At 58.1% G+C, this 57,671-nt stretch carries 46 protein-coding genes and 9 pseudogenes (2 of these 55 cut by a window edge); 7 read left to right on the top strand and 48 right to left on the bottom strand.

Going from position 1 to position 57,671, the window contains the following annotated elements:
- From MF410_RS00530 to MF410_RS00515, 4 genes and pseudogenes are all read left to right on the top strand, one after another.
- Positions 1–1,180, top strand: a pseudogene (locus MF410_RS00530) (methyl-accepting chemotaxis protein) (it extends 1,087 nt beyond the left edge of the window).
- 174 nt (positions 1,181–1,354) lie between these two features.
- Positions 1,355–4,053: pseudogene (locus tag MF410_RS00525) on the top strand (EAL domain-containing protein).
- Positions 4,054–4,123: 70 nt separating this feature from the next.
- Positions 4,124–4,437 (top strand): annotated as a pseudogene (locus MF410_RS00520) (IS6 family transposase); the annotation flags it as partial.
- A gap of 259 nt (positions 4,438–4,696) precedes the next feature.
- Positions 4,697–5,689, top strand: coding sequence for an IS630 family transposase (locus MF410_RS00515; RefSeq protein ID WP_275593011.1), 993 nt, complete (start codon positions 4,697–4,699; stop codon positions 5,687–5,689).
- A 244-nt stretch (positions 5,690–5,933) separates the two neighbouring features.
- Here the strand turns inward: MF410_RS00515 and MF410_RS00510 are convergent.
- From MF410_RS00510 to MF410_RS00455, 12 genes and pseudogenes are all read right to left on the bottom strand, one after another.
- Positions 5,934–7,089 (bottom strand): annotated as a pseudogene (locus tag MF410_RS00510) (ABC transporter substrate-binding protein).
- A gap of 276 nt (positions 7,090–7,365) precedes the next feature.
- Positions 7,366–8,517: a HAMP domain-containing methyl-accepting chemotaxis protein gene (locus MF410_RS00505; RefSeq protein ID WP_239619787.1), complete on the bottom strand. Its 1,152-nt coding sequence runs from the start codon at positions 8,515–8,517 to the stop codon at positions 7,366–7,368.
- Positions 8,453–9,841: a hypothetical protein gene (locus tag MF410_RS00500; RefSeq protein WP_239619786.1), complete on the bottom strand. Its 1,389-nt coding sequence runs from the start codon at positions 9,839–9,841 to the stop codon at positions 8,453–8,455. Before MF410_RS00500 ends, MF410_RS00505 begins: the two co-directional genes overlap by 65 nt.
- A 304-nt stretch (positions 9,842–10,145) precedes the next feature.
- A complete protein-coding gene (locus tag MF410_RS00495) occupies positions 10,146–10,682 on the bottom strand; it encodes an SDR family oxidoreductase (protein WP_239619785.1) in 537 nt (178 codons plus the stop codon).
- Positions 10,683–11,059: 377 nt separating this feature from the next.
- Positions 11,060–11,245 carry a hypothetical protein gene (locus MF410_RS00490; RefSeq protein WP_013984708.1) on the bottom strand — a complete coding sequence of 62 codons (186 nt, stop codon included), beginning with the start codon at positions 11,243–11,245 and terminating at the stop codon, positions 11,060–11,062.
- Positions 11,246–11,340: 95 nt separating this feature from the next.
- Entirely contained in the window at positions 11,341–12,603 is a 1,263-nt protein-coding gene (locus MF410_RS00485; protein ID WP_040140070.1) for an NAD(P)/FAD-dependent oxidoreductase, read from the bottom strand.
- 77 nt (positions 12,604–12,680) lie between these two features.
- Positions 12,681–12,992 carry a putative quinol monooxygenase gene (locus tag MF410_RS00480; RefSeq protein WP_013984706.1) on the bottom strand — a complete coding sequence of 104 codons (312 nt, stop codon included), beginning with the start codon at positions 12,990–12,992 and terminating at the stop codon, positions 12,681–12,683.
- A complete protein-coding gene (locus MF410_RS00475; protein ID WP_064843743.1) occupies positions 12,952–14,103 on the bottom strand; it encodes an NAD(P)-dependent alcohol dehydrogenase in 1,152 nt (383 codons plus the stop codon). The genes MF410_RS00480 and MF410_RS00475 overlap by 41 nt, the downstream gene beginning before the upstream one ends.
- A 62-nt stretch (positions 14,104–14,165) precedes the next feature.
- A complete protein-coding gene (locus MF410_RS00470; protein WP_013984704.1) occupies positions 14,166–15,164 on the bottom strand; it encodes an ABC transporter permease in 999 nt (332 codons plus the stop codon).
- 142 nt (positions 15,165–15,306) lie between these two features.
- On the bottom strand, positions 15,307–16,110 hold the full coding sequence (locus MF410_RS00465; protein WP_239619784.1) for an ABC transporter permease: 804 nt from the start codon (positions 16,108–16,110) through the stop codon (positions 15,307–15,309).
- Positions 16,111–16,119: 9 nt separating this feature from the next.
- Positions 16,120–17,646: a sugar ABC transporter ATP-binding protein gene (locus MF410_RS00460; protein WP_170961474.1), complete on the bottom strand. Its 1,527-nt coding sequence runs from the start codon at positions 17,644–17,646 to the stop codon at positions 16,120–16,122.
- 56 nt (positions 17,647–17,702) lie between these two features.
- A complete protein-coding gene (locus tag MF410_RS00455) occupies positions 17,703–18,791 on the bottom strand; it encodes a substrate-binding domain-containing protein (protein ID WP_013984701.1) in 1,089 nt (362 codons plus the stop codon).
- Positions 18,792–19,457: 666 nt separating this feature from the next.
- Here MF410_RS00455 and MF410_RS00450 point away from each other — a divergent pair.
- On the top strand, positions 19,458–20,564 hold the full coding sequence (locus tag MF410_RS00450; protein WP_064843739.1) for an NAD(P)-dependent alcohol dehydrogenase: 1,107 nt from the start codon (positions 19,458–19,460) through the stop codon (positions 20,562–20,564).
- 738 nt (positions 20,565–21,302) lie between these two features.
- Here MF410_RS00450 and MF410_RS00445 read toward each other — a convergent pair.
- From MF410_RS00445 to MF410_RS00335, 23 genes and pseudogenes are all read right to left on the bottom strand, one after another.
- Positions 21,303–22,790: an NAD-dependent succinate-semialdehyde dehydrogenase gene (locus tag MF410_RS00445; protein ID WP_013984698.1), complete on the bottom strand. Its 1,488-nt coding sequence runs from the start codon at positions 22,788–22,790 to the stop codon at positions 21,303–21,305.
- A gap of 23 nt (positions 22,791–22,813) precedes the next feature.
- Complete coding sequence (locus tag MF410_RS00440) at positions 22,814–23,833, bottom strand: ABC transporter permease (protein ID WP_013984697.1); 1,020 nt, start codon at positions 23,831–23,833, stop codon at positions 22,814–22,816.
- Between the two features lie 11 nt (positions 23,834–23,844).
- Positions 23,845–24,819, bottom strand: a complete 975-nt coding sequence (locus tag MF410_RS00435; RefSeq protein ID WP_050577727.1) for an ABC transporter permease — start codon at positions 24,817–24,819, stop codon at positions 23,845–23,847.
- Positions 24,816–26,369, bottom strand: coding sequence for a sugar ABC transporter ATP-binding protein (locus MF410_RS00430; RefSeq protein WP_064843738.1), 1,554 nt, complete (start codon positions 26,367–26,369; stop codon positions 24,816–24,818). The genes MF410_RS00435 and MF410_RS00430 overlap by 4 nt, the downstream gene beginning before the upstream one ends.
- Positions 26,370–26,458: 89 nt before the next feature.
- Positions 26,459–27,599, bottom strand: a pseudogene (locus tag MF410_RS00425) (ABC transporter substrate-binding protein).
- 49 nt (positions 27,600–27,648) lie between these two features.
- A pseudogene (locus tag MF410_RS00420) lies at positions 27,649–28,544 on the bottom strand (alpha/beta hydrolase).
- Positions 28,541–28,924 (bottom strand): hypothetical protein, encoded by a 384-nt coding sequence (locus MF410_RS00415; RefSeq protein WP_064843732.1) that lies wholly within the window; start codon positions 28,922–28,924, stop codon positions 28,541–28,543. Before MF410_RS00415 ends, MF410_RS00420 begins: the two are co-directional and overlap by 4 nt.
- A 79-nt stretch (positions 28,925–29,003) precedes the next feature.
- Complete coding sequence (locus tag MF410_RS00410) at positions 29,004–29,432, bottom strand: carboxymuconolactone decarboxylase family protein (protein WP_170961475.1); 429 nt, start codon at positions 29,430–29,432, stop codon at positions 29,004–29,006.
- 91 nt (positions 29,433–29,523) lie between these two features.
- A complete protein-coding gene (locus MF410_RS00405) occupies positions 29,524–30,411 on the bottom strand; it encodes an NAD(P)-dependent oxidoreductase (protein WP_064843728.1) in 888 nt (295 codons plus the stop codon).
- Positions 30,412–30,499: 88 nt separating this feature from the next.
- Positions 30,500–31,183 carry a GntR family transcriptional regulator gene (locus MF410_RS00400; RefSeq protein WP_040140051.1) on the bottom strand — a complete coding sequence of 228 codons (684 nt, stop codon included), beginning with the start codon at positions 31,181–31,183 and terminating at the stop codon, positions 30,500–30,502.
- 423 nt (positions 31,184–31,606) lie between these two features.
- On the bottom strand, positions 31,607–32,524 hold the full coding sequence (locus tag MF410_RS00395) for a LysR substrate-binding domain-containing protein (RefSeq protein ID WP_040140048.1): 918 nt from the start codon (positions 32,522–32,524) through the stop codon (positions 31,607–31,609).
- A 43-nt stretch (positions 32,525–32,567) separates the two neighbouring features.
- Positions 32,568–34,184 carry a ribulokinase gene (locus tag MF410_RS00390; RefSeq protein ID WP_064843727.1) on the bottom strand — a complete coding sequence of 539 codons (1,617 nt, stop codon included), beginning with the start codon at positions 34,182–34,184 and terminating at the stop codon, positions 32,568–32,570.
- Positions 34,185–34,191: 7 nt separating this feature from the next.
- Positions 34,192–34,899, bottom strand: coding sequence for an L-ribulose-5-phosphate 4-epimerase AraD (gene araD, locus MF410_RS00385; RefSeq protein WP_064843725.1), 708 nt, complete (start codon positions 34,897–34,899; stop codon positions 34,192–34,194).
- A gap of 7 nt (positions 34,900–34,906) precedes the next feature.
- A complete protein-coding gene (locus MF410_RS36535) occupies positions 34,907–35,032 on the bottom strand; it encodes a hypothetical protein (RefSeq protein ID WP_275593009.1) in 126 nt (41 codons plus the stop codon).
- A gap of 11 nt (positions 35,033–35,043) precedes the next feature.
- Positions 35,044–35,880: a ribose ABC transporter permease gene (gene rbsC / locus MF410_RS00380; RefSeq protein ID WP_239619782.1), complete on the bottom strand. Its 837-nt coding sequence runs from the start codon at positions 35,878–35,880 to the stop codon at positions 35,044–35,046.
- Positions 35,873–37,408, bottom strand: coding sequence for a sugar ABC transporter ATP-binding protein (locus tag MF410_RS00375; RefSeq protein ID WP_064843723.1), 1,536 nt, complete (start codon positions 37,406–37,408; stop codon positions 35,873–35,875). The genes rbsC and MF410_RS00375 overlap by 8 nt, the downstream gene beginning before the upstream one ends.
- Before the next feature lie 59 nt (positions 37,409–37,467).
- Complete coding sequence (locus tag MF410_RS00370) at positions 37,468–38,538, bottom strand: sugar ABC transporter substrate-binding protein (protein WP_004129729.1); 1,071 nt, start codon at positions 38,536–38,538, stop codon at positions 37,468–37,470.
- A 92-nt stretch (positions 38,539–38,630) separates the two neighbouring features.
- Positions 38,631–39,035 (bottom strand): cupin domain-containing protein, encoded by a 405-nt coding sequence (locus MF410_RS00365; RefSeq protein WP_064843721.1) that lies wholly within the window; start codon positions 39,033–39,035, stop codon positions 38,631–38,633.
- On the bottom strand, positions 39,035–39,502 hold the full coding sequence (locus tag MF410_RS00360; protein ID WP_004129736.1) for a cupin domain-containing protein: 468 nt from the start codon (positions 39,500–39,502) through the stop codon (positions 39,035–39,037). The genes MF410_RS00365 and MF410_RS00360 overlap by 1 nt, the downstream gene beginning before the upstream one ends.
- Before the next feature lie 9 nt (positions 39,503–39,511).
- Positions 39,512–41,014, bottom strand: coding sequence for an aminoacyl-histidine dipeptidase (locus MF410_RS00355; RefSeq protein WP_239619781.1), 1,503 nt, complete (start codon positions 41,012–41,014; stop codon positions 39,512–39,514).
- 315 nt (positions 41,015–41,329) lie between these two features.
- Positions 41,330–42,234 (bottom strand): annotated as a pseudogene (locus MF410_RS00350) (LysR family transcriptional regulator).
- A gap of 349 nt (positions 42,235–42,583) precedes the next feature.
- Positions 42,584–43,327 (bottom strand): SDR family oxidoreductase, encoded by a 744-nt coding sequence (locus MF410_RS00340; protein WP_064843717.1) that lies wholly within the window; start codon positions 43,325–43,327, stop codon positions 42,584–42,586.
- Between the two features lie 11 nt (positions 43,328–43,338).
- A complete protein-coding gene (locus MF410_RS00335) occupies positions 43,339–44,121 on the bottom strand; it encodes an SDR family NAD(P)-dependent oxidoreductase (RefSeq protein ID WP_028753504.1) in 783 nt (260 codons plus the stop codon).
- 448 nt (positions 44,122–44,569) lie between these two features.
- Between MF410_RS00335 and MF410_RS00330 the strand changes: the two genes are divergently transcribed.
- Both MF410_RS00330 and MF410_RS00325 read left to right on the top strand, forming a co-directional pair.
- Positions 44,570–45,421: an SDR family NAD(P)-dependent oxidoreductase gene (locus MF410_RS00330; RefSeq protein WP_040140034.1), complete on the top strand. Its 852-nt coding sequence runs from the start codon at positions 44,570–44,572 to the stop codon at positions 45,419–45,421.
- Between the two features lie 29 nt (positions 45,422–45,450).
- Entirely contained in the window at positions 45,451–46,152 is a 702-nt protein-coding gene (locus tag MF410_RS00325; protein WP_064843716.1) for a RibD family protein, read from the top strand.
- 114 nt (positions 46,153–46,266) lie between these two features.
- Here the strand turns inward: MF410_RS00325 and MF410_RS00320 are convergent, their stop codons facing one another.
- The 13 genes and pseudogenes from MF410_RS00320 to MF410_RS00270 form a co-directional block, all read right to left on the bottom strand.
- Entirely contained in the window at positions 46,267–47,040 is a 774-nt protein-coding gene (locus MF410_RS00320; RefSeq protein WP_040140030.1) for a DeoR/GlpR family DNA-binding transcription regulator, read from the bottom strand.
- Between the two features lie 503 nt (positions 47,041–47,543).
- Positions 47,544–47,909, bottom strand: coding sequence for a hypothetical protein (locus MF410_RS36530; protein ID WP_275593008.1), 366 nt, complete (start codon positions 47,907–47,909; stop codon positions 47,544–47,546).
- 145 nt (positions 47,910–48,054) lie between these two features.
- Positions 48,055–48,318, bottom strand: a pseudogene (locus MF410_RS36525) (MBL fold metallo-hydrolase); the annotation flags it as partial.
- A 64-nt stretch (positions 48,319–48,382) separates the two neighbouring features.
- Complete coding sequence (locus MF410_RS00310) at positions 48,383–48,886, bottom strand: hypothetical protein (protein ID WP_237359381.1); 504 nt, start codon at positions 48,884–48,886, stop codon at positions 48,383–48,385.
- Positions 48,883–49,926, bottom strand: a complete 1,044-nt coding sequence (locus tag MF410_RS00305; RefSeq protein WP_239619779.1) for an aldo/keto reductase — start codon at positions 49,924–49,926, stop codon at positions 48,883–48,885. The genes MF410_RS00310 and MF410_RS00305 overlap by 4 nt, the downstream gene beginning before the upstream one ends.
- Positions 49,927–50,175: 249 nt before the next feature.
- Positions 50,176–51,132: an L-threonylcarbamoyladenylate synthase gene (locus MF410_RS00300; protein WP_064843713.1), complete on the bottom strand. Its 957-nt coding sequence runs from the start codon at positions 51,130–51,132 to the stop codon at positions 50,176–50,178.
- A 119-nt stretch (positions 51,133–51,251) separates the two neighbouring features.
- Entirely contained in the window at positions 51,252–52,232 is a 981-nt protein-coding gene (locus MF410_RS00295; RefSeq protein ID WP_064843712.1) for an aldo/keto reductase, read from the bottom strand.
- Positions 52,233–52,235: 3 nt separating this feature from the next.
- A complete protein-coding gene (gene oiaX / locus MF410_RS00290) occupies positions 52,236–53,519 on the bottom strand; it encodes a 3-oxo-isoapionate-4-phosphate decarboxylase OiaX (RefSeq protein WP_096771285.1) in 1,284 nt (427 codons plus the stop codon).
- A gap of 5 nt (positions 53,520–53,524) precedes the next feature.
- The gene (locus tag MF410_RS36520) at positions 53,525–54,025 is read right to left on the bottom strand and encodes an aldo/keto reductase (protein ID WP_275593007.1); all 501 of its coding nucleotides are present in this window, start codon (positions 54,023–54,025) and stop codon (positions 53,525–53,527) included.
- Positions 53,997–54,560: an aldo/keto reductase gene (locus tag MF410_RS36515; protein ID WP_275593006.1), complete on the bottom strand. Its 564-nt coding sequence runs from the start codon at positions 54,558–54,560 to the stop codon at positions 53,997–53,999. Before MF410_RS36515 ends, MF410_RS36520 begins: the two co-directional genes overlap by 29 nt.
- 64 nt (positions 54,561–54,624) lie before the next feature.
- Complete coding sequence (locus tag MF410_RS00280) at positions 54,625–55,623, bottom strand: substrate-binding domain-containing protein (protein WP_004129775.1); 999 nt, start codon at positions 55,621–55,623, stop codon at positions 54,625–54,627.
- Between the two features lie 95 nt (positions 55,624–55,718).
- On the bottom strand, positions 55,719–56,633 hold the full coding sequence (locus MF410_RS00275) for a putative ABC transporter permease (protein ID WP_013984672.1): 915 nt from the start codon (positions 56,631–56,633) through the stop codon (positions 55,719–55,721).
- Positions 56,634–56,719: 86 nt separating this feature from the next.
- Positions 56,720–57,671, bottom strand: a pseudogene (locus MF410_RS00270) (sugar ABC transporter ATP-binding protein); it runs 580 nt beyond the window's last position.

Genomic DNA, 57,671 nt, shown 5'->3' with positions numbered 1-57,671 from the left:
GTTTTTCCGCGGCGCGGCCATACAAAAAAATCAAATGGAGACATCCGCGGAAGCTGAGCGCATTCGTTCTGAGAAAGAGAAGCTGGATATTCAGATAAGGGCTGAAAAAGAAGCAGATGAGCGCCTCGTTCGAGCGACGACGGCATTGGCAACCGGGTTGAAGCGGATGGCGGATGGAGACTTGATTTATGAGATTGAGGAGCCGTTAGCGCCACAGTTTGAAAGGTTGCGCGGCGATTTCAACGCTTCCATTCGTCAGCTCCGGGACGCGCTTGTTACCGTCGGCCATTCAGTCGAAACGGTCACGAATGGCAGCTCGGGCGTCTCGGCCGCATCTGAAAATCTTTCAAGACGCACCGAGCAGCAGGCGGCTTCGCTCGAGGAAACTGCAGCGGCGTTGGAGGAAATAACCGTCAACGTTGCATCGACGACAAAGAGGACGGCCGAGGCGCGCGGAGCCGTCCAACAGATGCGAGATCATGCGGAAATGTCCGGTCGGGTTGTACGCAATGCTATCGGAGCCATGCATCGCATTGAAAACTCCTCCAAACAGATTTCGCAGATCATCAGCGTCATCGACACGATCGCCTTTCAAACGAACCTCCTGGCGCTGAACGCCGGCGTCGAAGCAGCGCGTGCTGGCGACGCGGGAAAAGGCTTTGCGGTTGTTGCCCAGGAGGTCAGGGAGCTTGCGCAGCGCTCAGCGACAGCGGCAAAAGAAATCAAGGATCTCATCGGCAATTCAGCTCTGGCCGTCGACGAGGGCGTAAGGCTCGTGAGCGAAACCGGATCGGGCCTGAGAACGATTGAAGAGCTTGTGCAGGATGTAAATCTTCATATGGACGCAATCGCAACGGCCTCCCAAGAACAATCGTCGGGCCTGCGCGAGATCAACGGCGCGGTTAATCATATGGACCATGCCACTCAAGAAAATGCGAGCATGGTCGCGGAGATGAATTCTGCAGGATCACACCTCGCCCAAGAGAGCCAAAGCCTAGCCGCGCTGTTGAGACATTTCCACTTCAAAGACGAGAGCGGGGATTTCAAGCCACAGAAGGTCTCGGGCGAACCTGGCAAGAGTTTCCCGGCCGGTCAGACAATGGTTGACCGCGGAAACTATCCGATGCGCCGCGGTAACCTGGCGCTCGCGCCTTCGAATGATGATTGGCAAGCGTTCTAAATCATATGGGCGGCGTCGCCGACCACAGTCAAATACACATCTTTGATGATTGTGAACGAGAGCGATATCCCGGTGGGGTAGCGGCATGGTACTCCGCCAAATGACTTGTGCGGTCCTAACAAAACCCTGGCTTGACGCATGATTGTTCAGCCACGTTACAAGAGGACTTGGCACATGAAACAGATACGTCAATCGGAACTAACATCCCGCCTCGGACAGCCTGTAGAAACGCAGATGGCGACTGATGCTCAAAACATCCAGGGGCGTCACGCCTTACGCAATGCGGTCAATGCCAGTCCTCCGCTTGCTACGGGCACGGCACCGCCATTTTCGGAGGCCTCCATTGTCCGGCCATCGCCCGGTCACGACGAGGATGTCGCGAGGCTTGGGCAACCCTTTGAGAAGTCTTTTCGGGCGCCCCCCGGCAACCTGAGACAAACGTCGACATGCCATTCAACGCCGAAGAGATGTCCAGTGCCGTCGTACTCGACGCGATCCCGCTACCCGTCTTCTTCAAGAACAGAGATGGGGTACACCTTGGTTGCAACAGGGCGTTTGAAAGCTTCTCCGGTCGCTCAAGAGCAGAGATTATCGGAAAAACCGTTTTCGATTTGGTACCCGCACCCATAGCCGAGACGTATGCCGCGTTGGACGAGGCGCTTTTTGCAAATGGCGGTGTTCAGCAATATGAAGCAAAGGCCACCGCCGAAGATGGTGGCGTAGTTGATCTTTTACTCAGCAAAACAGCGATCACTGATATAGCTGGCAATAGGGTCGGCTTGGTTGGCGCGATGTTGGACATCACAGAGCGGAAACGTACGGAGCATGATCTCAAAGAGGCTCTTGAATTCGCAGAGGGAATTATCGCCGCCATTCCTGACGTTCTGTTCGAGGTAGATGCCGACGGTCGCTACCTGCAGGTCTGGGCCAGGGATCAGGAGCTCCTGGCGCAACCAAAAGAAGTGCTGCTCGGCAAGCTTGTCCGCGATTCGCTCCTTCCAGATCAGGCCGACATCGCTATGCTGGCTCTTGAAGAAGCCGATGAAACCGGCGCCTCCTACGGTCGATGTATCCGTATCGCCCTTCCAAATGGCGAATCCCGTTGGTTTGAACTGTCGGTCGCAAAGCGACCAAGCAGCAATCACTCAACCGTCACTTTTCTTGTGTTATCTCGCGATATTACAGAGCGAAAGCACGCCGAGGGAACAATCATTGAAGCTCGGACTCGCCTCTTGAGTGTACTGCAGACCATTCCGGACATGGTATGGCTGAAAGACGTAACAGGCAAATATCTGTTGTGCAATCATGCCTTCGAAGGATTGGTCGGCAAGGCAGAAGCGGAAATCGTCGGGAGAACGGATTATGATCTGTTTACTCCCGAACTCGCCCAGTTTTTTCGGGACAAGGATAAAGAGGCCATGCAAGCCGGCCGTATTCTCATCAATGAGGAACGGATCACCGATCACGAGGATGATCGATCAGTGCTTTTGGAAACTCGTAAGGTTCCGGTATTCGCGGGGGAAAGCTGACCGGGATTCTCGGCGTGGCCCGCGATATCACCGAACTGGACACGTCCCGTAAGAAAATCCGTCAGATGGCATTCTATGATTCTCTGACCGGCCTCCCTGAACCGGACACTTTTCAATGAGCAGTTACGCGAGATGATCAGGGACGCGGCTTCGGCGGGCCAGCGAGCCGGGGTGATGCTAATCGACATGGACCATTTCAAAGCAGTCAATGACACTATGGGACATCCCGTCGGTGACGAGTTGCTGCGGCAGGTGGCGACCCGCTTGAGAGAAGGCGTCCGTACTACCGACACAGTGGCGAGACTCGGTGGCGATGAGTTTGCTGTCTTGCTTCCGAATGTTAAGGACACTGAGGATTTGGCTCAAATTGCCAGCAGAATGCTCGCCGCATTCGGAGAACGTTTCATGCTTTCCGACAGGGAGTTCTTTGTATCCTGCAGTATTGGGATATCGGTATTTCCAAATGACGGCGACGCACCCGACGATTTGGTGAAATATGCGGATTCTGCGATGTATCTGGCAAAGCGTTCTGGGCGTAGCAACTTCCGCTTTTACTCAAGAGATCTCACGATTGGGGCTGAAAAGCGCCTGGCGCTCGAATCAGACCTACGCCTTGCTATGAAACGTGGGCAACTTGAACTCCATTATCAGCCAAAGGTCCTTTTGGACAACGGAAAGGTGATCGGTTCAGAAGCCCTGCTTCGATGGCATCATCCGAAGGTGGGAATGATCCCTCCGGGCGAATTCATAGGTGTCGCCGAGGAGACCGGATTGATCATCGATCTGGGACGCTGGGTGCTGCATGAGGCGTGTCTGACGGCTGCCGCCATGAACGCAGATGGACTGTCCCCGCACAAGATCGCGATAAATTTGTCTCCCAAGCAGTTTCAATGCCCGCATTTGTCGCAAACGATCGCGGACATATTACAGGAAACCGGTTGTCGTGCGGAGTGGATCGAGGTCGAAATAACTGAGAGCCTCCTGCTCCACAACTGTGAGGGCGTTTCGACGACACTCTCTCAATTGCATGCGAGCGGAATTTCCATAGCGATCGATGATTTCGGCACCGGCTACTCATCTTTGAGCTATTTGGCCAACTTTCCCATTGATACCCTCAAGATCGACCGGTCATTCATCAATCGATCCGACAAGCGTAGTCGGGAACTGGTGAAGGCAATTCTCTCGATTGCGCGTTGCCTAGGGCAAAATGTGGTCGCTGAGGGCGTGGAGACGGTTGAACAAGAAAAATTCTTGACTGAAAGCGGCTGCGCTGTGGCACAGGGCTTCTACTATAGTAAGCCCATTCCGAAGTCCGAACTTCTCGTCGCGAACGCACGCCCCTGAGGGCATCGTGACGGCAACGGACCTTGGGATTTGTCGTGCGATGATATGGCATGATGGATCGTGACCCACTTTGTCGCCGCGAGCCCTTCTTGCTGAAATTATTGGCTACGCGGTGTGGCTTTAGTTCCGTTTCGTTTTTGAGCCTGCGGATGGTCGAGGACATGCAGGGCCGCTCGTGGGATCATTGCCTCGCACCAGACGATTGGCCTGTGGGCAGGGCACTCTGGTCGTACCTTCGCCAACGACATTCGCCGCCGCAGTTCCGGTCGGCTCGCCCACAAGTGGCATCTGGATCAGACCGGTGTTTCGATCCGTAGCAATAAGCATTGGCTCGGACGAGCCGTAGATCAGGACGGATTTGTTCTGGATGTGCTCATACAAAGCCAGCGACGTACCAGACGGCCATGCGGGCCGCACATCAGCCGGCTGATGACCTCGTTCCATTCCAATCCTGATTGTTGCCGTGCCGCTGTTGATTGTGCGCGTGAAGCATGCGCTCGAGGCCGAAGCATAAATCTCACGGAATTTGATGTTCCGGCGTGAAGGGCGCGCCGGGACCATCAGTTCAGAGCGCAAATAAATGGTTATTTCACCCTTAGAGCGTATCCGGATTTAGTTGAATCGGAAGGGATTCCGTTTTTGGCTGTTTTGTGATTCAAGATGCTGCTGGAGTGGAGGCCAGCATCGGATGACTCGACCTCTTTCAAATGATCTTCGCAAGCGTGTTGTTGATGCAATCGAAGCCGGCGAGAGCTGCCGGTCGGTGGCGGTGCGGTTCGGTATTGCCGTGTCTTCAGCGGTGAAGTGGTCTCAGCGCTACCGTTCGAGCGGATCTGTCGCGCCTGGGAAGATGGGCGGCCACCGCAAGCGGGTTCTTGAGCCGTACCGAGCGTTTATCGCCGAGCGGATCAACCAGACGCCGCATGTGTCACTGAACAGGTTGAAGGAAGAACTGGCCGCACGAGGGGTGAAGGTATCCCACGACACCGTATGGCAGTTTCTGCGGCGCGAGGGACTACGGTTCAAAAAAACACTGTTCGCCCTTGAGCAGGCGCGCGCTGACGTCGCACGACGGCGACAGCGCTGGCGATCCTGGCAGGCTGGCCTCGATCCAAGCCGGCTGGTCTTCATCGATGAAACCTGGATCAAGACCAACATGGCGCCGCTTCGAGGCTGGGGGCCGAAGGGCAAACGGCTGCGCAGCTTCGCCCCGCACGGACATTGGCGCACCCTGACTTTCCTCGGCGCGTTGCGCTGCGATCGGCTCACCGCGCCTTGTGTCTTCGATGGACCGATCAACGGTGAGTGCTTTCGCGCTTATGTCGAACAGCAACTCGTACCAGTGCTCAAACCCGGCGATATCGTCGTGATGGATAATCTCGGCTCCCACAAGTCGGTCGCCATCCGTCAGATGATCCGCAACGCTGGTGCTCGGCTCTGGTACCTGCCGCCATACTCCCCCGACCTTAATCCGATCGAACAGGCTTTCGCCAAAATCAAGCACTGGATGCGCCTGGCTCAGAAGCGAACCATCGATGACACCTGGCGCCACATCGGACACCTCGTCACAACCATCGAGCCCAGCGAATGCAGCAACTACTTCGCCAATGCCGGATATGCTTCCGTGAAAACCTGAAACGCTCTAGTTTCAACAGGTTAGAAAAAAGCAGATAAGGGTTATTATGGAACAGGATCAGTAATAGCCAGTAGAATATCCCCAGCATCCGGGGCGAGAGTGCCCAGGCCGGGCACATCGTCGTTCCTTCGGAACCGGATCGTTTCTAGAATTCCTGCTGACGCGACCAGCGGCATCTCCCATGTCATCAACCCCGCCCGAGGCCGGCCGGGGTAGCGTTTCACTGCCTACACAGCACGCAAGATCAGTTGGTGGGTCTCCAGGAAAGCGGATCTGCTGGATTGTCGAAAAATTTAGCGGCAGCGTCAGCAGTCCACCAAGCTGCATCCTTCGGTTCGAGCCAGTCTTCACTATTAGGGTCGCAATCAGCTGGCAGATCCGATTTTACATCATCAATCGTGTAAGGAATCGCCGGTCGCAGAATAGACTGTATCTTCGGACCTTGACCCTCCAGAGTGCGCATCATCACGTCCCATACGAAACGAGCCTCGGAGCGCGGCGGCCAGAAGTGGAAGCTCCTGCTTACAAATTCAGGATTCTTACGCCAGTAGCATGATGCCGAAGCCTCTCCGCCAAGCACGACCGGCACAATCTCGCGCCCGGACTGGCGGACGGCGTCGATCACACCAGACTCGGCTCCCGACTGAACAATAATACCATCAATTCGGCCAGGGTTGGCGGCAAGGAACTTCTGAACTTCGGATTGTGCGACGCTGTCTGTCCATTTCCCGTCAACTTGTCCCACGACGTTGATCTCGGGATAGTACTCCAAGGCTTTTGTGGCGCCGGCCTGAAAGCTGTCTGAGGAGGCGAAGCCAGTGATTCCGGACACAAGCAGCACATTGCCGCTACCTTCGATCTCTTCCGCCAACCACTTTGACGCCTCAAAACCGCCCTGCATGTTATTCTCTGTCGCATTGATTGCGAACGGCGACGTCACATAACCGGAGTATGAGATAACAGGCACGCCCTTCGAATGGGCGTACTCTATTGTCGGGTTGAGCGCTGTAAGGTTGGAGCAGCATATGATTATGGCGTCGACACCATCATCTACCATCTGCCGCATTTGGCTGATCTGGGCGCTATCATCGAGATTGGACTGCGTAACGACGAGTCTCGGATACCAGCCCAGCCTTCTTGAAAGTCGGCAGAAGCTTGTTTGTAAATTCATCAAGGACGTTCGCACGCCATGTGTTATCAGCGTAGCTCGAGGCGTAACCAATTTTCCACGGTGGCGCTCGCTTTGCTCTGAAATTCCGAAACACAGACTCTCCCGTGGGCAACCGCGGGTCCAATAACTCGTAGGTCTTCCGCTCTTCCCGCGGCAGTTCACTGAGCCCGCCAGCCTTCGCCGTCAGCGGGATGGCCAGGGTTGCAGCGAGAAAAAATCCAATTATCAACTCACGTACGCACACGGATAGGCACCTTTCAAAGTCTGAGCACTGGATGATAGTTTCGTTGTCTTAAGGTTGGCCCGGGCCGTGCTGAATCCTGCGCGACGGAGAGCGACAAAGAGCTACCAGGAGAGAGACCGGCGCATCGAAGCGAAATCGTGCGCTGGGGTATGTGACTTTCATTCGATCGAATGGCGGCATGGCCCGCCATCGGCATGCTTCGAATCTCACTACGCCTGCCTTATGCAGCGAGACTTACCCGATGAGCTGGCCTGTCATCTGTCAACTTGAACCCAGCAAGCCGTTCGCTGAGTTCGACAGTCTGATCAGAAAGCGTCTTCGTTGCAGCGTTTGTCTGCTCAGCCATGGCTGCATTCTGTTGCGTCCCTGATCAAGAACATTGACGTTGTTATTGATCTCGGCCAGCGAAGTCGCTTGTTCGCGGCTGGAACTCACAATCTGGTCAATGCGATCAGAAATCTGCACGATGGATGCCGCTATACTGTGCAGAGCCTCCCCGGTCTTGCCGACGTAATCCGAACCGACGGCCACCTCTGACGAAGATTCTGAAATCAACTGCCGGATCTCGAGCGCTGCGGCTGACGATCTTTGGGCGAGCTCGCGCACTTCTTGTGCGACTACCGCGAAGCCTTTTCCAGCATCGCCGGCACGAGCTGCTTCAACGCCGGCATTCAGCGCAAGCAAGTTCGTCTGGAATGCAATGGTATCGATCAATCCTATGATCTGACCGATCTTGTAAGATGCATCCTGAATTCGTGCCATGGCGCTTATAGCATCAGTTACAATGATGGCCGCGCCCTCTGCATGTTCCTTGACTGCAGAAACAAACGCTTGTGTCTCGCAGGCATTCTCCGAAGAGTTCCTCACCGTCGCAGTCACCTGCTCAACGGCTGCTGCGGTTTCTTCGAGAGAAGCAGCTTGTCGTTCAGTCCGTCGTGACAAATCATCAGAGGCTTTGAAAAGTTCGTCGGTTCCCCATTTGATTTGTTGGGTGTTTTCGTCGATATGGGACACGGTTTCCCTGAGGACGCACAGTGAGTGGTTGAAGTCACGCCGCAGTTGCTCGAGATTGGGATGGAAGTGGCGGTCGATGGTCTGCGAGATGTCTCCTCGCGCCAATCTAGAGAGTGCCTCCCCGAGTGTTTGTACAGCGCTGGACACTTCTTTCTCAAGCTGAGCACGTTCAAACTCACGATCCGTTCGCTCCTGATCAGCCGTTTTACGGTCGTCTTGCGCGCGGGCTTCAACCTCGAGCTTCGAGACCGCATTTCCGCGAAAAACTTCAAGCGCGCGAGCCATATCGCCAATTTCGTCTTTCCGCTGGCAGCCAACGATGTCTGATTGAAGATCACCGGTCGCTAGCCCCTGCATGCGCCTTGCGATCCGTTCGATTGGAGCGCGCAATGTCACCATCAGGCCGGCTCCGGCCAAGAGGGCGACCAAAACACCGGAGACGGTAGCAGCTTGCGGACAATAGTCGGGCGAAATCACTTTCCCGGTGAGCGTCATGTTCCTGAGTCGACGCGAACGACACGAGATTTTTCCATATCGACTGGACGGTTTTATCCGCCTCTGCGTATTGCGCCTGCCGCCCTTCCGCGATCTTGACCAACTTCTCGGTATTCTGTTCGATGGCATCCCCCTGTAAGTAGAGGACCTCCTCCATTTTGGGGAAGTCTGGCAATGAACCGGCTACGCCTCCAACCGCTACGGTGTCACGAGTCAGTTTCGTAAGCTGCTCAATGAGTCGCTCCTGGTTTTCAGTGCTGGCCGCCCGCAACAGGTTGTTTATCTCAATTTCTATCGAATCGGCATCCTGGCCTACCGATGCCACTGCCGCAATGAGCGTCTCCGATTCCGCCAATGGCTTATCCAAGGCTCGAACTGCTTGGGTTCCCTCGATCATATGCTGTATGGCGTCATCTCGCAGTCGCGGGGCAAACGCACTAAGGTCGATCCCTAGGCTGTGAAGGAAAGCGCTATCCAGCCCGGAATTGGCGACGACGCTGGAGATTGCCTGTTCCAAGTTTGCGACTGCTTGTCCACCATCGCCCGTTGCAACGACGCGCTTGACGGTTTTCATCGCCTTTTTGATCATGAGCGCCTGTTGCTGTGCCTCGGGGGTTTGCATCGCGCTGGCCGGCAGATTCACCAAATTTTCCGACAACCGCTGCATAATTGCCGCCGTGTCGATTGAGCGGGTAGCCTCTCTGAGCATCGTTTTGCCAGAGTTTTCCTGGTTGCGGACCTGCGCACGGACTTTAACCGCGGCCAGCTTCAGGTCGGCCGCGACCTGCTTGATCTCGGTCAAGCTTGCGGCAACGTCACGACGAATGGACAGCTCATCGTTGTGCAGGGACCACATGCGGTCCATGCTGTCAGAAATCGCGGACATTGCGGACTCACTGCTTTCAAGAGCACGAGTGTCACTACCAACGTCAGTGGCGACTTCCTGAAGCGACAGCATCGTGGCGCCCTGCCCCCTTAGACTTGCCAGGGCCTCATCACGGTTCTCCGTAGAACTCTGCGCCAAAAACCGGTTCATGCTCTCAGAGACGTCCCGAAATCCGCTCAAAGTCTCGAGAACTTCGCTCGATAGCCGAAGGCGAGATTGCAGCAATCCGGTCGCCTGTAGGCTCACGACACCGACGGCCGCCAGGATCATGACCAGCGGCACCAGTACTAATAAGACTTTCGCTCTGATGCTGAAAGCGGATAGCAAGCGATCGACGAACATAAAACCTCCAGATGACTAAAGCGGGCACTGCCACCCATTTCTGGAGTTTTAGTTATTCGACCTAAACGAAGAGGAAGAAAGTTCGACTGCGGAAATGCAAAGTGCTTTACATCTTGTTAGGATTTCCACGTCGAATTGACGCTCAAACTATCAACCTTAACGACAGGTTAATGTCTTCTCGAATTATCGTCGGAAAGGACTATCGTCAGGTTTCAGGTCGATGTGCAGGACGTTCCCCGTGAGCTTTCCAGACAGTTCTGGATTTGCGAGGAATTGGACAGCTTGAACAAGTGTCCTAAGCGTCTCACTTTGAACGTAAGATGTAGAACGCGCATTTCTGGTATGAACAGCGTTTATACGAAGCCCCGAGTTCGAAATACTTCTTCGCCATCGCACTCGTCGTAGTTCGTAAGGCCGCTTGGAGCACAGCTTCGCGGTCGGCCTCTAGCAGCGACTTCTCGTCGAACCAGGCGATATTCACAACAGCGAGTTCCTCTCCCTGGAGGCGGGAGCCGAAAGCACTTGTCACCCTTATCAGGTTGGAGACGGCATCAAGCCCAAGATCCGTAGCGGAAAGCGGTTCGGCGCATTCACGGCGACGGAAGGCTATGTTCACCAGAATATCGACCCGGCTCCAGCGTAGGTAGACCTGATCGACCATTGAATTGACATACACGTCCCTATTCAAATTGACCTTAACCGGAAACAAATTCGTCCCCGAGACTGCGGTTAAAGAACTGAAGTCTGAAGGGTCGAGGTCACCTACGGCGACACGGTAGCCAGTTTCGAGGAAAGACTGCGCAAGACAGAAACCGACCGGGTTTGACGCGCCCACCAACACGCATACTTTGCCTGCATGAGAGCCGGCATCGGTTTGTCCTCCTTCGATAAACCCTTCCGTCGGCGGTGTCCGGCAAGCGTTGTGAAGTCTTAGATCCTGGTTTCACGCGGAAAACGGTCCATGTGTGAAACCGTGAGATCTAGCAACTCGTTCGTATCTCAACAGGGAGACCACCACACACTTATCTCCAAATTACGTTGTCTCCCGCCTCTCCGACCCCAAGCCAAGAGGACATGGAAGATGATCGACGGACAATCCATCGATCCGGTTTCACGAGGTCTTTGGCGCGCGCCGGTTTGGTCTCGCCGTGCCACAGTTGGACCTTCCATGGAACAGCCCATGGATGTCTCTGGGGAACGGCATCTTTCCGGAAAGTCCTACGCTTTCACACGCGGCTCTCTGACGCGTATGGCATTCGTTTGGCCCTCAACGCTTGCACGCGCAGCATCGTCGAGCGCGTCAACGTCTATTGCAGACTGGCCTTCAGATAGGCACTCGCCATTCTCGCGTTCCACGGTCGAGGTCGGTGGAATGATAATGCTGTCTTTCAAAAACTCGCTCATGTTTCGTTCCTTCAATAGCTGCAGGTGACAAGGTCGTTCCGCGCAATGCCCACGAAAGCGTGGCGTGCTTCCGCCACGTCACTGATAAATCCCTGCTAGACCTCGTCCTTCAGCGTCTCCTTCTGGGTAATAAGGCGGGCAGAGTGGTGTCCGGAGGTAAATGCCCAAAGCCAGCTCAGCGCGACCGCCATGCGGCTCCGTGTTCCGATCAAAAAGTAGATGTGGGCAAAGCCCCAGATCCACCAGGCGATGGAGCCCTTGAGCCGAAGCCTGCCGAAATCGATCACCGCGGAGCTTGGCCCTATGGTGGCAAGATTACCAAGATGCCTGTACTTGAAGGGAAGCGGCGCTGAGCGCTGCTTAAGGCGGGCCTTGATCACCTGGGCGACGTATTTTCCCTGCTGCTTTGCGGCAGGAGCGATACCAGGAACCGGCATTCCCTCGCCGGTCTTAACGCTCGCGGTATCGCCGACAACGAAGATCTCCGGGTGTTCTGAGATCGTGAGGTCGGGCTGCACGATAGCCCGCCCTGCTCGATCTGTCTCCGCCCCGACCCATACGGCGGCCTTGGATGCCTGCACGCCCGCCGCCCATATGACCGTACGGCTCGGGACGAACTCGTCCCCGATCGATATACCTTCCTCGGTGCAGTCGGTTACCGGCCGTCCCGTGCGAACCTCGACGCCCATCGACGCAAGGGATCGCTCGGCGTATTGCGATAACGCCTCGTGGAAAACAGGCAGAACACGCGGTCCTGCCTCTACAAGAAGAATACGCGCCAAAGTCGTATCGATGTTTCTGAATTCCTCGACAAGCGTCCTTTGAGCCAGTTCGGCGATGATCCCGGCCATCTCGACGCCTGTCGGTCCGGCGCCGATTATCGAGAAGGTCAGCATTGCGGCCCGCGCTTGGGGATCGGTTTCCAGCTCCGCCTTTTCGAACGCCAGGAGAAGACGACGGCGGATGGTGGTGGCGTCTTCCAACGCCTTCAGTCCGGGCGCGAAAGGCTCCCATTCATCCCGGCCGAAATACGCGTGACGGGCCCCTGTTGCGAGAACAAGGGTATCGTAGGGAATGGCATGACCGCCCTTGAGCGAGACAAGCCGCTTCTCGACATCGACGCCCACGACCTCGCCAAGAAGCGTTGTGACATCTTTCCTTCCACGGAAGACCGCGCGAATGGGCCAGGCAATCTCGGAGGTTGCCAGGACGGTCGTTGCGACCTGATAGAGCAGCGGCTGGAACAGGTGATGATTGCGTCTGTCGACGATCGTGATCGAAAGGTTTGGACATTTGAGATCCTTGGCCAATTGGAGGCCGGCGAAACCGCCTCCCACGATGACAACTCGATGCTCCATTTCGTCCTCCCGCGAGCCTTTGGAAAAAAACCCGCCTCGGATCGAAGCGCGTCCTTCGGTGTTGCACGATCGCAAGCTCAGTCGCTGATGCGACTGCTCACAATGATGGAAGGGGGGCTTACCAGCAACGGAAGCAGCGGTTCGAGAACACGCTTGACGTTCGCAGATTCTCCGTGACGCGCGGCTGCCTCCTCGTTTGCCCAACCATCGAGAATGAAGAACGTATTCGGCTCGTCGGAGCGCTGGTAGAGATTGTAGTAAAGGCAGCCCTCTTCCTCGCGGGCAGGGCCGACAAACTCCTGGAGCAGTGTGTTGACACGGTCCCGGTTACGCGTCGATGTTTTAAACTCAACGATGAGATGCTGTTCGTCGGACTTGCTCGATGGCATGTGGGAAGCTCCTATTGAAGACGATGACGGGCTTGATCACGCGGCCAGCTTCGGCATCGGCGATGGCCTCGTTGATTTTCTCGAACGGGTACTTTGTGATCAGCTTCTGGAACGGAAACAGGCCGGCCTGGTTTAGTTCGACCAGTTGGGGGATGAAGAGCTGCGGGATCTGATCCCCGAGGATGGCACCCTGAATTTTCCGGTTGAAGACCATGAGGTCCAGCGGGATTGGAATATCCTTGCCGAGCGCGTCGAGCCCGAGGAGGACGACATGACCCCCTGCCCGCGTGCATTTGATCGTGTTCAGGATGACGGGAACGATACCCACGGCGTCGATCGCAAAATCGGCACCGCCGCCCGTCAAGGCGTGGATCTGCTCCACGACGTCTGGGTCCCTGCCGTTGATAGCGTGGGTCGCGCCCAACGTCTCAGCCATGGCCAAACGCTGCTCGTTCAGGTCGATGATGATGATCTTGCTGCACCGCCGGACCTTGGCGGCCATCACCGCAGCCATGCCGACCGCTCCCGCGCCGAACACGGCAATGGTTTGACCGATCTCCGGCTTCATGGCGTTGATGACGGTACCTGCTCCCGTTGCCATGCCGCAACCGAGCGGGGCCGCATTCGTCAGGTCGAAATCCTTGGGAAGCTGCGCGGCGTTGTTTTCAGTCGCCAGGACATGGGTCGCGAAGGATGACTGGCCGACAAAGTTGCTGCCGATGCCGACTTCATCACACAGCAAGGCCTTCTTGCCGTTCGGACGAAGCCCCGTCAGATTGTACTGGGTGTAGTTCTGGCAGTTCATCGGGTGAGAGCGCCGGCAATCGCCGCAGAAGCCACATGAACTCTGGCTGAGCGCAACGTGGTCGCCCACCCTTAAACCTTGGACGTCCGCCCCGATGGCCTCGACGATACCAACACCTTCATGTCCTGGTATGACCGGGGCGGGAGGCCCAAATATCCCATCACGGAGCAACAGGTCGGTATGGCAGATCCCCGTGGCGACCGTCCGCACGAGAATTTCATTGCCTTCTGGATCCGCCAGCTCAAGTTCACGAAACTCAAGCGGAGCTTTCGGTTTTGCGGCCACGGCCGCCGTTATCTTCACCATTCTTATCTCCTGCATTCTCCCGCGTTGACACCGGGAATGACCTGTTTGGCAGATCCTTGCGGCTAGACGCGACCGACGCGTGCTCCGTAAATGATCGCAGCAAGCGCGATGATCCCGCCCTGGACGATCAGCTTGCCGGGCTCCTGGATGCCGAACACCGTCAACATCGCGAAGAGGAAACTGAAGGCGACGACCGCCACGAAAGGCCCCGCGACGCCACCGCGGTCGACGCCGAACGTCACCCCACCGAGGATCGTCGCGGCGAGAGCGTTCATGAAGGTGTCGAAGCCGGGCTTGATCGTGCCAACGGCCAGAGCCGACACCTGAACCAGGGCGGCGATGCCTGTCAGCGTGCCCGCAAGTGTATGGGAGACAAAAATCGTGCGGGCCAGAGGTATGCCTGTTATCTCCGCCGCCCTCGGATTGTCGCCGACAGCGCGGAAGTAGCGCCCGAGGATCAAGAAGCGGAACGCTAATGCGACGAGAACGGAAATCCCGATCCAGACGATCACGGAGTAAGACAGGCCGTAGATGTTCCCGCTCGTCAGGACGCGAAGCCAGCTTGGTGTCGAACCCGGTGCACGGCCCGAACTCATGAATTGGATGATCCCGATGAGGATCGCCGATACGCTCAGCGTCGCGATGACCGCGGAGGCGCGGACATAGGCCACGAGGGCGCCGTTGATCAGACCGACGGCAAGGCCGATGACGATCGGCATCAGGACCGTGACGAAGGGCGGGTAACTGTTGAGGAGCCCGGAGCTGGCGAGATAGATCGAAAAAGCAAACACGCCACTGACCGAGAGATCAATAGAACGCACCCGCATGACAAGAGATTGCGCCAGCACCGCGATCCCAAGCGGCGCTGACTGTTTCAGGATCACGAACCAATAGTTTGGATTGATCAGCGTCGCGCTTACAGCGGGGGCCACAGCGATCAGGATTGCGAGCACGTAATATGCCGGGGGCAAACCGAGCACCCAGGAAAGTATGCGCCTGGCGGTGAGAGTGCGCGATGGCGTCTCAATTTTCGCATCCGTTGTGGTCATCGAGAGGTCCATCTCTTTCAAAGTCCGATCGTTTTGCGACGCTGTGAGACGACGAGTGCTAGCAGCAGAAGGCCCTTCACGACCGACTGGAGGAATGCCGAGACGTTAGCGAGGTTCATCACGTTGTTGACGATGCCGAGGATAGCCGCGCCGGCTACAGTGCCGAGGATGCTGCCGATACCGCCAGCCAGGTGAACACCCCCGAGCGCTGCTGCGGTAACGGATTCAATTCCGAATGTGGCGCCCCCTTGGGATCGCCCGAGGCAAGGCGACCTGCGAGGAACATCCCGGCAGCGCAAGCAAATAGCGCCGACAGGATGTAGGCCTTGATGACTGTGCGCTCGACCGGGACGCCATTCATGCGGGCATTGAAGTCGTTACCACCCGAAGCGAACAGGTAAAGGCCAAACGGTCTGCGATAAAGCAACCAGGCAGCAACGAACGTGGCGACGATCAGCCAGAGCAGCGAGTTTGGCACGGGCCCAACGGAACCCGCGACTGACGCCGAAAGCCATTCGGGCACCTTCCCGCCGGGGATAGGAAGAATGATAAGCGCCAATCCCTGGCCGATACCCATGGTTGCCAGGGTCATGATGATCGGATGGACGTTGAGCCTGGCTACGCCGTAGCCATTCGACAATCCGAATGCGATCGCAACCGCAATGCAAAGCATGACACGGACAACCTCGGGCATGTCGAGTGTCATGATCGTAGTCGTCACGCTGATGATCGAACCAACGGAAACGTCTAGGCCGCCCGTCAGGATCACAAAGGTCTGGCCTAGCGCAGAAATAACAAGAACAGTGGATTGGGCCAGCAGGTTCGACAGATTCTCCGGCGCCAGAAATTGTGGAAGCAGGATAACCGAGGCGACCACCAGCACGAATAGCGTCCCGATCGACAGCCGGATCGCACCCGCCCTATAGGGTGCCTTCAGGAACTTTGCGACGGTATTCATGTATCCTCCTCAATGAACAGCGGCGCGCGGATCGTGCGCGGAGTTCGAACCGAGTGCGGTTCCCAGGATGGTTTCCTCTGTGGCATCAAGCGCGGGCATCTGTCCGACGATCTTTTTGTCGTGAACGACCAGGATGTTGTCACAGAGCCCGATCAGTTCGGGGTGCTCGCGTGACGAGACGATCACTGCACCGCCACGATCGGCAAAATCGCGAAGGAGCTTATAGATTTCCGCTTTAGCGCCGACATCGACGCCACGTGTCGGCTCCTCGATGACAAGGATATCAACCCCCGAAAGCAGCCAGCGGCCAAGAAGGACCTTTTGCTGGTTTCCGCCCGAAAGTTTGCCGACGGGCGAGGCTGGGTCGGCAGCCGCAACACGGAGCGACTTTATGACATCGTGAACCCTGGAGATGGAACGCCATGCAACGCTCGCCATGTTCCGGTTCAACTGCTTGCCAAGTGCGATGTTATCGTAGATCGGAAGCCGAAGAAATAAGCCTTCCTGCTTGCGGTCTTCAGGAATGAAACCAATGCCGGCTGAGATCGCACTCGAAAAGCCGGAGGATACGTTCACACCGATCATGCTATCGTCGCGGCGACGCCGGACGGTCACAACTGCGGCGGTTTCGACCCCGACGACCGCACGCATGATTTCGCGCTGCCCCTGGCCTTCCAGCCCGGCCAGTCCGATGATCTCGCCCGTGCGTACGGAAAAACCGACTGGCGGGCCATGGTCATTGAGACGAAGCCCTGCCACGTCGAGCATCGGCGACCCAATGGTCTGCGCCCTCGGCGGAAAGAAATTCTGAAGCTCGCGTCCAACCATGTTTGCCACAAGCGTTTGGAGATTGAAGTCTTCTGCCCTGGCTGTCTTTACCCAAGCCCCATCCTTCATGACGGTGATGGTGTCGCACAGTTCGAACACCTCGTTCATCCGATGCGAGATGTAGACGACAGCCTTCCCTTGCGCCTTCAGATCGCGGATGACCTTGAAGAGATGAGCGACGTCCGTCGAGTTTAGTGCCGCGGTCGGTTCATCGAAAATGAAGACATCGGCATTGGATGTCAGACCTTTGGCGATTTCCACTGCCTGCTGCTGGGCAACCGTCAGCGTTTCCACAATCGCCGTGGCGTCCAGTTGAGGGAAAACGTCGACAAGCAGCTTGCGGGATCGCTCGACGACCTCGGCGGTGTCTATCGACCCGTCGGCACGCCGCGGTTCGTGTCCAAGAAACATGTTTTCGGCGACCGTGAGATTGGGGATGAGGGTGAACTCCTGAAACACTGTCGACACCCCGGCGAGACGCGCTTCCTTGGGGGAACGGAAGGTCACCTCTTCTCCTCGCAGACGGATGCGTCCAGCGGTCTGTTGATAGACGCCGGCCAGAATTCGCATCAGCGTGGATTTTCCCGCCCCGTTCTCGCCCATCAATGCGTGGACGGAGCCGCGTTCAAGCGAAAATTGAACATTCGACAGGACTTTGGCCGCACCAAAGGACTTGTTTATGCCGACCATCTCGACAAGCATACTCATGAACACTTCCATCTGCGAGGGTGAAGAGGGCGCGCTTTGTCCGCGCCCTCCATGCGTCAGGCCTTGAAGTACTCGAGGAGCTTCTCATTCGGCATTTCTGTCGGAGCCCAGTAAGCGTCCGTGAGATCGGAGCGGTAAAACTGTGCAAGATTGTCGTCGACGATCGGCTTGGGCCGGTTGGTCCAGTTGCGCTGGATCGGCTTGCCTTCGAGAAGCGCGAAGGCCGCACGCAGGGCTGCCGTCGAAAGAGCCGGAGGGCAAATGGGCCCAATCGAAGAGAGCTTTTCGTCATTCCAACGACGCATCCAACCGTTGAGCGCTTCTCCCGTGATCGGTGGAATGGTGGAAGCCCCGGCTTCCTGCAGCGCGTCCAAGACCCCGAGCGACATGTTCGCGCCGTCAGTCCAGACCCCGGCGACATCCGGATCAGACAGATAGAGGCTTTCGGCTATCTTCTTTGAGTCCTCGTAGGACCAGCTGCCGTGCTGGGTTGAGGTGATTTGGAGACCGGACTTGCTGAAGACCTCGATCGCCCCGGCGTAACGATCAGCATCGATCGGATGTCCGGCGACGCCACGCAGCACCCACACTTTTCCCTTGTTGCCGAGCTTATCGACCAGGAACTGCGCCATCACCCGGCCAAAGTAGAAGTCGTCGCCTTGGACCTGCACCGTGAATTCGTCGGTGTCGACGCGACCGAGATAGACGACCGTCGGAATGCCGGCAGCCTTCGCCTTCCTGATGCCTTCCACGGCCGAGCCTGTCGTAAGCGGCGCAATGATGATTGCATCTACCTTTTGTGCGATCAGATCCTCGATGTCGGCGACCTGTTTTGAGGCGTTGAGGTCGGCGCTTCGGAATTGATAGTCGCCGACACGGGCCTTGTTCCTGCTGATTTCGTATTCGGCCTCGAATGCGGTTTGATAGGTGTGCGTCGAACCGGCCAGGCCATAGTGGCTGTGACCAATCTTCCAGGGACCTGACTTGGCAAACTTACCAGCGTCGACGACGGGGTTTTCCCCTTCGGACGGCCAAGTGTCGGGCAGCAGGGTGATCGTATCCTCTGCCCGCAGGATGCCCGGTATTCCGAACGCGCCAGCTGCAATCAAGGCACTGCCCGTCTGTAGGAATGTACGTCTTTTCATCGAAATTCTCCTCCTCTTGCCACCCAACGTGGTCATTTTGTCTGCGATCTGGAGCGCCGCTATCCTCCAGACATCGCTGAATTCTCCCCACAAACGGCAGATCGCATCATTATGAATAAGCAGACAATCTGTCAATAAACTATATTGAATTTCAGCTTTTTGACGTGTCTTCTGTGTTATCATACTGATTTTTTTATTCTTTTATTGCTGCTTGGTTCGATATAGCAATAAGACAAAGCAGCCGCCCGTCACCTCACCCACGAGCACGCCAACAGGAACCAGAGGAGACCGCGCCTCGCCGGCGAGGTTCATAAAAAGGAAGTTGGGAGCCATAATCGCTACCATCACCCGGAAAGCGGGGCCGCGAGGCAGGAAATACGGGCACCACCGTCAGCCGGCGCGTTCGATGAATGCCACTTCTGAATCAGTCAATCTGTCAAGCGAATTCCAGTTTTAAGACAGCCAACAATTCGGACCAAGATCTAGATCGGCCGAATACCCTGAGGAAGCAATTGATATTACATCGATTTTTCTCTTTACATGTCCGTGTAGCGGGCTGGGATGGCCTCAGCGACCATTTTGGTTCACTGAAGATAATTGACTGATTGTCTGCGAACGCCTACAAGTGTCACCTACCGGCCGAGCGCGCACTGATGGAGTCATTTTATGAAAGAAGCATACGCTGCAATTTCGCGCGAAAAGGCAAAGCCTCTTGTTCTGGAGTGCATCGGTATCGATCAACCTCGCCCCGACGAAATCCTCGTCCGGATCGTGGCGAGCGGTGTCTGCCACACCGACATGGTTGTTCGCGACCAAGGATATGACGTACCGCAGCCCGTGGTTCTCGGCCATGAAGGCTCCGGCGTCGTGGAAGTGGTCGGGGCCGATGTAAAAGAGCTTTCGCCCGGCGACCACGTGGCTCTAAGCTACGCATATTGCGGGAAATGCGAGAAGTGCCGGGGAGGCACGCCTTATTATTGTGAAGACTTTTTCGGCAGAAATTTCCGTGGCACCCGGCCGGATGGCAGTTGCCCGCTACATGATTCACACGGTACCCAGATCAGCGGGTGCTTCTTCGAGCAGTCTTCTTTCGCCACCTATGCCATCGCCAGCGAGCGCAATGCGGTCAGGGTTTCCAAAGATGTTCCCCTCGAACTCATGGGACCGCTGGGCTGCGGGCTGCAAACTGGCGCCGGAGCGGTTCTCAACTGCCTCAAGCCCCAACCGGGATCTTCCATTGCAGTGTTCGGCGCGGGTGCGGTCGGCATGGCAGCCGTCATGGCGGCGAAGATTGCCGGATGCTCGACCATTATCGTGATCGACCTTAACGATGAACGTCTCGAACTGGCGATTGAACTGGGTGCAACCCACATCATAAACGCCCGCAATAGGGATAGCGTCAAGGCGATCAGGGAAATCATTCCCGAAGGCGCAGACTTCAGTCTCGAATGCACGAGCTCGCCGAAGGTGTTTCGCCAGGCGGTCGATTGCCTCGGCACCCCAGGAACCTGTGGACTGGTCGGATCGTCCGCGCTCGGAACGGAAGGGATCGTCGATATCGGCAACTTTCTGTTCGGCCGTACGCTCGTCGGTGTGGTCGAAGGCCAGAGCATTCCCTCCAAATTCATACCCGAGCTCATCGAATACTGGCAGCAGGGACGGTTCCCGTTCGACAAGCTCGTCCAGTTCTACGATCTCAACCAGATCAACGAGGCAATGGCCGATTCCGAGAGCGGCAAGGTCATCAAGCCAATCCTGCGCATGAAGCACTAAGCTCTCGTCACGAACATTGTCCAGAAGTCAGCCTCCCAAGGCAACGTCCGGCGGGGCCGTGGTCGTCACGGTCTCGCCCGGACACTCTGGAACGCAGGTGTGAGGCGCAACCCCGTTTCATCATTGCAACGCGACCAGGTCGCGGTAACGGTAGTGGGCTCTTCCAGGTCAAAATATTAGTCTGCGACGGCGCAATTTCTCGGCGATCCGTGACCCCCTCATCAAGGCCTTGCGGCAGTTGACGACCGCACGTCATTCAACTGATGCTGCCCTTGGGCCATAAGAGCACTCGGGCCGGCAGGCCGAGCGTCCCCGACACGTGCGCCTTGCGTCGACGTGCCACCAGCAAAATGCCAGACAATCGGCGATGATCTTGCCAGCGAGTGGCCAGTGGCGCGCTTTCTCCGTCCCGTCGAAAAATACCAACGAAACTTTCGAGATGGGTCATCAGGCGTTGGGCCAACGGAAGCCTTAAGCAGACAGACCCACGACAAAGGCGAGTCTCGCCCCTGCCTCTCTCCGCACGTTCCGACGTTCCATTGCCGTTCTGCCCTCGACGTTCGCCTGGGCAGCGTGATCGGCCGGGTCCTGCTCGCGGTCGGCCGCCTCGTTTTGAAGGCTGTCGGCGCGGTCTTGACCAAGACTCTCCCCGCCTTCTGCAGAATGTGTCATCGGGCTTCCGTGACGAGCTCAAACCTTGCTGGTGGCGAGCCTTAAGACCCACCACCAGCCGTTGGACTATGACTGTATGCCGCCCATGCAGACGTATTTCATGGAAAGGAAGTCATCCATGCCGTATTTCGAGCCCTCGCGGCCGAACCCCGACTGCTTGACGCCGCCGAACGGTGCAACCTCCGTGGAGATCAGGCCCGTGTTGACGCCGACCATCCCGTACTCCAGGGCCTCCGTAACCTTCCAGACGTTTCGAAGGTCGTTGGCGTAGAAGTAGGCGGCGAGACCGAACTCTGTGTCGTTGGCCAGTTCAATGACCTCTTCCGTCGTTTTGAACCTGAAGACAGGAGCGAGCGGCGCAAAGGTCTCCTCTCGTGCGACCTTCATTTCCTTCGTGGCTTCCGAGAGAAGCGTCGGCTGGACGAAGGTGCCACCACGCTCGTCCCTTGCGCCGCCCACAACGATCTTCGCACCCTTACCGACCGCGTCATCGATGTGACTATAGAGCTTCGCCACCGCATCGTCGTTGATCAGCGGACCGATGGTGGCTCCATCCTCGAACCCGTCAAGGACCTTGAGCGCGGAAACCCGCGCCGCGAGTTTCTCTATGAAGCGGTCGTAGACCCCGCTCTGGACGTAGAGACGGTTGGCGCAAACGCAGGTCTGGCCGGCATTGCGGAACTTGGACAGCATCGCTCCTTCCACGGCCTCGTCGAGGTCGGCATCGTCGAAGACGATGAAGGGAGCGTTGCCGCCGAGTTCGAGGCTGAGCTTCATGATCTTTTGTGCGCCCTGCGCCATCAGGATGCGGCCGACCTCGGTAGACCCTGTGAAGGTCAGCTTCTTGACGACGGGGTTCGAGCAGACTTCTTCACCGAACATCCGGGCGTTGTCTGTCGGCAGGACGCTGAACAGGCCGCCGGGTATTCCCGCGCGCTCAGCGAGTATGGCAAGAGCAAGGGCCGACAATGGGGTTTCGGCGGCCGGCTTGAAGATGATGGCGCAGCCGGATGCCAGCGCCGGGGCGATCTTGCGGCAGACCATGGCGGAAGGAAAGTTCCAGGGCGCGATGGCCGCCACCACGCCGACGGGCTGTTTGATGACTATCAGGCGCTTGTCGGCCTGATGCCCCGGAATGGTGTCGCCGTAAACGCGCTTGGCTTCTTCCCCGAACCATTCAATGTAGGAAGCGCCGTAGGCGACCTCTCCGCGTGCCTCGGCTAGAGGCTTGCCCATCTCGGACGTCAGGATGATCGCGAGGTCCTCGGTGTTGGCCGTGACGAGGTCGAAGAACTTCCGCATGACGCCGGCACGTTCCTTGCCCGATCGTGCGGCCCACTTTTTCTGGGCGAGTTTGGCGACGTCGATGGCTTCGCGGACGTCCTGGAGTCCTGCGCTCGGGAGGCTCGCAATCACGTCCCCGGTCGAGGGATTGTGGACCTGGATCGTCTTGCCGCTCGCGCCCTCTTTTCGCCAGTCGCCTCCTACCAGCATTTCCTCGCGTACCAGGGAGGGGTCTTTCAGGCGATCCAGTAGAGCGGTGGAGATAGCCATTGGTATTCCTTTCGATGCAACGTTCAAATCTGATTACGGATGTGTGGTGAGCGGGCGTAGATCGCGACCATGGGGACGATCAGCAGCCCTACGACGGCCTGTTGTGCCGGGAAACTGAGCCCCAGGCCGACGAGAAGCGAGGTCAGGACAGTAAGGACGAGGACGCCGAGGACCGTCGCTCCATACCCGCCGGCACCGCCTAGAAGAGACGTTCCGCCGATAACGACCGCCGCCACGGTGGTGAACAGATAGGGATCACCGACCCCGACAAAACCGCCGCCGGAGAAACCGAGGAGCAGCATTCCGGTGAGTGCCGACATCGCCCCGCTGACGCTGTGAATCACTGTCCAGATCTTGAATTCCGAGATTCCGAGGCGGGCGGCGGCCGTGCGGCTCCCGCCAACAGCATAGAGGCTCCGGCCAAACCAGGTGTTGTGCATTATCCAGCCCAGAGCGACGGCGATGAAAGCCCATATGACGATAACCGGTGGAAACGGCAGACCGAAGAACCTGCCATTGAACGCCGAAAGGTTGCGAAGCCATCCGGGGACGGGCGCAAAGACGGTACCGCCGAACTGCGATCCGAGCGAGGTGTAGATCTGGACCGCCCCGACGGCGGCAAAACCAAGACCGAGCGACATGATCAGCGCCTGACCCTGCAGCCGGAAGCTGAGGGCGCCGTTGCAAGCCCCGACCAAAATGCCAAGGAGAAGCACGACGATCATGGCGACGGGGGCGGGAAGACCCGCCACCATGAGGCTTGGAAGCAGGATATTGGCGCCACCGATGATGTATGGGATGGAAAGATCCAGCGCTCCAACGAGCGCGCAGAGCGTCTGCCCAACAGACGCCAGCCCAAGGAAGGCGGCGAGAAGGAGGATCGATCGCGCGTTCTGCGGCGACACGAAGCCCGGCACGAGCAGGGCTCCAAGAATGAGCAGACACGCAAGGAGACAGAAGCCGATCGAAATACTCTTGTGCTTGCGCAAAGGGCTGGCGCCACGGGTCGCGCCGATTTCTGTGTTCAAGACAGTGGAGATCATTTCCTTACTCCTCACGCGACAGTGCGGCGGCTGATGACGAAGACGTTCACGAGAAGTGACCCAACGAGGATCAGGCCAAAGGCCATTTGCGTGACGAAGCCGGAAACCGTCCCGAAGTTGAAAGTGGACAGAAGATACGAGATGAGGAACATGTTGATCGCGCCGAGCGTCGAGCCGAGCGCACCGCCGCGGCCCCCGGAGAGACTAGCTCCGCCAAGGACCAGCGCCGTCACCGCTTGCAGCGTGTAGGTGCTGCCCTGGGTCGGGTCGCCGGATGAGATCAGCGCGGTGTAGCTCAATGCGGCCAGCCCGGCAAAAACGCCGCCGACCGTATGGGCGATGATGCGCACGACGTCGACCTGCACACCGCTGGTATAGGCCATCCGCTCGTCAGCGCCTGTCATCCGCAGGTTGCGGTAAAACATCGTGCCCCTCAGGACGCCCCAGATTGCGAAAGCGCCGAGCAGAAGCAACAGGACAGGCGAAAATATGCTCGTTCCCGCGCCCCAGCTTAGCATCCAGTCTGGAGCGACACCGCCGGGACGCGACATGACCATCAGGTTGACGCCCGACAGAACGAGGAAACCGGAGAGCGTGACGATGATGGGCGCGACGCGCACATAGATGATCACAAGTGCTTGCACCAGCTGGAACGCTGCTCCCAATCCCACCGCCCAGGCAATGATGGCCAACGGGTGCGTGATGCCGTTGCCGACCAGCCACGTAATGAGCGTGACGTTGACGAAGCCCATGAGCGGGCCCACGGAAAGGTCCACCGCTCCGCGGCCCGCCATGACGATCGGTGTTATCGCGAGCGTGGTCAGGATCAGCGGCGTTGCAACCAGAATGGCTCCGGCCAGACCATTGTTCGTGAACAGACCCTGGCCCCGGAAGGCGACAGCGCAAAGGAGGACGAGGAAAAGCCCGGCCGGAACGAACAACGAGCGGTCCTGCGTGACTTGACGGAAAGCGGTTACGGACATCATGCGGTCCTTTCCAGATCGAAATCAACGGAAGCGTCCCGGGCTTTCCCGAACATAGCGGCGAGGATTGGTGCCTCGGCGATTTCCTCGCCGGTCAGGGATCGAAACAACGTTCCCCCGAAGAACACGTCGACGCGATCGGCAAACCCGATGAACTCCTCGATCTCACTCGAGACGTAGATGACACTGCCGCCTTTTTCAGCGAACAGACGTAACTCCCGGTAGAGGTCACGCTTAGTGCCGAGATCGACACCGCGCGCGGGGTCATTCAGGAGGATGACTTGGGGATCGTTTGCGAAGGCGCGCCCGATAAGCACCTTCTGCTGGTTGCCGCCCGACAGTGAGGTGATCCTGTTCGACGGGCTGCCGATCTTGATGCGCAGACGATCCACTTCGCGCTTAAACATGGATTTCAGCGTGGGCTTGCGGATCACGCCCAGGGGTCCGAGCGTCTTCCTGTAGACACCGATGGCGAGGTTTTCGAAGATGCTTTGTTGCGGGAAGATACCCTCGCGCTTGCGATCCCCGGAGACGTAGGAAACACCGAGCTTCGCCGCATCGTCGAGCGATTGCAGCGCGATCATCTTGTCCGTATCAACCGAGCGGACCTTCACCTCGCCACCGAACGGCTGGATGATGCCGGCCAAGACGCGGATAAAAGCGTCCTGCCCCTGCCCATCAAGCCCGGCTACGCCGACGATGCTCCCCTTGGGAAGGTCGAAATCGAATAGGCGCGCCGACCTGTGCGCGGCGAGACCCGTCGCGGTTAGTATGAGAGGGGCCGATAGCGCCTTCTTTCGGGAGGCGTATTCTGTCGCATCGCTGGCGCGCCGATCTGCCGGCGTCATCATGGACAGCAGGTTTTCCTCGGTAATCTCATCCTTTCCGAGCGTACCGACAGTTATCCCATCACGCAGGATCGTCGCACGGTCGGCGATACGCACGAGTTCCGCGATCCGGTGGGTTACGATGAGGATCGTCGCGCCCTCGGCACGAAGGCGGTCGATTTCCGCGTGGAGCCGGAGGGTCGAGTCGAGGTCGAGCGCGGCCGAAGATTCGTCGAGGATCAGCACCTGCGGCCTGCGAAGAATAGCCCGTGCGATGACGATCCACTGTTTGATGCTGAGCGGCAGGCTGCCTGCCAGTTGATCGAGGTCTACGGATTTTCCAACGAGCCGCGCCAGGATTTCAGCTGCTTCGCTCCGCCGATCGCCGGTCGACTGCGAACGAAAGACACCGTCACGACCGACATAGAGGTTCTCGAATACGCTAGCCTCGTCAGCAACCAGGACTTCTTGGAAGATGGTGGTCAGGCCGGCCCGCTTGGCGTCGACGGGCGAGGCAACCTTTTCACCCAGGATCGTGACCTTGCCTGCGTCCGGGTGCAAAACGCCCGACATGATCTTGGCCATCGTGCTCTTGCCGCTGCCGTTTTCGCCAACGATGGCGTGCACCTCCCCGGCGCGGGCCTCGAAGTCGCACTTCTTGAGTGCCTTCGTCTCCCCGAACGCCTTGGCGACATCTACCATTCTGACTGTTATCTCGCTGCCCATCGCAGACCTCCCACCCGCAACGTCCGCCAAGGCGGCTTTTACGATCTTCCAACGGTCGCCCGGCAGTTAAGCCACCGGGCGGATCCGGCTTACTTGGCTACCGGCTTCCAGGGATCGGCAGGACGCTCGAAGTACTGGTCGGCAATCGCACTTGGGAACCATCCGTCCGCCTTCGGTTCGACGAAATCCGTCGAGTTCACATCGCAATCCTCGGGGATCGAAGCGCGAACGTCATCGATGGTGAACGGCAGGACAGGGCGCAGGAAGGACTGTACCTTCGGCCCCTGCCCTTCGAGCGTGCGAAGCATGATCTCCCACATCTGCTGCATCTCGCGGCGCGGCGGCCAGATATGGAAGCCAGCATCGACCCATTCTGGATTCTGGCGCCAGTAACATGCCGCCGAAGCCTCGCCGCCCAGCGTAATGGGCACCATGTCACGACCCGACTGGAGCATGGCATTCAACACGCCGTTCTCCTGCGCGCCCTGTGTCAGAATACCGTCAATCTGAATGGGGTTCGTCGCCAGAAATTTCTGCACCTCGACCTGTGCTACCTGGTCGGTCCACTTGCCAGCCACTTCGCCGACAATCTTGATGTCGGGATACTTTGCCAGCGCTTCTTTGGCGGCCTTGTCGAAGCTGTCGGATGAGGCGAAGCCAGGGATGCCCGACACGAGAAGCACGTTGCCTTTCTTGCCGATCTTGTCTGCGAGCCAGGTCGCCATCTCGCCGCCGCCCTGCGCGTGATTGGCAGCGCCGTTGATCGCGTAAGGCGACGTCACGTATCCCGAAAACGAGAAAACAGGAACGCCTGCCTTATAGGCGTACTCGATCGTCTGGTTGAGGGCGGTGACGTTCGAGCAGCAGATGATGATGGCATCGACCCCATCATCAACCATCTGGCGCATCTGCTGAATCTGGACGGCGTCCTTGAGGTCGGACTGAGTGACCACGACTTCAGATACAAGCCCCGCTTCCTTGGAGCGCGGCAAGAGGTCATTCATGACGGCATCGAGGGCGGCTGCGCGCCACGTGTTGCCGGCATAGCTACTGGCGTAGCCGATCTTCCACGGCGGTCCTTTCTTTGGCTTGAAGTCCTTATAGGCGCTCGCTCCGAGCGGAACCTGCGGGTCGACGACCTCGTAGATTTTCTTCTCGTTGGGGGAGCTGGTCGACGCCGTCAGCCCAAGCAGTGGTCGTCAGGGCGCTGACCGCGATCAGCGCCCCCATGGTTCCGGTTAAACTCCGTCTCATTGGATGCTCCTCCCAAGAGATTGTTTCAGGCGACCTTCGCCCTGGTTGCGGATGCCTGCTGGATTTCCTCGAGGATCGGCAGCAGGTATTTTCTGAACTCGGTGTAGTCTTCAGTGACCGGGAAATGTCCGAGCTTCTCCATCGTCCAGAACTTGCTGCCCTTGACGAGATCGGCGGCGATCTTGGTGTCGGCCGGGGAGGTATTCGGATCGTATTCGCCCGTCAGGAAGTACAGCATGCACTTCGACGTATCGATCTTGCTCGCCTCTTCGGGCGAGACATTGTGGTCATAGTAGTAATAATAGAGGTCACCTGCGAAGACGCCCGGACCGCCGCAGCTATATTCCCATTGGATTTCGCGGACATTGGCTTCTGGTGAGTAGGGCGAGATATTGAGCATCATGGCCGCGCCGATGGAGGTGCGGTTCACGTTTGGGTTGTCGAATTCTTTCCGAATGCCTGCCATGCCGACATCGACATATTCGGCAGCCGAGCGCAGTGCGCCTTCGACGGAGATAGTAGCGCGGAAGTTGTCGGGGTAATTCGATGCGAGATCGATAGCAAGATGTCCGCCCATCGAGCTACCCATATAAACGGGGCGGTCCAGACCAAGGGCCTTAGAGAGTTCCAGTTGGAAATCCATCATGAACTTCTTGGTCATGTTGTACTCTTCTCCCACCAGCGAACGCCGTGGGGAGGAAGAGACTTCCCGTGATAGGGCAAGTCGAACGCGATGACGCGGAAGTTCTTGGTCACGTCTTCGTCGCAGAGCGTGTGCCGGTACTGGCGGCCGTCGGAGCCCGCCGTGTGACCGACAAGCAAGGGAATGCCCTCTCCGGCTTCCTCGTAATAGACGCGATATTCGATGCCTTCGATCGTCAGGTAGACGTAACGGCCCGTGATTGGATCATGCCTAGTCATGCTGCTACTCCTTCCGGGCGGGCTTCGCGCATCAGGTTCGTCATGCGATTGAGCGCAGGGAGATACGCGAAGGTTTCGTTATTGTTGCTAAGGTACAGACCGTGTTTGATGTTTGACGACTGCAGGCACTGATAAAACGGCCGCGGCTTCTTCTGGAGAAGCGCATCCCACTGTTCACCCGTGCCCCGGATGACGATCTTGCACGTCTCGTCGTCGTAGGCGGCTTCTTCGACCTTCACCATCTTGCCGTCTTCGAAGTGGAGTGCGACGCTGCGGGTCGGAAAATCGCATTTGATAATGCCGTTGAGATAACGGGTTTCGCGCTTGAACTCGAAGTCCTCCAGCGCCAGTTTTTTGAACTTCTCGAGATCGATGGCCAAGTTCGGCTCCTCCCTAGTTAAAACGGCGCGGCCGATCCACGCCCTTCAAAATTTTCCGCCACGCCTAGCGGCGGCGGCTTCAGATGCCCATTTCGTTGAAGACCTCCTGGGCGTTTCGGAAGCTGTCGATGCCCGCCGGTACGCCGGCGTAGATCGCGACCTGCAGGAAAATCTCCTGGATTTCCTCCTTGCTAAGGCCGTTGTTGATCGCGCCGCGCACGTGGCCCTTGAGCTCATGCGGACGATTGAGAACAGAGATCATGCCAAGGTTCAGAATGGACCGCGCGCGCCTGTCGAGGCCTGGTCGATTCCAGATCTCGTTCCAGCAATACTCAGTGACGAGCTGCTGCATAGGCCAGGTGAAGTCGGTCGCCTTACCGAGTGCTGCGTCGACATAGGCATCGCCCATGACTTCACGACGCGTCGCCAGCCCTCGAGCGAACTGTTCCGAAGGGACAGGCCGCTCCTTGCCGTGTGTTTTCACTTTCGTTTCTTTCGTGGCGGTCATTCGACAACGCTCCTAGCTCTACTGTCTACGACAAGATAAACTGATTATCAGACAATCTGTCTGTTTCGCCCGAATTCGCGAGTTTCCGAGGCTAATTGTGATCTTCGACGTATCGGATGATGCGGGTGTGGTCCTCGGATGGGCCTAGCGCCTTCTGTGCAGCATCCCAGGCGTCTGCCGTGCTGGCGAGAGCATCGAGGCGAAGACCAAGCGTCTTGGCGAGATCGGCGGCGATGCGGATATCCTTGGCCATCAGGCCAATGGCAAATCCCGACCCGAACGTCTCAGAGAGGATGAACTGCTTCATCTTCACTTCGGTGGCGTTGTTCTTTCCAGACGACGAGTTGAGAATATCGACGATCGTCGCCGGCTCCAGGCCGAAGGCACGTCCAAGAAGGACACCCTCGATCGCCGCCAGCACACCTGCACCGGATACGAAGTTGTTAATCGCTTTCATCGCGTGACCCGAGCCAACTGGCCCCGTCCGGAACACCTGTTGTCCCACTGCCTTCAGCAGCGGCTCGGCCTCCTCGATATCAGCATCCTCCCCACCGGCCATGATTGTCAAGGTGCCAGAAACGGCGCGCTTGACGCCTCCGGAGACCGGGGCGTCAACCAGCCGAAGGCCACGAGAAGCAAGTTCGAGACCGAGCTCCCTTGTGTCGTTTGGAGCAGACGAACTCATGTCTATGACGACGGCATTCTGCTTCAGGCCGCCACAGGCGTTTTCGCCCAGCAGCGCCTCGCGCACGATCTTGCCGTTCGGAAGCATGGTGATCACGAAACTGGCCCCGACCATGGCGTCAGAAATCGTTTCGGCGGCTCGCCCGCCCGCATCAGCGAGCTTTGTCTTGGCGTCTTTCGAGAGGTCGAAACCGACGACATCGAAGCCCGCCGAAATGAGATGTTGAGCCATAGGTTGGCCCATCGCGCCCAGCCCTATAAAGGCCACGCGCGTTGCGTTGAGTGTCGATGACATTTTTTCCTCCGGACGCGTGCGAGCAATGAAACCCGCCTTCCTTCAGAGAGGATTAAAAAGATTATCAGACAATCTGTCAATCGAAATTTTAAGTTTCTAGCGCTGCGTTCTTCCGGAGGTATTCAAGTGCGACCTTGGCAGCCTGGTCGATATGGAATTTGCAGGCCGCCGCCGCCAACGGCCCGTTGCGATTCTGGATTGCGTTCGCAATATCCTTGATTTCGGCAATGCTGTGCGCAAGGCGTCCCGGTTGCGTCATGGTTGTCATTCGAAGGAGATTGATCCGATTGTGCAGAGCTGTCAGCATTTGCCTTACGAACACGTTTTTGCTGCCGTCCATCAAACAGTTGTAAAATGCGTTTTTCGCATCTATGAGGCGCGCACCGACGCCACTTTCGGCGGCGGCTTCGAATTCGACCACCGCGGCTAGAAGTGTCGCTATGTCGGCGGCAGTGCCATGCTCAGCGAACTGCTGGCCCGCGAATCCTTCAAGAAGAGCCCGAACGGTATAGAGTTGCTGCGCTTCCTCGTAGGTGATCGTACTGACGACCGGTCCCTTATGGGGATAGCTTGTGATAATGCCTTCAGCTTCGAGCTGTCGCATTGCCTCGCGAACCGAGGTCCTGCCGACGCCCAGCATTTCGCAAAGTTCTCGCTCTACCAGTCGCTGGCCGGGCTTAAATCGCCCACTGGCTATCGCCTGACGTAGAGTCTCCTCAACTTTTACGCGCAACGTCGCACTTTGTCTGGATATCTGTAGGTCTGTCTGCATCGCCCGCCAACACCTGTAATCGGCTCACGCCGCGCTAAATCATTCTCTACATATGGAGGCATTCGCTCTTAATATCAATCCAGATTGTCTGAGAGCTGCCAGTCTCAGTTGATCTCTTCGCGACAGCTTTGCCTGCTCGTCGTGTCTGACAGCCATAGACTTGCGGGCTCTTAAGTCGCGGATAGCGCCGCCCGGAGCGCGATCTGACACGGTCCTACAGCTATGGCCTTGAAGTTGTCAGCGCATAGACTGGTGAGAAGGACAGAAGACGGCGCATATCGCGCTCGGTGGCCGCTCCCCTCGCAATCGCAAAAACTTCAAAAAATCTCGAGGCATGGCTAAGAGAAGGTTGGGCATCACGCATATTGCTGTCTCAGCGTTTCAAAGAACGCCGGACGATCTTGCTGCCCGTCAGAGGTTCGATCAGCCTCGCGCCCGCATTTCAGCCGAGGCAGCGTCTTCAAGCCATACGTTTTCCAGCCATTGCTTGAACGCGTTGACCTTTTCTGATCTGAGCCGCGAGCGGACATATGTGAGCGTGTGGCAACGAAGGTTGGGGCCTGTCATCCCGAACGGAAGGACGAGGTTACCTCTTTCCACATCCCGTTCAAGAAGCCGGTAGCTCTCCAGGCACACGCCGCGTCCTTCGACAGCGGTCGCGATCGCCATAAACGCATCGCGAAATCGAGCGCCGCGATTGACGTCAATCGCCAAGCCGTGGTCCTTCGCCCATTGTTGCCAGCTGTAAAGCGTCTGCTCCGACTTGATTAAGGTGTGGCCCACCAGATCCGATGGCTTGCGTATGGGCCGCTCGCCATTCGCCACCTCGGGAGAGCAGGCTACGACGATTGTCTCAAGGGGGAACTCCTCCGCCGCGATAGAGCCCAGTCGAGGAGCGCTGCCGTAGCAGATATCGACATCGACCGAGCCATCGGACAATTTTGCAGGATCCGATGTCGACAGAAGCCTGATTTCGATCGAGGGATACAATTCTTCGAACCGAGGCAATCTTGGCATAAGCCATAGCGAAGCCAGACTTGAAGCACAGCCGACGCTCAGGACGTCGACGCTGTTGCGCCGGCACACCTCATCGGTCGCCTGCTCAATCATCGAAAGCGCTTCTGAAAGATCACGGTGGTATCGCTCGCCAATCTCGGTGAGCGACACGTTCCTTCCAATGCGGTGAAAGAGTTTTTCCCCAAGGTCGTCTTCCATCAGCCTGATTTGGTGGCTGATCGCCGACGGAGTAAGCTGCAGCTGGGCAGCAGCCTCGAGAAATGAACCCTTTCTGCCGGCTGCGACGAACGACTGTATTGCACGAATGGATGGAAGTGACGTCATCACGTTCTCGATCCATAGACATCTGATCTAAGAGCACAGCGGGTCATAGCAATGCTACCTTGCGCGCGGCACGGTGGCCAAACTCGGACCGAATACTCTCACCTGCAGCAATCCGCTTGATGTCTCCGAGAACTTGCGAGAAGTCTGCGAGGCTCGAGGTGCCAAAGCCCATATAGACCTGCTTGAACAGCTGATAGAGGGTCTCATAACGTCCGCGCGTGCTCGGATCAGGCTCAAACTTTCTGTAGCCCACGCACATGGCTGCCTGAGCGCTCTCGATTGATCCATGATCTTTGGCTGCAAGAGCGGCGAATATTCCCGAACCGAGACCGGTCGGAATACCGTCGGGGACCAATATCGGCTTGCCTATAACATTGGCGTAGATCTGGTTGAGGATGTCGTTCCTTTGCGGGATACCTCCCCCATTAATGACGCGGTTCACTGGAACGCCGTGCTGCTCCATCCGCTCCAGGACAACCCGTGTGTGGAAAGCCGTACCTTCAATCGCGGCATACAGTTCGTCCTGCGCTGTATGGCCGAGATGCCAGCCAAGCGTCATTCCACCAAGGTCGGAGCGGACGAGAACCGTCCGGTCCCCGTTGTCCCAGGGGAGACGCATCAGACCGGTCTTTCCGCCTTCGATGCTTTCCAGGCCTTCAGCGAGCCTGGACACCGTCGTGCCGGCACGTCGTGCTATTGCATCGAACAGGTCGCCTGTCGCAGACAGGCCTGCCTCAACTCCCACAAGGTCTGGATGTGCACTCCCTGGGACGACGCCGCAAACACCGGGGATTAGCTTCACACGTTCACTAACGGCAATGATACAGGTCGACGTACCGATCACATTGACGACGTCCCCCAGACGGCAGCCAGCGCCAATTGCATCCCAATGGGCATCAAACGCACCCGTGGGAACTGGTATCCCGGAGGTCAGGCCAAGTCGTTCGCCCCAGTATGTGCTGAGCCCACCTGCGATCGAAGCAGAGGTCTGATATGTTCCGCCAATCTTCTCGCGCACGCCGTCGAAAAGCGGATCGACGCGGGACAAGAAAGCCTGCGAGGGCAAGCCACCCCATTTCGGGTTCCACATCCACTTGTGTCCCATGGCGCAGACGCTGCGCACCATGCGAGCCGTGTCGGTCACTCCGGTGAGGACCGCGGCCGCCATGTCGCAATGTTCCACGGCGGTCCCAAAGCGCTCGCGCTGGTCGGGATTGTGGCGCATCCAGTGGAGAAGCTTGGCAAAGCCCCACTCGTGGGAATAGGTTCCGCCGCACCATTCAATTGCTTCAATGTGCATGTCGTGCGCCATCGCCGTTATCTCTTCGGCTTCCGCTTTGGCGCGGTGATCACACCAGAGGTAGTAGTCCCCCAAAGGCTGCATATTTTTGTCGACAGGCAACACCGAGGACCCCGTCGTGTCGACCGCAATCGCACGGATCTCCTTGGAATCTACGCCGCATTCGTCGATCACTCGATGCATCGCCAGCACAAGCGCTTCCATATGATCTACGTGGGACTGCGTTGCCAGGTCGGGATCGGAACGACGCCGCTCGAGAGGATATTCCGCGACGCAGGTTCCAAGGGAACCCTTCTTGGAATCAGCCAGCGTTACCCGCACGCTCAAAGTTCCGAAATCAACTCCTGCTACAATCGACATGATAATCCTACTTGGAACTGTCTGGCTGGCCGTAGGTCGCCGACTGGCCGTGCTTGCGTTGATAGTGGAGGTCCAGCAAAGCGTCGGAAATTTCTGGATCGTCCTGGTTCAGTTGCCGGGCGTGGAAGGCAATCTTGGCGACAGCCTCGAGCATCTCCGCGTTATGAACGGCGTCGGCTGCGTCCTTGCCCCAGCAGAAGGGACCGTGATCGTTAACCAGGGCTGCGGGGACGGAGAGCGGCGCATTATTTCCGAGTGCCTCGACGATGACCTTGCCCGTGTTGCGGACGTAACCGTCTATGATTTCGTCGTCGCGCAGCTTGCGAGTAACGGGGATCGTTCCGTTGAAATAGTCGGCATGGGTCGTTCCCATGGCAGGGATACCCCGGCCGGATTGGGCCCACACCGTCGCGAAGAACGAGTGCGTGTGGACCACGGCACCGATAGACTTGAAGCTTTTGTAGAGTTCCAGGTGCGTATCGAGATCAGACGATGGTCGCAGCGTGCCCTCTAGGATATTGCCATCGAGGTCGGTTACAACGATATCTGCGACCTGCATTGCCTTATAGGAAACGCCACTCGGTTTGATGGCGACAACACGCTTCTCGCGGTCGATAGCGCTGACGTTACCGAACGTCGAGATGACAAGGCCGCTATCGTAGAGCGCGGCATTTGCATCAAGAACGGACTTGCGGAGCTCGGAATATTTAATCATCGTCTCCTCAGGCCTTTTGGCGGCGACTGAAACGATCGGCTGCCACGGCGATCAGGATGATCGTGCCGATGACGACCTGGTGCCAGAAGGTGTTCACGTTGAGCAGGTTGAGCGCGTTGCGGACGACCGCCATCAAAACGGCACCTACGGCGGTTCCAAAAGAGTGGCGCGCCCGCCGGACAAACCCGTTCCGCCGATAACCACGGCAGCTATGACATCCAGCTCGTACCCCTGGCCGGCTTCAGGCATGGCGGCTTCAAGGCGCGAGGTGAGCAGAACGCCCGCGAAGGCCGACAGGACCCCGACCAGCACGTAAACGGCGATCTTGACCTTGTCCGTGGGGATGCCGACCAGCCGGGCAGCGTCCGGATTGCTGCCGATCGAGAGAACGAAACGGCCGAAACGCGTGTAATAGAGAAGGTAGAAGGCGATCGCGAAGACGATGGCGGTCAGAATGACCGGAACAGGAACACCGCCGGCATAGCTCTGGCCGATCATTCGGAAGGCGGGGTCGGAGGCTCCGACGATCGGAATACCCTGAGTGTAGACCATCACGATACCGCGGCTGATGACCATGATGGCCATTGTGGCGATAAAGTCCGTGATCCCGACCTTGGTGATCAGGATGCCGTTCACCAGTCCGATCACCGCACCGACCGCAATCCCCCCTGCGCATGCCAGAGGAACGGGATAGCCAAGCACAATCAGGTTTGCGGTCACAAGACCGCTCAGCGCAAGTGTCGAACCGACGGAGAGGTCGATGCCCCGCATCCCGATCACAAAGGTCGCTCCAAACGCGGTCACGGCAATGGGGACCGCCTGACGAAGAACGTCAGTCAAGTTGCCGAAGGTGAAAAACCGCGGAGCGGCAAAGCCGAGCGCCACCAGAAGAACGACGAAGGCCAGATAAACGCCGGCATTGCCGCCGCTGCGTGCGAGCGTAAGGGGCGAGCGCGGGCGTGTAGCTGCAATATCAGCCATGGATACCTCCCTGAAGATGATGGCCTTGCGGCGGCCTCACCGAATGAAGAGCGAGTGTTTCTTCCTTGGAGGTCGCCGCATCGACGACCGCCGAGATCCGTCCTTCGAACATGACCGCGACCCGGTGACACAGTCCAAGAAGTTCCGCGTTGTCGGCGGACACCACGATGACAGCACAGCCGTCCTTCGCAGCAGCCTGGATGAGGGTGTAGACCTCGGCCTTGGCACGCACGTCGACGCCACGCGTTGGCTCCTCAAGCATGAGCACCTTTGGCTGGGTGAGCAGCCAGCGAGCAAGCATGACTTTTTGCTGGTTACCGCCGCTCAGCGATGTGATGTCGGCACCGGGGCCGTCGCATTTCACGCCGAGCTTGGCGATGTAGCCGGAGGCAATCTCGCGCTCCTTTTTCGGCATCAACGTGATTTTGCCGAGCGTTCGAAGGTTGGCGATAGAGAGGTTCCAGGCGACATTGTGTTGTGGAAAAATCCCCTCGGTTTTACGTTCGGCGGGCAAGAAGGCGACGTGTTGACGAATAGCGTCCGTCGGGTCCGAAATCGCCGCTTGCTTTCCGTCGATCAGAATCGAGCCGGTCTCATGCGGGATCTGCCCGAAGATCGCCCGCAGGAGCGCGCTCTTGCCTGATCCTTCGAGACCCGTGACGCCGAGGATTTCACCCTGGGCTACCGAGAAGGTGATGTCTTCGAAGACACCCCTTTTCGTCAAACCGCGAACGTCCAACGAGGGTTCGGACCTTGCCGGGACGCGGGGAGGAAACTGTTTTGCGAGAGAGCCGCCGATCATCGCACTGACGACCTTGTCTACGTCGAGCTCCGATACGGGCAGGTCTGCGACCGCGCTGCCATCGCGCAAGACCATCACGCGGCTGACGATGCCGAGGAGTTCCTGGATCCGGTGAGACACATATATGAGAGCTTTACCGGCCTGCTGAAGCTTCTTGATGATGGCGAACAGCTGTTTGCGTTCGACCTCCTCGAGCGCTTCGGTCGGCTCGTCCATGATGATGATGTCGGCGTTGCTGCTAATGGCTTTGGCGATCTCGATCATCTGCCGATGCGAGAGGCTAAGCTCTCGAACTGGCCTGTCGAGAGGTACGTCGACGCCTAACTCGCCCTTCAGGATACGCGAGGCGGCTGCCCGCATGGCCGAATGGTCAAGCGGTGATGCACTTGCACGCCCGTGCCGCAGCTCCCTGCCCGCGAATATATTTTCGGCGGCGTCAAAGTCCGGAAACAGGCTCAGCTCCTGGTAGATGATCGCGATGCCGGCCCTGGACCCGTCTTTGGGATTGTTCAGATCGACCCCCTTACCTCTGACAGCAATGGTGCCTTCGTCGCGTGCATATGCACCAGAGAGGATTTTCATGAGCGTCGACTTGCCTGCGCCGTTCTCACCGACCAGGCCGAGAACCTCGCCGGGATTGAGTACGAGCTCGATGCCATCAAGCGCCTTCGTGTTGCCGAAGCGTTTGGCAATGCCTTTCATCTCGAGCAGCGGAGCGTTTGTCATTCAGGTCGCCCTTTTTGAGTGGGCGGCCCCGCGCGAGGCGGGGCCGCGTACTGTCACATCTACTTCTGCTGGACGTAGACGTAGTCGTTCTGATCGAAGGTCTTGATGTTCTTCGCATCGTAGGTTTTGGGCGCCACGAAGATCTTCTTCGGCAGGGCGGTGCCCTTCATCACGAACTCATCCACCGCTCGAATGATGTTGCGACCTTCTTCCTTGGCCCCGGTGTCGACCGTTGCTGCAAAGTCGCCGGTGAGGATCGCGTCGTTGGCTTCCTTCATATTTTCGTAGCCGACGATTGCCACCTTGCCGTTCAGCCCCTTAGCCTTGAGGGCCTGCAGACCGCCAAGGGCCATCTCGTCGTAGAGCGCGACGAGGACTTCGATATCGGGGTTGGCGGTGAACATGTTTTCAGTCACCGACAGGCCTTGGGCACGCACCCAGCCAGCCGGCTGCTGAGCGACGATTTTGAAGTTGGGGTGCTTCGAGATGACCTCATTGAAACCCTTCATGCGCTGGCTCGTATGCGGACCGGGCAGGCCCTCCAGGATCCCGAGCTTGACTTCCTTGTCGCCATAGGTGTCAACCAGCCATTGCGCCTGCGCACGACCACCGTCACTCTGGTCGTAGCCGATATCGCTGACATAATATGGGTTGTCGGCGACGGGTGAATTGAAGAGGAAGATCGGAATGCCCGCCTCGGTGGCGCGCCGGATGGAGGGCAGCAACGCGCCTTCGTTGTATAAGGCAACCGCGATCGCATCCACACCGTCGTTGATCCAGGCTTCCATGGTCCTGATCTGGTCGTCCGTGGCAGACTGGCTGCTCGGAGCTTGCACGAGAAGCTGGATAGTGCCGTCGCCACCGCGCTTATCGATTTCTTCTTTCACGCCAGCCAGAACACGCTGATAGTAGGTGTCCATCGCCGTCGGCAGGAAGCCGACCTTGAGCGGGCGGTTATCCTTCTTAGCGGGTTTGACTTCCTGGCCTGTGGGCTTGATGTCCTTGTCCATCAAGATGCCAGGAAACACCTTCGAATAATCCAACTGCTGTGCAAGCGCTGGGCTGAAGGAAAGCGAAGCGGTGAGCCCGAGAGCAGCACCGAAGATTAACGTCCGTCTGAAAATTGTCACATGATCCTCCCTGGTGGTGACAAGACAAAGTTTTCCCAACCGCGGAACGGGTCCGCGGCGAAGCTTGGCAATCTGAGATTCAAATCTTCGGCTTACAGTCCCGGTGCGATCGTGAAGACCATCCGGATCGGGTTGGAGCCGTAGTTTAGGCACTGGTAGCTGATGCCGCCGGGCAGGAAGAAAGACTCGCCGTCACGGATGTGAAAGGTTTCGTCGGTATCCGCCAAATAGAAGGTTGCGGGGCCTTGCAGAACGTAGAAGACTGCGTCCCCTCCATGGCTGTCGGGTTCGCTCGCGCGCGGTCCAACGCCACCCACAGGGATAGTCAGCTCTCCGACGTGCATGTAATCGTTGCTGACGCAGAACTGGACGAGAACGGGATGATCGCGGCCGGAGACGATGTTCAGACGATCGCTTTTTGCGACCTTCACCAGGTCGCCCCTCTTGCGCGCCTGAGCGCCGTCTACTGGATAGGCTCCGAGTTTCTCAAGGCTCATCACGCTCTCCCTTCGTGCTTATAGAGGCGCGTCGGCCCGTCATAGCCGGTCGGAGGGCCATTCTCGTCCCAGATACGCGGTGCGATGCAAAACAGGATAACTGCAGCCTTGTCGCTGAAGTTATAGCCGCGATGCGGAGCGCCCTTGGGGATAAGCACCGCGTCACCGGGTCCGAGTTCCTCTGTCTGCCCGGTTTCGGGGTTTAGGAGATGCACAACACCTTCGAGGACATAGTACACCTCGTCACCCGCGTGAATGTCGGCCGGGTCGAAGTTGCTTCCCGGCGCGAGCTGATAGATGCCAGTGGTCTGCTGGTCCGTGCTGGCGAGCAGGTAGTTGAGGTCGCTCGAGTACGGCTTCGTCCCCGTATAGATGAACATCTTGTAGCTATCGCGCGTCAGATGGACCGGCTTCTTTTCGCTGGGCGGATGTGGGAAATTGCCGAAGTAGCTTGGCAGTTTTGGCATTTTAGTACCTTAGGTCCGGAGTTCGCGGAGCAGCGACTTGAGAAGCCGCCAGGTCGGATCGACTGTCGTGTGGTTGAGGCGCTCGCGCGTGGTGTGGACGTCGAACGCTTCCGGTCCGATCGACAGCATGTCAATGTCAGGAACCTTCTTTCGAAAAAGGCCGAGCTCGAGACTGGAGTGAGAGACTTCCACATGTGGCTGCTCGCCGAACTCGCGCTCGTAAGCGGCTTTGGCGGCGTTGAGCATTCGCGAATGAGGATTGTATGGCCATTCCGGGCAATCCGCGAATGTCTCCACGCTCGCGCCGTTGCCGATGAGTTCTGACAGCTGCCGGATTTTGTCGACGATGTTGTAGCGACGGGAGCTGACGGCGCTTGGGACCGTATTGACGATTTCGATGGCCTCTTTATCGCTTGAAAGCAACGCCACGGTGTTGGAGTTCTCGACGAGGCCCTCGACTTGAAGGCTCTTGCTCTGGACGCCGTTGGGAAGCAGGTTCAGGGCATCGACCAGCGCCCGGGCGGACTGAGCCGAGAAGACTTCAGTAATCTGCCTCCCTGACTCGCTGACTGTGACCTTGAGGTTGGGATCGCTTGCTTTGTACTCAAGCGCAATCGAAGCCGCTTCCGCTTCAATTCTCTGTCTGAGATCGACAATCCGCGAGGCATCGATCGAAATGATCGCCTCCGCCTCACCCGGGATAACGTAACGGTTCACGCCACCCTTGACTTCGGCTACGCTGGCCCCAGCATCCCGGATGGCAATCCGGAGCAGCCGTCCGAGCTGGACGATCGCGTTAGCGCGTTCAAGATGGATGTCGAATTCGGAATGACCGCTGCTCAGGCCGGAGATCCGCAGCGAAAGGGCGGCCTGCCCCGAAACGCGCGGTTCCCACTGAACCGGAATCTTGAAGCGCACTGAAATATCGCCAGCGCAGCCTGCGAAAAGCGACTTGGGATCGTGCCAGTTCATGTCGAGAAGGCGCTTACCGCTAAGCTTTGTGCCGTCGAAGTGTTGTGCGCCGCCCTTGCCGACTTCTTCTTGAACCGTCAGGATGACTTCAAGCGGCGGATGCGAGATATCGTCGGATGCCAGCAACGACATTGCGAAAGCCACACCAACGGTGTTGTCCGCCCCAAGGGTTGTCCCCGTCCCATGGATGAAATCGCCGATAACCTGAAGTTTGATGCCTTCGTTCTCAAAGTCGTGGTCAACACCCTCGTCGCTCTCGCAGACGATGTCGGTATGCCCATGAAGAATGACGGTCGGCGAGTTTTCGTAGCCGGGTGTGCCCGGCTTCTTGATGAGGAGATTGTAGATCTCGTCCTGGTAAACCTCGAAGCCGCGTGCCCGGGCAAAATCGGCGATGTGATCGCTGACCTGCTTTTCGTTGTAAGAACCGCGCGGGATCGCACTCAGCTCTTCGAAAAAGCCAAAGAAGATCGCCGGTTCGAGACCAGCAAGAATAGAATTGTCGCGTTTATCTACAGTTTTTCCAGCGGGGAAACTCATTCGGCCCTCCTCCTAATACGGCATCTGCGCAATACTTCTTCCCTCGCCGAACATAGTCCGGCGACCTCGTAAACCGTATTGCATCTCATCTTACGCGCTAAGGCGATCCAGGTTCAGATGCCCTCCACGCATCGAACCATCTCTGCTTTCAGCTCCTATTTCAAACGCAATATTTCATAAAATAGATGAGCTTTTTTCATCTGAATTCGTTATAGTATAAGCTAACGCATCCATTGAAGCGCAGGCCGAAACCTCTACGAGTTTCGGATACCATGTAGGCATCTGCGTAATTTGGAGCTGGCTCGCGAGGTCGCTTCAATCGTCCGGAAGCGGCGCCTTAAGGTGGTCGAGAAACGTCCGGAGCGCGGACGGCACCTGTCGGTGCGAAACGTAGTATGCATGAAAACCCGGCCCAGTAGACGACCAGTCCGGCAGCACCACTTCGAGCAGACCAGCCGCCAGTTTGTCCTCGACGCGTGCGCGCAGGCAGTAAAAGAGACCGCCCCCCTCCTGCGCCATGCGGATGGACAGTTCTGAATCCCCGAGCGTGAGCAGTCCAGGGACGTCTAGGGTAACCATGCGGTCTCCGTCGCCAAGTTCCCATTTGCAGACGTGGTCTGTACCGGTTCGGATCCGGATGCACTCGTGCGTCAAGAGATCTTCCGGCCGCTCCGGCCGCCCTCGTTCGTTGAGATAGGTTGGAGAGCCGACGACGATCCATTCAAGTTCGGCAGTCAGACGCGACGCGATCATCCCCTCGGGAACTGTTCCTCCATAGCGGATGCCCGCGTCGAAACCCTCGGCGACCATATCGATAAAGCGATCCTCGACGCTGACTTCGATCTCGACATCTGGGTAGTTGCTGCGAAAACTGTGCAGTCGAGGAGCGATCAACAGCTCGGCGGCGTCACGCAGCGTGGTCACTCTCACCCTGCCCGTAGGACCGCTCCTGAAACTGTCCAGGAGATCCATCGCAGCCTGGATGCCGAGGAAACGGGGCTCTAGTTCGGCAAGCAGTACTTCGCCGGCGGCGGTGAGACTGATGCTCCTGCTTGTCCGATGAAACAGACGGACGCCGAGACGGGCCTCCAAACCCCTGATCGAGTGGCTGAGAGCGGAGCCGGAAACGCCGCGAAGCGCGGCCGCCTTTCGGAACCCCCCGCCCTCGCGATCGCGACGAAAGTTTCAAGGTCGGCCAGATCGGCCCGCGTGGATACCATGAGTTATGGATACTCCCACTTCGACTGAATAAGATCGCCCTGGCCGACGCCGACCTTGCTTCAGACGGCTGGTATCTTCAATCCTTATTCATCTAACCTGGCTTTGGTATGTGATGACCACGGAAGCAGTCAAAAATTTGACATTAGTTGATCCATGTCGGATCCGGGGAGCTACGACGGGAGATGGGCCGGGTCGCTGAATAATAGCACCTCCGGGATTAATCGTCATGCAATGAAGATCATCTTGTCCACAGCCACGAGAGACGGCACCGGTTGGAACGGATACCACCTCCGCGCGGGCGGCCTGACGGTCCCGGAGGTTCAAGTTCTGAGCTTTCGAAAACGCCGGCTACCAGTCCTGCCGGGTTGGATGGACGACAATGTCGTTGATCGTGATCTCCGGGGGCTGATCTAGGGCATAGACCACGGCTTCAGCCACCGACGACGGCGGAATACCTTGCTTGTTGAGCTCTCCGGCGATCTTTCTGCCCGTCTCGTCATGAACCTTGTCGGCCCAGCCGGTATCGATCACGCCAGGGCTGATCATAGACACCTGGATCCCACTTCCCACGCCCACCTCCTTTCTGAGGCTTTCGGTGATACCGCGTATAAAGAACTTCGTGGCTCCATAAACGCCTGCCGCCTCGCCGACATGAACGCCGGCGATAGAGCTCATATTCAGGATGCGGCCGGACCGGCGCTCCAACATCGACGGCAGCACGGCGGCAATCGCATGTAGATAGCCACGCAGGTTGGTATCGATCATCTTGTTCCAATCGCCGACCGCGGCATCCTTCCAATAGGAAAAGAGCATGAGGCCCGCATTGTTGACCAATATATCGACCGGGCCGTACGTCGTCGTGGCGAACGGGACGAGGGCCTTGGTACTCTCAAAATCCGTGGCATCGGCAACCTTGTAGCTGGCAATACCTCCGGAACCGGCGATGTCTTCGACAATCTGACTGAGGCGTTCCTCATTGCGGCCGGCAAGGACGACGCGCGCACCTTTTTCCGCCAATCCTTTGGCGGTCGCTGCTCCAATGCCCGAGGAAGCTCCCGTGACGATTGCGACCTTGTCTTTCAGATGTGCCATGATGTGCTCCTTCACTGCGGTTGGGTCAGTTCGGCTTGCCGGGCGGCTTTAACAGGCTCCGGGGTCGTCCGGTTTTCCAACACCTGCCGCTTGGTTTTCTGGTCTCCGCCGACGACATGGTCGATGTCGTTCATGAGGGCCTCGAAGCCCTGCTTGGCGACGAGCGTCTTGTCGTTTTTCTGCTGGCCACCGAGCTTAGTATCGCCCATCCCAGCGTTCGCGTGGAAGTCGCTGTTGGTGGCGCCCGGAAGGAGTGCCGTCACCGTGACCCCGGTCGAGCGCAACTCCTCGCGCAGAGATTCCGCGAACATGTAACCGAATGCCTTCGACGGGCCGTAGACGGTTTCGTATGGCGTGGGCAGGGTCGCCGAAACCGAGGAGGTGATGAGGATCCTGCCGCGGCCGTTCTTGACCATATGTTGGACGACGCGTTTGGCCATATGGACGGTCCCAGTGACATTGATTGCAAGCAGGCGAAACTCATCCTCGAGATCGTTATCGACGAAGGCGCCGCCGATACCGATACCCACGTTCAGAGCCGCGGCTTCCAGTGGGCGCCCCAGCCCCTGCGTGAAGGTCCAGAACCCCTCAACGCCATCGTATGTCGAGGCATCCGCTTTGAACGGATACGCTTCGGCGTCAAGGCTTCGTAGCGCATCGGCGGCCTCGTTTACCTTGTCGCTTGAGCCTGAAATAGCGACGTCAAATCCATTCTTGGCGAATTGTTTGGCAAGCTCGAAGCCTATTCCAGATGAGCCGCCCGTGACCATTGCGAGTGGTTTATTACCAGTCATGATTTCACTCCTTTGGTTTTATCAGCACCTCGATCGCCTCGAGGCGCTGGTGACCTAATGCCCGTGGAGCCGGTTGGTTACATGAGCAAAATCGATCGGGGCGGTGAGCAAAAATCAACCACCGATCTGGCAGACACCAGAAGTGAGGGACCTTTTGGTCGCGTCCGCAGCCAAATTGACGAGGCATTCCCGACGTCACGAAGGCACCCAAGAGTGAACACGGCTCATCGGTGCGTGCGATCCAGCTCACTTCAAGTGGTCGGCGGAGTGCCCTATGTTGTTAGGGAGGTTGAGCTGTCGTTCGCAGCCAGCAGATATGGTCCGAGCACACAAGCGCCCGCGTAGCGCTGACGCACTTCTTGCGATGGTGCCGTCGGCCGAGAAAATCCACGCGACGGCGTGTCCGGCCCACCTTCCAGCGGTGACGGCCAATGACGGGAAGACAATGATGAGCGAGAGAATGAACAGCATCGTTGCTCCTGGCCGCGTTGCGGTCATCACGGGAGCTGCGAAGGGCATCGGCTTGGCGATCGCGAGGGCTCTCGCGGCCCGCGGCATGAAGCTCGCATTGCTGGATCTCGACGCCGACGCACTTGAGGATGTTGCCTCGGCACTCGATACGGACATCCTGATCGTGAGCGGCGACGTATCAGATCTGTCGGCACTAACTAGGTTGCGGGACAAAACGATTTCGCGGTTTGCTGACGTCGCCGTCCTTGTCAACAACGCGGGCATTACGCAAGGAGCCGGCCCCTGGGATGATCCTGCAAAGTGGCGACGCCAAATCGATGTAAACTTCGGAGGTGTTTTAGCCGCACAACACGTCTTCGTGCCCCACATGATCAAGGCAGCCCGACCATCGGCGGTCGTCAACCTCGGCTCCAAGGAAGGAATTACAACTCCTCCGGGCAATGCCGCCTATTCGGTGGCAAAGGCAGCTGTCAAGGTCCTGACCGAACAGCTGTCGCACGCGCTTTTGAAGGAGACGGGAGGTCGTGTATCGGCTCATCTCCTCGTCCCTGGCTACACGTGGACGCCCATGAACATCGCACTCAAGCCGCATGGCGCTGCCAAGCCCGATGAGGCATGGACCGCTGAGCAGTTGGTGGAATACTTCCTGGCCCGTCTGCTCGAGGAGGACTTTTACATCATTTGTCCCGATAATGCGGTTACGTCGGAGATAGATGCCAGACGGATCCGCTGGGCGGCCGACGACATGATCCTGAACCGGCCGGCGCTTTCACGTTGGCACCCCGACTGGATGGATAAATTCGCAGCCTGGTTGAAGGCAGACCACTGACGGTGGAATGTTTGTAGAGGAGTAATCCAATGCCCAGACCCCATGTAATCTGTCACATGATGTCGCCACTGGACGGTCGATTGATCGTCAATGATTGGGCTGAGGCGACCGGCCATTCGGTGGAGGAACTCGTGAAGGTCTATGACGACCTGCATGAGAAGATTGGTGCCGACGCCTGGCTTTCGGGAAGAGCGACAGGCGAGGAATTCGCAGACGCCGTCGACCGTCCCTATGAAACAACCGGCACAGTACCGCGGCCGATCCATAACGCCAACCCGGATGCCAACGAGTTCGCTGTTATCGTTGATAAGGACGGTCGGCTACGCTGGGACAAGAACGACATTGAGGGTGCTCAACTTATCGTCCTGACAGGATCTGACGTGGATGATGCTTACCTGGCGGGCCTCACCCAGGCTGGCGTTTCCTATATCGTATCCGAGAAAGATGGCGTCGATCTGAAAAACGCGCTCGATGTTCTCGGCACCGAATTCGGTGTGAAGCGCTTGATGCTGGAAGGCGGGGCGCAAACCAATGGCCATTTCTTGAATGAGGGTCTTGTTGACGAGGTCAGCCTAGTCATCTTCCCTGCGATCGGAGGCAAGTCGGATACACCGGCCATATTTGAGGGCGGCGAGGATGGGCTTGCCGGCGGGGCGAGGCTCACGTTTATGAGCGCCGAAGCCGCTGGCCTCGGCTCCGTCCATCTGAGATATCGCGTTGAACGTCCATAGGAGAAGCCCACAGGAGAAGATTGTGGAAGGGCTCCCCCCATCAAGGGCCGAACTTGAGATTCGGGGACGGGTGCCGCCTTGCGCGGCATCTACCCGAAGGATCGTTGGCCATATTCACTTCCTCTCCTGCGATGCCACTCTAAGCTGCACATTGGATCCTTCCAAAGCCGCGCGGACGTCGATTGTCGGTTCCTGGTCGGTGATGATAACTTCGAACTCGTCAATGGTGGCCAGGACATGAAGAGCAGTATGATTGAAGCGCTTATGGTTTAAGAGCAAGCAGCGACGCGCGGCGCTTGCAATCATCGCTCGCTTCGAGCGGACAACGTCATCATCCATATGGTAGACGCGCAATCCAGAAACTGCCGGCGTTGAGATAAAGGCGATGTCGGCGCTGAGACGCGACAATGCCTGTTCGGCGACGACGCCGAAAAAACCATTGAACTTCATCGAATAGCGTCCACCGACCGCAATCAGGTTGATCCCTGATTCCGTCTTGAGCCGATCGATGACCGCCGCATTGTTGGTGATCACCGTCAGCGGTCTCCTCTGTGGCAGCAATTCCCCGAGCACCGACGCCATAGATCCGTCGTTGACCATCACCGTCATGCCGGGCTCGACGAGTTCAAGGGCGGCCTCTGCCATCCGGCGCTTGGCCTCGCCCTCCTGCTGCTGGCGAAACCGGAAATCGCTTTCGAAATGGCCTCCTGCCTCGATCGTTGCCCCGCCGCGGACCTTGCGAAGCATCCCTGCCTGCTCAAGATCATCCAGATCCCGGTGGATGGTCATCTTGGATACAGCGAACCGATCGGATAGGTCGTCCAGATCCACTACCCTCTGCGCGACCAACAGGTCCATAATGGCCTGCCTCCGATCATCTCTCTTCATATTCTAGTCCTCCGGCGCACTAATCCGATCCTTTAACATCAAGATCCGACGCTACAAATCACATGCAAACATCATTTTTCGTTAGTTTGTGTTGCTCTATTCGACAACGCCCCTGACGCTGCTGGCATGATGGGACACGTGAAGACGCATGATGGTGCGATTGCACCACTCCATGCATGGCCGAAGGCGCTCATTTTCTAACGAAACAAGGATGGTTTGGAGGTTCAAGCGCAAATGTCGTCGCCATGGAGAATGGTCCCGCGCGTCAGCCGCGCACGGAAGATGGAGGCCTTGTCCTCCAGGGTGAACATCGCGGACTACCGGGCCGTCATCAAAGCGGGCGCGAATATAGGGCTTCTTCACCGGGCAGATCACCGTAGCGGGCAAGGTGTTTGGAAAAGGCCGGAGTCACTGTGAACTGACACCCGGCCTTTTCTCTGCTTATCGCCTTGGGAGGACGATTGTGAACGATGCAGCTTGGCGTTCGCGCTGCTTCAAATCGATCAAACTCTTGATACGTCTCCGTCGGCCACACAAATCTCGACGAGCATGAGCTGGCGAGCCGTCAGACGCGACGGATAGATTTTTGACAGCTGCTCCTCGTGCATGGGAACAATTCGTCGTTCGTCCATACCAACGATTTTGAGCATCTCCTCGGCGGACTCGATCAGACGTGTCTGGCTGCCATTGGCAAGGCCCGGCGGCACAAAGCAGGGATCGGTGGCGTCCTCACCCGTGAGGTTGCTGTAGGTGTAGATGACGTCGCCGGACAGGATAAACTTGCCGTCTCCACCGCCGGTCTCCACCACCACATATTGCGATCCTGCGGTATGGGTGTCGAATGCCGGATAGACGTGAACGCCTGGCACCAGGTTTTCCCGCTCTCCCTCCACCAAGCTCCAGGCGGCCTTCGATATTTGCCTGGGTCAGATAGAGGATATCCGCCGGATTCAGTCCGGCCTGCAATGAACGGAAGCGCCGACCCTTTGCCAGAATCCACATCCAGGATTCCAATTCTTTCTTCTGAATGAAAATCTTAGCATTTGGGAAGAACTTTAGGCCGCCAATGTGATCGAAGTGCGCGTGCGTGAGGATGACATGCGTGACGTCCTGGGGCCTGATCCCGCATTCCCCGAGAACGATTTCCGGAGGCGTCCAACCGGTAACGCCAATCGAATTGGCGATCTGGCCTCCGAAATCGGCGGCGTCGTGACCGGCATCAACCAGAACGACTGCATCTCCTGTCTTGATGAGAATGTATGCGAACGGCAGGTTCATCGTGCCCTGATTATGGGCGCCGTAAAAAACCCCGCTGACCGGGTGCACCGGGCTTCGAGAGTATTCAAGCACCCAGATCGAATGCGTTCCCATGGTCTTCCTCCCCATGTCCAAGGGACCCTCCACAGCATGCTGTCGTGTCGAAGGTCGACGTGCCTAAGATGGCGGCCGATCGTTTCAGCTGGATCGCCGCATTTGAAAGCAGCCCCAGCAGGGATGCATCTGAAACCAGGACACCGCGCTGCAGGTGCTCCTCCGCCTCGACAAGCAGGCCATCTGCCCGTCCAAGATGGTAGACTGCGTGGCCCTGTCCTGCGAGAAAGCGCGAGCCCGCAAGCGAGGAACGGACGGATCGCTTTATCTCTGTGGCGCGATCGGCGAGTTCTCCAATCAAGAGGCGCATGCTCTTCTCCCTCAATGCCATATGCATGAAGGAGTAGATCGCGAGAAGCTCGCCATAAGTCCTGACGAGCGCCTCGAGGCATGCGCGCGCCTCCGGCGATGGAACCGAACCCACGAGCGCTTCGCAGCGGAAGCCGCCGAAAACGGTGCCTCCGCGGGCCATCATCGTACAGCCGTCGGCAGCGGAGCGTTTGACGGAAGAAGGCTCGCTTCAGTCAAAGCGTCCCAAAATGCAGGGGGTATTGTCTCGTTGATCGCCTTGACGTTCTGCTCGACTTCCAATGCGCTCTTTGCACCCATGACCAGCGTGGCCACTGCCGGATGCGCATAAACGAATTGCATCGCCGCTGCAGGCAAGCTCACCGCAAATCTCGAGCAAATGCTCTCGATGGCCTTGACCTTTTCGACGACGGCCGCAGGAACCTTGCCGTAATCGTAAGTGGCCGCGGGACCGCCGACGCCTGTCGCCAGAATTCCGGAATTGAAGATCCCGCCGGCGATCACGGAGACGTTCCGCTGGAGCAACTCGTCGAACGCGGCCTCAAGCGGGGCATGATTCAAAAGGGTGTAGCGGCCGGCGATCAACGAGCAGTCGATCGGAAATTCACGAGCGACACCGACCACGGAGTTGGTTTCGTTGACCCCCAAGCCGATGGCTGAGACGGCTCCGCTGGAGCGAAGCTCGTCCAGTGCCTTATAACCGGAGGCCCGCAGCTGATTCCAATAGAACTCGCTTTGGTCGCCGTGCCATGCCCGACCAACGTCATGCACGAGAAGAACGTCGATATAGTCCAATCCGAGGCGCTGCTGGCTGTCTTCGAATGCGCGCATCACGCCATCATAGGTGTAATCGTAGGTATCGAGAAACGGAAGCGGGTCGATCCACTCGATGCCGTAGACGGTTTCAAGCTTCTTTGTCCTGCTGGCGGGCTTCAATACACGACCAACCTTGGTGCTCACCACCACGTTTTCGCGCAGCTTGTTCGCCCTGAGGGCATGGCCAAGATAATGCTCCGATTTCCCAAAGCCATACATTGGCGCGCAATCGAAGTAGCGGATTCCGACCGCGTAGCCAGCGAGGATCGTCGCTTCGAATTCGCCGTAGGAGACATCGGCGTTGAAGCCAGAGAGCGGCACCGTGCCTAGCCCCAGCGAAGTTACCCGCACTTTGCTTTTTCCGAGCGGTCTAGTTTCAAGTTCGGTCATGTGATCATCCCTAGATGTCGGTAGGAGGCGTCGAAGCGATGTAGCTTCCGCCATGCCGTCATTGTTTGATTAAAGCCCGTGCCCCAATGCGTGCCAGGTCGCGCCGGCGTCTGCCGCCAACCTCACCAGAAGGACCTCCGTGGCCTGACTCCTCAATCAGCAAGGTGTAAGGTATAAGGTCATACCTATAGAGGCAAGCGTTTTTTGCATGCCGCCATCCGCATTTGGCGAATCGCTTAAAAATGCCGCCTACGCGCAACGGGGCGCGGCAGCTCGTCTCAGCCGATCGTTGATTGCCCTGCCAAGGCCAATCAGAGGCACAGGGGCGAATGCAATCACGTCACCCGCGCCGGCCAAGGCGTCGGCTTCACTCATGGCGGTGTAGAGGTTGCGGGCAGCTTCCTGAAGGTCACCGGAAGAAGACAGCGTCATTTGACAGCCCTCGCACCCCGGTCCGAAACCGACCCAGACCATATTGGCGGCAGGACGGTCGACATTCATCTGAACGGCGGCTTCCGGAGCATAATGGCTCTTTAGCTGGCCTGGTGCCGAGACCTTTTGGGGGCCAGTGTCCTCGTCAATCGGGCCGAGTAACGCTTCCAGTGCCTCCCGCGGAACTGACCCGTGGCGTAGAATGATCGGAGATCCGACCAAAGACAGAATAGTCGATTCCAGGCCGTGATCACATATGTCTTCTTCCACGATTCCCGAAATCCGTCCGTCCAACTGGCGGACAACTTCCACGAAGCGGGTCGAGGTGACCTTCCCGGAACGATTGGCTGAAGGCGCTGCCACCGGAAATCCGACGGCCCGGATCAGCCGTTGGGCGACACTCGACGAGGGAAATCGGATTGCGACATTTTTCATGCCCGCGGTAACTGCGGTTGCGAGCCCCGCGTCTTCCCGCTTTGGCAGGAGCAATGTCAGAGGTCCCGGCCAAAAGCTGGCAGCAGCCAACTCTGCCTCCGGATTGAAATGTGCCATCCTGCGCGCCATTTCCACGTCCGAAACGTGGATAATCAGGGGATTATGCCGCGGGCGTCCTTTGGCTTCATAGATGCGCTCGATCCCGGCGGGGCTGCTGGCGTCCGCGCCGAGCCCGTAAACCGTCTCCGTCGGAAACGCGACAACTTCGCCATTTCGCATGAGCCGGGCGGCAGCTTCAATCGCGCTGTCGCTGACGTCAAAATGACGGGTGGTGGTCATCTTTTTCCTCGCGCTGGTTCTGGAAGGGAGCAGAGATCGATAGACCAAAGCCATTGGCTCAGGAGGCCCGGTTCGGCGTGCCTCCTGACAGCCTCAACGTCGTCCCCGCTGAGCCAAACTCAGTTCAAGCCGACTACGCTATGCGGCACGTATGGCTCCTCGAGTTCGCGGACCTCGTCGTCGCTTAGCTTGACGGCCAAGGAAGCGACGGCATCCTTCAGATGCTGTAGCTTCGTTGCGCCGATTATAGGAGCCGTCACGCCCGCCTTTGTGTTAAGCCACGCCATCGCAACGAGGGATCGCGGGACGTTCTTGTCGTCTGCAATCTTTGCGACGACGTCTACGACGCGGCGATCCGCCTCGTCCGCGTGACCGTAGAACCGAGCGGTGACATTGTCGGTCTCGGACCTCAAACTGCTTTCCTCCCAAGGCCGGCTGAGGCGCCCGCGAGCCAGCGGACTGAACGCGATGATCCCCACCCCTTCAGCTTTACAGAGCGGCAACATCTCCCGCTCTTCCTCGCGATAAAGGAGGTTCATCTGAGCTTGCATCGAAACGAAACGCGACCATCCGGCAGCGTCCGACTTGTAGAGCGCGCGCGCAAATTGCCATGCGTAACAATTGCTGGCTCCGATGTAGCGAACCTTGCCGCTTCGAACGAGATCGGTCAGCGCTTCCAGCGTCTCTTCGATCGGGGTCGAATTGTCCCAGAAATGAATTTGGTAGAGGTCGATGTAGTCGGTCGCCAGCCGCTTGAGGCTGGCCTCAGCCTCCGCGATGATTGCCTTGCGGGAAAGTCCGACCGCATTCGCTCCGTTGCGCATCTTGCCGTAGACCTTGGTGGCAATGACAACCTCATCACGCTGCACCATCTCCCTGAGCAGCTTGCCGATGATCTCCTCGCTGGTGCCGTCCGAGTAGGCATTGGCCGTGTCGAAGCAGTTTATGCCCTGTTCGAGTGCCTCTTTGATAAATGGCCTACTGTCGTCTTCGGACAATGTCCAAGCATGGTTGCCGCGATCGGCGACGCCGAAACTCATGCAACCGAGAACCAGTTGCGAAATTTTGAGACCTGACCGGCCAAGCTGACGATATTCCATCTGTCATCTTCCTTCTGATACGGTTTTAGAGCCGAACTTGGCGAGCGACTGCGCCAGCTCTGGATGAGATTTGGCATATTCATGGAGATCGATCCCGGCGACCGCGGCATCCCAGGCCGCACGAACCGCTCTGACACCCGCCGACGGCCCGCCGGGATGGCTGACGACGCCACCACCACAAAGGTAAAGGTGGTCAAGCGTCTGCTCCGTCCTTCGATAGGTCTCAGGCGCCTGTCCACCCCATTGACCCGAACAAACGACCGGTAACGGGCGGTCGGCATCACTGAAGATCGGTTTCTGGAGATCATGGAACGACTGAACGAAAGACGCGTCCGGCTCCCAGTATTTGGCGGCAATGCCGTTGATCTGGAATTGGTCGACGCCGAGAAGTCGCCAAAGCTGTTGGTAGACCGAGAAATCGAACCCAAGACCAGGATGTCGGGTGAGAAGATCCCAGCCGTTGCGATGGGCGTGCAAGACAAGGGACGACCGCCGACGCAGGAACAGAAAAGCGCCCTTGCCGATCGAATTGATGTTGATGACGGCGGCGTTTCCACCCTCGCGCACGACCAGGTCGTGCTTGCGAACCATCTCGTCGGGATCGACGTCGGAAATGCCGAAGGCATACATCACCTTCTTGCCGGTGCGCTGCTCCTGATCCCGGACGATCGGCATGATCGCTTTCACCCGCGCCTCCAACGAGGAGTACGGTGGCGACATCAGTTTCTCGTCGTCCTTGATGAAGTCGACACCGGACGCGACGAGTTCAGCAACCACCTGCGCCGTTTCGTCCGGGGTGAGGCCGAGCGCGGGCTTGATGATCGTGCCGATGATTGGCCTATTGTAGACGCCGGTCAGACGCCGGGAGCCTTCGATCCCAAATTGAGGCCCCGGGTAGACGCCTTCAAACTCTGGAGGCAGCTGCAGGCCGACGACCCTCAGCCCGGTGAATTCCTTGATCGACCAGACCCCGCCCAATGCAACCGTGGTGACTGCCGCGAGGTCAGTTCCGACGGCCTCCAGGGGATAGGCGATTGTTGTCTCCGCTCGGTTGAAGACTTCGCCCGCTGCAGGGAGCGAGGGAACCTCGACAGAGTCCAGTTTCTCGAAAGCGACCACGCGCGCGGCCGCGCGCGCCTTCAGTTGCGGCGTCTCTCCGGGCAGGTCAACAAATGTACCCGTCGACTGGTCGCTTCCGATCTTGACCGCCAAGGCCTCAGCGCTCCCGGCGGTCTCAATCCGATAGGTGACCAGAATGTCCGAGGGCCTGCGCTGAGCCAGATCCATCGCGATCATGCCTCCGGAACTGGCGCGGCTTCAGGGATGAGGCCGGACGACTTCAGGTCGGCCCAGAACGCAGCCGGAACCGGCGTCGAGATCGCGGCGACGTTTGCGACGACGTGTTCGGGCGCCAGCGCTCCCTGTACCACCGCGGTCACTGCAGGATGTGCGTAGACAAATTGTGTCGCTGCAGTCGCAAGCGAGACGCCATGGCGCTCGCAGACGGCTTCGAGCGCCTCGACCTTGCGGACGATCGCTTCAGGCGCGGGCTGGCAATCGTAGGTGCGGGTGGTTGTCATCGACTTGCTACCCTCGGCGAGGATGCCGGAGTTGTAGATGCCAGCCGCAATGATACCGATGCCGCGACGCTGCATTTCTGGATAGAAATGGTCGAGAGCGCCGTGGTTGAGCAGGGTGTAGCGCCCGGCGACCATGGAGCAGTCGAGATCAAATTCCTCTGCCACCTGCAGGACCGACGCGGTTTCATTGACGCCGAGGCCGATGGCCTTCACGGAGCCTGTGCTGCGCAGTCTCGTCACACGCCTTGTAACCGCTCGATCTCAGCGCCGAAAGGTGGGTGCTATACGCCTCGCGGTGCCATTCGCCGCTCACGTCGTGGAGATAGAGGATGTCAATGTGGTCCATACCCAGGCGCTGCTGGCTATCTTCGAAAGCGCGCATGATGCCGTCATAGGAATAGTCGTAGTCATCGACGAATGGCAGCGCCTTCACCCAGTCGATGCCGTAAAGGCTCTCGGCGCGCTTTGCGCGGCTTTCCGGCTTGAGTATCCGCCCCGCCTTGGTGCTGACCACGACCTTGCCGATGAGATCGTTGTTGCGAAGGACATGGCCGAGGGAATGCTCGGACTTTCCAAGGCCGTAAAGGGGCGCGGTGTCGAAATAGCGGACACCCAAGTCGTATGCCTTGAGGACGACCGCTTCGAAAGTCTGGAAGCTCACATCGACATTGCACCCACCGAGCGGCGAGGTACCCAGCCCTAGCGAGGTCAGCGTCACATCGGTCTTTCCAACTTTTCTCTTCAACATGATGGTCGATCCTATTTCCCTGGTGTAAGGCGGACGGCCGTACGGGCCGTCCGCCGTTGTCCGATTACATGTACTTCTCGACATTGGTGGAATCGAGCACGAGCCACGGCACGACGTAGTCCTTCTCGGTGCCGCCCTTCCATTCCATCAGCGAGCCCCAGATTTCGGACTGCGGCTTGTAGCTCTCGCCCTTGATCGCCCGCAGTGCGAGGTCGACCGCGCCCTGGCCTTCGGCGCGGGCGTACTTGTAGAGGCTGACCGCCATCTCGCCCTTCTTCACGGCGCGCTTTGCGTCCGGAATGCCGTCGATCGCAAGAACGGGAACGGTCTTGAGATCGATGCCGGCGCTCTTCATGGCTTCGATCGCGCCAAGCGCCATCTCGTCGTTTTCCGCAAGGACGCCGTTGATCTCACCCGGGTGTGCGAGCAACCAGTTCTCCATGAGCGCCTGACCCTCGGCGCGGCTCCAGTTGCCTGTCTTGTCTTCGATGAGCTTGAGGTTCGGGAACTTGGCGAGACCAGCGTCTATGCCTGCGCGGCGCTCGATCTGGGCCGACTGGCCGATCGGACCCTCCATGAGGACGACGTTGCCGCCGTTCGGAAGGCGCTTGGCGAGTTCCTCAGCGATGATCCGGCCGCCTTCGGTATCGTTAACGATGATGGACGCGGTGTATTTCGTCGACTTGGTCTTGAGCGCCGACACGATAAGCGGGATTTTCGCTTCGGCGGCCTTTTCGATCGGCGGCGCCGAGGCCTCGAGGTCGAAGGGTGACATGATGATCGCGTTGAATTGTTGGGTGATCGCTGTGTCGATCTGGTTCGCCTGTGTCAGTGGATCATACTTGCCGTCGAAAACGGTGATCTCGACCTCGCCCGATTTGACGGCGGGATGGTTCTGGATTTCCGTCGACCAAGCCTTCATGTACTCGCCGGACTCACCGAACGAGAGAGCCGCGATCCGAATTTTGTCCTGCGCGAAGGCGAAGTTCCCGCCAGCCAACGTCGCTACGGCGATTGCCATACCCACACCCGCATTGAGCAGGTTCCTCCTAGACATCTGCATTTCATATTCTCCTCTGGTTTAAGATACGTCCGGACGCGACACGCTGGGCCGGACATTGTCGCCGGCCTTCCCCGGCGGCAATTTCGGGATTGGTCTTATTTGCGGATTTGGTCGGCGATGACCGCGACCACGATGATCGTGCCCTTGAGGACCTGCTGGTAGTATGAAGACACGCCCATGAGGTCCATGCCGTTGTTGATCGTGCCGATGATGAGCGCGCCGATCAGTGTGCCGAGCAGCGATCCGCGGCCGCCCGCAAGGCTCGTCCCGCCGATCACGACGGCGGCGATCGCGTCAAGCTCATAACCGATGCCCGCTTGCGGCAGCGCAGCGGTGGTGCGAGCCGTCAGGACAAGCCCCGCAAGACCAGCCAGGAGGCCCGAGATCACATAGGTCGCACCGACGATCACCTTGGTGGAAATGCCGCTCGTGCGAGCCGCCTTCTCGTTGCCGCCAACTGCGTACACATAACGGCCGAAAGTCGTATAGTTTAAAACGGTCCATCCAATCAGGAAGACGACGAACAGGATGACGATCGGTACCGGGATATACATGATCTGCCCGGAGCCGATCCACTTGAAGGGATCCGACAGATTCGGGATGGGGCGTCCTTCCGAAAAGATCAAGGTGAGACCGCGGGCCACGCTCAACATGCCAAGCGTCACTACGAACGGCGGGACCTTGACCGCGGCAACAAGCACGCCGTTCACCAAGCCGAGGCCGGCTCCCGCCGCGAGGCCCGCAAAGATACCGAAAAGCACGAACTGCTCGTTGGTCTCCGTTACGAGGCTGGCGGCGATCATGCCCGCGAGCGCCATTACGGAGCCGACCGATAGGTCGATGCCCTTAGTAAGGATGACGAAGGTCACTCCGATCGCCAGAATGCCGTTGATCGACGACTGGCGAACGAGATTCAGCCAATTCAACCATGTCATGAAGTACTGGTTCGCGAACGCGAAGAACGCGACGATCAGGAAAAACACGAGAACGATGCTGAACTGCCTGATCATTTCCCCGGCGCGGAAGTTTCCGGGCTTCGCCGCAGCGATGGTATTCATTACTCAAGTCCTCCCGTGAATGGGGCTATGACCGCTCATCAGCTCGCCATGTCCATAAGCGTCTGTTGCGTTGCTTCGGCACCGTCGATGATGCTGAGGAGCTGCCCCTGTTTGAAAATCGCGATCCTGTCGCTGAGCTGCATGATCTCCGGTGCCTCCGAGGAGACCACGAGGACGCCGTTGCCCTTTGCCGCGAAGTCTCGCAGGAACGCGTAGATCTCCTGCTTGGAACCTTCGTCGATGCCACGCGTCGGTTCGTCGCAAATGAGAAGCTTTGGATTTGTCAGAAGGCACCGGGCCAGCACGACTTTTTGTTGGTTGCCCCCTGACAGAGTTTCGACGGCAACATCTGGCGACGCCGACTTGATCCTCTGTGAGACGATCATGTCTTGAACTGCGCTGCGCTCTTTGTCCCCGCGGATGAAACCGCTGATGGCCATCAAGGCCAGCGATGAAAGCGTGATGTTGTGGGCGATCGATGCCGAGAGCACGAGACCACTGTCCTTGCGATCCTCGGTCACCATCGCCATTCCACGTTGAATTGCGTCCTTAGGACTGCCTGGCTTGACCTTACCGCCGTTGAAGACAACTTCGCCTCCCGTTGGTGAGTGCAGCCCGAATATTGTCTCGAGGAACTCGGTTCGTCCGGACCCAAGCAGCCCGTAGATTCCGACCACTTCGCCGGACGCCACGTCTAGCGAGATGTCTCGGAAATGAGGCCCGCGCGCCAAGTTCGAGACCGAAAGCAGGATTGGCGCGTCTTCGAGAGGCTTGCCCTTCTCGACCAGCTTGACTTCACGGCCGACGATCTGTGTCACAAGATGACGGCGGTCGATGTCTTTGATGTTTCCAGTCTCGATGAAACGGCCGTCGCGGAAGACTGTGTACTCATCCGCGATCTCGAAGATTTCGGTGAGTTTGTGAGACACGTAGATAATTGCGGAACCGCGCGCGGTGATCTTGCGGAGCGCGTTGAACAAGACATGGACT

This window comes from Rhizobium sp. C104, assembly GCF_022354505.1.
Classification (GTDB): Bacteria; Pseudomonadota; Alphaproteobacteria; order Rhizobiales; family Rhizobiaceae; genus Rhizobium; species Rhizobium redzepovicii.
This window is presented reverse-complemented; position numbering and strand designations above follow the sequence as displayed.

What these genes read in the sequence shown, in the direction of transcription:
- MF410_RS00390 (WP_064843727.1), bottom strand. Translation starts at nt 34,184, where the DNA reads ATGTCGATTGTAGCAGGAGTTGATTTCGGAACTTTGAGCGTGCGGGTA.
- MF410_RS00355 (WP_239619781.1), bottom strand. Translation starts at nt 41,014, where the DNA reads ATGAGTTTCCCCGCTGGAAAAACTGTAGATAAACGCGACAATTCTATT.
- MF410_RS36535 (WP_275593009.1), bottom strand. Translation starts at nt 35,032, where the DNA reads ATGGCGGTCGTCCGCAACGCGCTCAACCTGCTCAACGTGAACACCTTC.
- MF410_RS00405 (WP_064843728.1), bottom strand. Translation starts at nt 30,411, where the DNA reads ATGTCATCGACACTCAACGCAACGCGCGTGGCCTTTATAGGGCTGGGC.
- araD (WP_064843725.1), bottom strand. Translation starts at nt 34,899, where the DNA reads ATGATTAAATATTCCGAGCTCCGCAAGTCCGTTCTTGATGCAAATGCC.
- MF410_RS00465 (WP_239619784.1), bottom strand. Translation starts at nt 16,110, where the DNA reads ATGAATACCGTCGCAAAGTTCCTGAAGGCACCCTATAGGGCGGGTGCG.
- MF410_RS00340 (WP_064843717.1), bottom strand. Translation starts at nt 43,327, where the DNA reads ATGGCACATCTGAAAGACAAGGTCGCAATCGTCACGGGAGCTTCCTCG.
- MF410_RS00470 (WP_013984704.1), bottom strand. Translation starts at nt 15,164, where the DNA reads ATGGACCTCTCGATGACCACAACGGATGCGAAAATTGAGACGCCATCG.
- MF410_RS00480 (WP_013984706.1), bottom strand. Translation starts at nt 12,992, where the DNA reads ATGCCATCGAGCAAGTCCGACGAACAGCATCTCATCGTTGAGTTTAAA.
- oiaX (WP_096771285.1), bottom strand. Translation starts at nt 53,519, where the DNA reads ATGGATCTGGCTCAGCGCAGGCCCTCGGACATTCTGGTCACCTATCGG.
- MF410_RS00325 (WP_064843716.1), top strand. Translation starts at nt 45,451, where the DNA reads ATGCCCAGACCCCATGTAATCTGTCACATGATGTCGCCACTGGACGGT.
- MF410_RS00445 (WP_013984698.1), bottom strand. Translation starts at nt 22,790, where the DNA reads ATGGCTATCTCCACCGCTCTACTGGATCGCCTGAAAGACCCCTCCCTG.
- MF410_RS00375 (WP_064843723.1), bottom strand. Translation starts at nt 37,408, where the DNA reads ATGACAAACGCTCCGCTGCTCGAGATGAAAGGCATTGCCAAACGCTTC.
- rbsC (WP_239619782.1), bottom strand. Translation starts at nt 35,880, where the DNA reads ATGGCTGATATTGCAGCTACACGCCCGCGCTCGCCCCTTACGCTCGCA.
- MF410_RS36515 (WP_275593006.1), bottom strand. Translation starts at nt 54,560, where the DNA reads ATGTTGAAGAGAAAAGTTGGAAAGACCGATGTGACGCTGACCTCGCTA.
- MF410_RS00430 (WP_064843738.1), bottom strand. Translation starts at nt 26,369, where the DNA reads ATGGGCAGCGAGATAACAGTCAGAATGGTAGATGTCGCCAAGGCGTTC.
- MF410_RS00305 (WP_239619779.1), bottom strand. Translation starts at nt 49,926, where the DNA reads ATGACCGAACTTGAAACTAGACCGCTCGGAAAAAGCAAAGTGCGGGTA.
- MF410_RS00500 (WP_239619786.1), bottom strand. Translation starts at nt 9,841, where the DNA reads ATGTTCGTCGATCGCTTGCTATCCGCTTTCAGCATCAGAGCGAAAGTC.
- MF410_RS00485 (WP_040140070.1), bottom strand. Translation starts at nt 12,603, where the DNA reads ATGGAGCATCGAGTTGTCATCGTGGGAGGCGGTTTCGCCGGCCTCCAA.
- MF410_RS00320 (WP_040140030.1), bottom strand. Translation starts at nt 47,040, where the DNA reads ATGAAGAGAGATGATCGGAGGCAGGCCATTATGGACCTGTTGGTCGCG.
- MF410_RS00400 (WP_040140051.1), bottom strand. Translation starts at nt 31,183, where the DNA reads ATGCAGACAGACCTACAGATATCCAGACAAAGTGCGACGTTGCGCGTA.
- MF410_RS00335 (WP_028753504.1), bottom strand. Translation starts at nt 44,121, where the DNA reads ATGACTGGTAATAAACCACTCGCAATGGTCACGGGCGGCTCATCTGGA.
- MF410_RS00440 (WP_013984697.1), bottom strand. Translation starts at nt 23,833, where the DNA reads ATGATCTCCACTGTCTTGAACACAGAAATCGGCGCGACCCGTGGCGCC.
- MF410_RS00300 (WP_064843713.1), bottom strand. Translation starts at nt 51,132, where the DNA reads ATGACCACCACCCGTCATTTTGACGTCAGCGACAGCGCGATTGAAGCT.
- MF410_RS00475 (WP_064843743.1), bottom strand. Translation starts at nt 14,103, where the DNA reads ATGGTGAAGATAACGGCGGCCGTGGCCGCAAAACCGAAAGCTCCGCTT.
- MF410_RS00365 (WP_064843721.1), bottom strand. Translation starts at nt 39,035, where the DNA reads ATGAGCCTTGAGAAACTCGGAGCCTATCCAGTAGACGGCGCTCAGGCG.
- MF410_RS00360 (WP_004129736.1), bottom strand. Translation starts at nt 39,502, where the DNA reads ATGCCAAAACTGCCAAGCTACTTCGGCAATTTCCCACATCCGCCCAGC.
- MF410_RS00490 (WP_013984708.1), bottom strand. Translation starts at nt 11,245, where the DNA reads ATGAGCGAGTTTTTGAAAGACAGCATTATCATTCCACCGACCTCGACC.
- MF410_RS00395 (WP_040140048.1), bottom strand. Translation starts at nt 32,524, where the DNA reads ATGACGTCACTTCCATCCATTCGTGCAATACAGTCGTTCGTCGCAGCC.
- MF410_RS00275 (WP_013984672.1), bottom strand. Translation starts at nt 56,633, where the DNA reads ATGATCAGGCAGTTCAGCATCGTTCTCGTGTTTTTCCTGATCGTCGCG.
- MF410_RS00410 (WP_170961475.1), bottom strand. Translation starts at nt 29,432, where the DNA reads ATGACCGCCACGAAAGAAACGAAAGTGAAAACACACGGCAAGGAGCGG.
- MF410_RS00455 (WP_013984701.1), bottom strand. Translation starts at nt 18,791, where the DNA reads ATGAAAAGACGTACATTCCTACAGACGGGCAGTGCCTTGATTGCAGCT.
- MF410_RS00295 (WP_064843712.1), bottom strand. Translation starts at nt 52,232, where the DNA reads ATGGAATATCGTCAGCTTGGCCGGTCAGGTCTCAAAATTTCGCAACTG.
- MF410_RS00310 (WP_237359381.1), bottom strand. Translation starts at nt 48,886, where the DNA reads ATGATGGCCCGCGGAGGCACCGTTTTCGGCGGCTTCCGCTGCGAAGCG.
- MF410_RS00330 (WP_040140034.1), top strand. Translation starts at nt 44,570, where the DNA reads ATGAGCGAGAGAATGAACAGCATCGTTGCTCCTGGCCGCGTTGCGGTC.
- MF410_RS00460 (WP_170961474.1), bottom strand. Translation starts at nt 17,646, where the DNA reads ATGAGTATGCTTGTCGAGATGGTCGGCATAAACAAGTCCTTTGGTGCG.
- MF410_RS00280 (WP_004129775.1), bottom strand. Translation starts at nt 55,623, where the DNA reads ATGCAGATGTCTAGGAGGAACCTGCTCAATGCGGGTGTGGGTATGGCA.
- MF410_RS00505 (WP_239619787.1), bottom strand. Translation starts at nt 8,517, where the DNA reads ATGGTGACATTGCGCGCTCCAATCGAACGGATCGCAAGGCGCATGCAG.
- MF410_RS00435 (WP_050577727.1), bottom strand. Translation starts at nt 24,819, where the DNA reads ATGATGTCCGTAACCGCTTTCCGTCAAGTCACGCAGGACCGCTCGTTG.
- MF410_RS00450 (WP_064843739.1), top strand. Translation starts at nt 19,458, where the DNA reads ATGAAAGAAGCATACGCTGCAATTTCGCGCGAAAAGGCAAAGCCTCTT.